This is a genomic window from Actinoallomurus spadix (assembly GCF_024055725.1).
Taxonomy (GTDB): Bacteria; Actinomycetota; Actinomycetes; order Streptosporangiales; family Streptosporangiaceae; genus Actinoallomurus; species Actinoallomurus spadix.
The window spans coordinates 115,344-173,014 of the sequence record NZ_JAMXMX010000002.1 but is presented as its reverse complement, the minus strand read 5'-3'; the positions used below and the strand labels follow the sequence as shown (position 1 = coordinate 173,014).

The following is a 57,671-nucleotide window of genomic DNA, read 5'->3' as shown; positions in this document are numbered from 1 at the left end:
CCCATGACGGAGATCAAGACGTGACCGGCCTGGCCGACACGCGGACGGCCGGGAGGGTGAGCGACGCCGACCTCGCCCGGGAGTACCGCAGTGACCCTGAGCGGTTCACCGCCGTCTATGACCGGTACTTCGGCGACGTTCACCGGTACGTCGCGGGACGACTCGACAGCCAGGCGGCCGACGACATCGCGGCCGAGACGTTCCTCGTGGCGTTCCGCAAGCGGGAGCGGTTCGATCCCGCGCGCGGGGCGCTGCGGCCGTGGCTGTTCGGCATCGCCACGAAGCTCGTCGCCCAGCACCGGCGCGTCGAGTCGCGGCATTACGAGACGCTCGCCCGCGTTCGGGCGGCTCCTGACGACCACGGCCACGAGAACCAGGTCGTGACGGCGGTCGCCGCGGCCGGTCTGCAGCCGCAGCTGGCCCGGGCCCTCGCCGCGCTGACCCGCAAGGAACGGGACGTCCTGCTGCTCGTGGCGCTCGCCGACCTCAGTCACGAGGAGGTCGCCCAGGCCCTGCGCATCCCATACGGAACCGTCGGCTCGCGTCTCAACCGGGCCCGGAAGAAGCTTCGCACCGCACTCGAGAAGGAGATCGACGTCAATGGATGAGCTGCGCATGGTGCGCACGATGCTGGACCGGCCCGCTCCCGACGACGCGGTCGTCGCGAAGGGACGCGAACGGCTCCGTACCGCGACCCGCGGCCGCCGCCGTACGATGCCGGCCCGCCGGACCCTGTGGGTGACGGGCGGCCTCGGCCTCACCGCCGCGACGGCCGCGGCGGCGGTCGCGATCTCCACGACCGGAACCACCGGTACGGGCGGCGGCGGCGGCGGGGCGGGCGGGCCACAGGCGGGCCGCTCGACCACGAGGACACTCGACGCCCGGTCGATCCTGCTGGCCGCCGCGACCGAGGCGGACGGGCAGGCGGACGGCACCGGTGGGTACTGGCACACCACGATCGTCGACCGAGACACCTACCGGGTCGCCGACGGCGGCTACACCGTCGTCCAGCAGGATCAGCGCGAGCAGTGGACACCGAGCCTGCCGGGGCGCCCGCAGTGGAGCAGCAACCGGTCACTCGGCGCCCGGCCGGCGACCGCCGCGGACACGGCGGCCTGGCAGCGCGCGGGCTCCCCCGCCACCTTCAAGGTCAAGGTCCCCGGCAAGGGCCTCAAGCCGATGACCCTGTCCACGAAGCCGGGGCCGACGAGGGTCGACCGTGCCCCGCTCGACGACGGCGGCCACGTCTTCTGGCTCGGCCGCAACGTCACCATGAAGGACCTCCGGGCGCTGCCGGCCGACCCGAAGCGGCTGAAGGCCTCCCTGCAGCGCTGGTACCAGGGGCACGGGACCGAGTCCTCGAGCGAGCCGATGTCCTCGGACCTGTGGCTGTACACCGTCGCCAAGGGCCTCATCACGGAGATGCCGGCGACCCCGAAGGTGCGGGGAGCGGCGTTCCGGATGCTCGCGGACCTGCGGGCGGTCCGGGCGATCGGCCAGGTGAAGGACGCCCGGGGCCGGTCGGGCGCGGCGATCGCCGTGACCGAGCGGACGGCGCGCGCCGGCACCCTCGAACATCGCCTCATCATCGACACCGCCGCCGGACGCGCGCTGGGCGAGGACATCGTTCTCGTGAAGCCGGGCGGTTTCACGACCGGGTTCGCCCCGGGCTCGGTGTGGACCTCCTCGACGGTGGTCACTCAGGGCTGGACCGCCTCGGCGCCCACCAAGGCCACCGGATCGCAGGGCGGCAGCGGCCGCTGACCCCTGAAGGACCGCTGATCGCGGGCCCGCTGAAGCGTCAGCTCCAGCGGGCCTCGCGGTGCAGGGCGGCCTTCCGTACGTACGTCTCGGGGGTGTAGGCGAGCACCGCGCGGTCGTCGTCGTTCAGCTCCCGGACGACCTTTCCCGGGACGCCCGCGACGAGGACCCCAGAGGGGATCTTCTTGCCGGGGCCGACGAGGGCGCCCGCCGCGACGAGCGTGCCGGCGCCGATCCGCGCGCCGTTCAGGACGATGGCGCCGATGCCGATGAGCGAGCCCGTTTCGACGTACGCGCCGTGGACCATGGCCTTGTGCCCCAGGCTGACCCGGTCCTCCAGCACCGCGGGCATGCCCGGGTCCGCGTGCAGGCAGGACAGGTCCTGGATGTTGCACTCCTCGCCGACGATGATCTCCTCGTCGTCGCCGCGCAGCACCGAGCCGTACCAGACGTTGGCCGCCCGGCCGAGCCGCACGCGGCCGACGACGACGGCTCCGGGCGCGACCCACGCCTCCGGGTGGATGTCGGGGCTGTGCTCGCCGAGCGTGCCGTGGAAGAAGTCAGTCACGGTCGCCCAGTCTACGAGCGGCGGCGGCGCCGTCTCCGTTCGGCTGGCGCACGGTTGGCGCACGGTTGGCGCGCCACATTTCCCAAATACCGTAATTTGCGGTATTTAAGCTGGGAAGACTCTCGTGTCGCCGCGCCGGCGGGCCCGGAATTCCTGCCAGTACTCCCATTCCCCTTGCGCGAAAAGGGGGGAACCATCGAGAGTCGACACAGACGTTCCTTCCACCCCCGAGGGCCATGAGCAACGAAGCCGAGATCCTGCCGAACCTCTTCCGCGAGGAGCCCCTCCGCGAGGAGACGTTCGAGATCGTCATGCGCGGCTACAACCGCCGTCAGGTCGACGAATACATCGCCCGTACCCGCAACCAGATCCGCGAGCTCGAGGCTCGGTTGTCCCGGGCCCTCGACGAGGTCGAACGCACCCGCCGCGAGATGTCGGAGGTCCGCGAGGCCCGGCGTCCGACCGGCGACGACCTCAGCGAGCGGCTCCGCCAGATCATCAACCTCGCCGAGGAAGAGGCCCAGGCGAAGCTGAACGAGGCCGAGCGCAAGGGCACCCAGATCCAGCAGGACGCCGAGCGCGAGGCCAAGCGCATCCTCGACGAGGCCCAGGGCAACTCCGAGCGGACGCTCGCCCAGGCGCAGGAGAACGCCGGTCACATGCTCTCGGCGGCCCAGCGGGAGTCCGAGCAGATCATGGCCACGGCCAAGAGCGAAGCGGACACGCTGGTCACCGACGCCCGCACCGAGGCCGAGCGCACCCTCACCACCGCCGAGCGCCGCTCGTCGGTCATCAACGAGGACGCCTCCCAGCGCCTCACCCAGCTCACGAAGCGGCACACGCAGGCCCTCGGCCGCCTCAGCGAGATCACCGAGACGCTCGTGACGCTGCTGGAGCAGGAGGAGAAGGCCGGCCCGCTGGAGGAGATGGTCGCCGACACCGTCGCCCAGAGCGAGCCGGAGCGGCCCGCGGCCCGTCCCGAGCAGCACCCCCAGGCGCCGCAGCAGCAGCAATCGCAGCCACAGCAGCCACAGCAGCCGCACCCGGCGAGCGGCCGCCACCACCAGCCGCCCATGCCGGCCCAGCCCCCGGCGCAACCCCAGCCGCAGCAGCAGCAGCCGGTGCAGCAGCCCCAGGAGCGCAATGTCCAGGTGTTCCCGGCGAACGGCGAGCCCGCGGAGTGACGAGCCGGGCCGGTGACCGTTGGCCGGTCACCGGCCCGATCATCTAGAGTCCTGGGCTGTGAGACGACGACGCGGCGGCACGGGCACCGTACGCCCGATCCGTTACATGGGCGACCCCGGGCTGCGCACCGAGTGCGACCCGGTGCGTTCCTTCGACGACGACCTCCGGCGCCTGATCGACGACATGTTCGCGTCGATGTACGCCAACGACGGCGCCGGACTCGCCGCCAACCAGATCGGCGTCTCCCTGCAGATCTTCGTCTACGACTGTGACGACGACGCGGGCCGCAACCATGTCGGCCACGTCGTCAACCCGGTCCTGGTGACCGCCGACGGCGAGACCGTCTCGGACGACGAAGGCTGCCTGTCGCTGCCCGGCCTGCGCTTCCCGACGCCGAGGTACGGCCACGCGGTCGTCGAGGGCGTCGACATGACGGGCGCGCCGCTGCGCGTCGAGGGCACCGGCTACTTCGCCCGCTGCCTCCAGCACGAGACGGGCCACCTCAAGGGCCGGCTGTACGTCGACACACTCCAGGGCGACGCCCGCAAGGCCGCGCTCCGCGCCGTCCGCGCCGCCGACTGGAGCTGACGACCCGAGGACGGGTCCCATGACCGACGATGAGCTCACCGCGATCCGCGGCCGGATCGACGAACTCGACCGCCGGATCATCGCACTGCTGGCCGAACGCGAAACCTTCGTACGCCGGGCCGGCCGGTTGAAGACCGACGCCGGAGCCGTACGAGCCCCCGACCGCGTCGCCCAGCTCGTCCGGCGCGCCCGGTCCACCGCCACCGAACTCGGCGCGTCCCCCGACGTCGTCGAACGCACCTACCGGGCGATGATCGGCGCCTTCATCGACCTGGAACTGGCCGCCGTCGGTATGACGGGTGCTCCGCCGATCGAACCCGTACGACCCGGCGACGCAGGGGAACTGCTGACACTGCAGCGCGCCGCGTACGCCACCGAGGCGCGGATCTACGGCGACCCCGGGCTCCCGCCGCTGGTCCAGACCCTCGATGAACTCACCGAGGAGCTGGAGCGCGGCCTCGCGTTCAAGGTCACCCACGGCCACCGGATCGTCGGCGCCGTACGCGGCCGCGTCGAGGACGACCTGCTGCGCATCGGCCGGCTGACCGTCGCACCCGACTTCCAGGGCCGGGGGCTCGGCACCGCCCTGCTCGCGGCCATCGAGGAGTCGGTCACCCCTGCGGTCCGGCACGCGACCCTCTTCACCGGCCATCTCAGCGCGGCCAACCTCCGCCTGTACGAGCGCCTCGGCTACGCCGAAGAGCGCCGGGAGCCGCTTCGTCCGGGCGTCGAACTCGTGCACCTGACCAAGCGGCTCGCCTGACCCGCGCGGCCGGCGAGGGCCTCGCCGGCCGGCCCGGTCAGACCGTTCAGACCCGCCAGACCGGTCAGACCGTCTTGATCGAACCGCCGTCGATCACCAGGTCCGCGCCGTTGACGCTGGCCGCGAGCGGCGAGGCGAGATAGGTCACCAGTGCGGCCACCTCGGCCGGCTCGATCAGCCGGCCCGTCGTCATGCCCAGCTGTCCGGGCAGCGCCGCCAGGAACTGCTCCTGGGACACGCCGAACGCCTTCGCCAGCCCGGCACCATAGCCGTCGGGCGCCTCCCACATCGCGGTTCGCACCGCCCCCGGTGAGATCGTGTTCACCCGGACGCCCTGGGGCCCGAACTCCTCCGCGAGCGCCTTCCCGAACGCGGTCAGCGCCGCCTTGGCCGTCGTGTACGGGACCGGCCCGGCGTGCGGCATGCGCGCGCCGCTCGAGGAGATGTTGACGATCCCACCCCGGGCCCGGAGCAGGCTGGGCAGAGCGGCGCGCGTCGTACGGACGGCGGCGAAGAAGTTCAGGTCGAACAAGGACCGCCAGTCGTCGTCCGCGAACCCCAGGAACCCCGGAGCCATCTCGGCCCCGCCGTCTCCCCCACCGGCGTTGTTGACCAGCAGGTCGAGGTCGCCACCGAGCTCGGCGAGGGCCTGGTCGACCAGGTGGGCGGGGCCGTGGGACGTCGCCAGGTCCGCGGAGATGGTGATCGCACCGGTCTCCTTCAACTCGGGCGTGACCGTCCGCGCCGCCGCGACGACACGAACGCCCTCCGCGGCGAGCGCGGTCACGATCGCCAACCCGATCCCGCGGCTGCCGCCGGTCACCAGGGCGGTACGCCCAGCGAGCCGAGTGTCCATCAGAACCTCCTATAGAAGACTTGCAACCGTTACGACGCGATCAAGCTAGTAGATGCAACATCAAAGTTGCAACTAATGATCCACTCGTATCGGTGAGGTAACATGTCGGGGTGGCGACAGCGAACCAGTCCCGGCAGCAGACGAGGCGCCCTCTCCGGGCCGACGCCGAGCGCACGGTGCGCACGATCCTGGAGGCGGCCGAGCGCGTCCTCGCCGTCAATCCGGCGGCGACCATGGAGCAGGTCGCCGAGGCGGCGGGAGTGGCCCGCACGACCGTGCATCGTCGCTTCGCGACCCGTGAGGCGCTTCTGGACGAGCTGACCGGCTGGGCCGCCCGCCAGTTCGCCGAGGCGGTCGACTCGGCGCGCCCCGACGCCACCCCGCCCCTCGTGGCGCTCTACCAGGTCACCGCCAACGTCCTGCGCGTCAAGACGAGTTGGTCGTTCGCGATGAACCGCACCTTCGAGGAGGCGCATCCGGAGGCCGCCCGCATCCATGCCGACATCCGCGTGCGGTGCGTCCAACTCCTCCGTCGCGCCCGCGATGCGGGCGTGCTCCGCCCCGACGCCGACCTCGACTGGACGCGCCGCGTCTACTACGCCCTGATCCACGAGGCCGCCGCGGAGATCGACGGTGGAGACGCCGACGCCCTCGCCACGAAGGTCGTCGACACCCTGCTTCGCGGCTTCGGCTCCCCCGCCGGCGCCACCGCGGTGCACACCTGAGACCGCCAGGCCAAGCACTGCGCCCCTGCGATCGTCAGGCCAAGCGACGAACCTCTGCGACCGCCAGGCCAAGCGACGCGATCGTCAGGCCGCCTCTGCGAACCGGCATCCCGCCCCGCAGGGGCGCGGCGTCCCGCTCCAGCCTCTTCTCCGGTAGACCTCCGCGATCTCCGCCGCGACCAGGCACGGCCGCTCGGTGACGTCGCCCCATCCGTAGCGGAGCGGCGCCGGCCCGGCGCGTACGGCGGCGTTGTCCCGGCGCAGATCGCGGTGCCGCTCGGCGAACGGATGCGCCACCCGCCCGTCGAGTTCGATGACGACGCCGTACGCATCGGCGCGCGCGTCCTCGTAGCCGACCCGTCCGCCGCGCAGCGACCGGACCTGCCTGGCAGTGGGCGGCAGCCCGTGCGCCCGCTCGACGTCACGGACGAACCGGATCTCCAGCAGCGTCGTCGCTCCCGCGTCGACCTCCGCCAGCGCCGCCGTCAGCTCGGCCCGCCACCGCACCCTCGTGCGTTTCTCCAACGCGCGCAGCAGCCGCTCCGGTGCACGCGAGCGCCTGCCACCGCGCGATCACCCCGTGCTGCCGGGCGAGGACTCGTTCGACCACGACATCAGCCTGACCTCCCGGCCGGTATGACGGATGGACGACGACGGCCCCGTGGCCTGGGGGCCACGGGGCCGGGACGGCGTGCGTGAGGAGGGTCAGTGCATCGGCATCGGGGGCTCCGCCGGGGCCCCGGTCGGCTTGCGGCGCGGCAGGAGCAGGGCGGGGATGAAGGCCAGCGCGAGCAGGCCCACCGCCCACCAGTAGGTGCTCTGGAAGGCGTCCGCCATGGGGCCGACGATCTTCTGCATGATCTGCGGCGGCACCTTCGCGGCCGCGGACAGCCCGCCGCCGCCCGCTGCGCCGCCGAGCTTGTCGGTGAGGGCGTTGGCCAGCAGGACGGACATCAGCGCGGTGCCGATGGAGGCGGAGACCTGCTGGATGATGTTCAGCATGGTGCTCGCCTTGGGCACCTCGTCGTGGGAGAGCGTCTGGATCGCGGCCGCCATGGTCGGCATCATCGTCATGCCCATGCCCAGACCCATCACGAACAGCACGGCGCCGAGCGTCCAGTACGAGGTGTCGGCCTGCAGCACCGAGGTGAAACCGGCGACGGACCCGACGACCACGACCAGGCCGATCAGGACGACCCGGCCGGGACCGATCCGGTCGGTGAGCTTGCCGCCGATCGGCATGGTGAACATCGCGCCGATGCCCTGCGGGGCGAGCAGCAGGCCGGAGGAGAAGGCGCTCTCCTGCCGCACCACCTGGTAGTAGAGCGGCAGCAGGAGCATCGCCCCCATGAACGCGCACATGAACAGGACCATCGTGCCCGCGGCCGCCGCGACCGAGCGCCGCTTGAGCAGGCGCAGGTCGATCAGCGGGACCTTGGCGGTGAGCGCGCGGATCGCGAACAGCACGACCAGCACCGCTCCGGCGAGGGTGGTGATGAGGACCTCGGGCTTGCCGAAGTCGCTGTCCTGGGCGCCCTTGGCCAGGCCGTAGATCAGCGAGGCGAGGCCGGGCGACAGCAGCACGAGACCGAGCACGTCGAGACGCTCACCCGGGCGCGGAGTGTCACGCTCGAGGATCCGCGCGGCGAGGAACAGCGCGACGACGCCGATCGGCAGGTTGATGAAGAAGATCCACCGCCAGGAGACGTCGTCGACCAGCCAGCCGCCGAGGATGGGGCCGCAGATCGGGCCGAGCAGCATCGGGATGCCGACGACGCTCATCACCTGGCCGACCCGGGACGGTCCGGCCTTCTGCGTGAGGATCGTCATGCCGGCGGGCATGATCATGCCGCCGCCGAGGCCCTGCAGGACGCGGAAGGCGATCAGCGACTCGGCTGACCAGGCCGTGCCGGCCAGCGCCGACCCGAGCACGAACAATGCGATCGAGATCATGTAGAGCCGTTTGGTGCCGAACCGCGCGGACGCCCAGCCGGTGACCGGGATCACCGTGGCGAGGGCGAGCGTGTAGCCGGTGGCGACCCACTGGATGGTGGAGAGCGGGGCGTGGAAGGCGCCGGACAGGTCGTTGATCGCGACGTTGACGACCGTGACGTCCAGAATCGACATGATCGCGCCGAGGACGACGACCATGGCGACCGCGAGCACTCCCCGATCAAGCCCTGCCGGCGGCTCGGATATCTGTGGTGGGTCGTCCGCAAGCTCAGGGGATGGGACGGTGCTCATCTGGGTCTTCCAATCGTCGATCACGCCCGATCGGGCGGCTGGCTGAGGTTTCAGCGACGGACCATCATGCCGGGTCTCATCGGCGGACCATCATGCCGGGGGGCACCGACAGTTCCGCAATCGAATTAGCGCGCGGACCGGACCTCGCCGCAGGCGTCTCGTCTTGGACTCAGGGATGGGCGGCGGTCAGATGTCGAAGCGGCCGGAGCGGCCCCGCTTCACCTCACCGCGGCGGCGCTTGTTCTCCAGGCGGCGTTCGTGGACACGGCGGCTGGGCTTGGTCGGGCGGCGCGGCTTAGGCGGAGGGGCCGTGGCCTCCGTGAGCAGCGCGGCCAGGCGTGCCTTGGCGGCGTCCCGGTTGCGCAGTTGCGACCGGTACTCCTCGGCGCGGATCGTGATGACCCCGCCGACCAGGCGTCCTGCGAGGCGCTGCAGCGCACGGTCCTTGTACGGCTGGGGGAGCGACACCGACCCGGCGAGGTCGAAGGACAGCTCGGCAGCGGTGTCGCTGGTGTTGACGTGCTGTCCTCCCGGGCCCGACGAGCGGGAGAAGCGCCAGCTGAGCTCGGCGTCGGGGATGACGACCGAGCCGCGGATGCGCACGGGATCGGACATAAGCCCGATTATCGCTGGCAGGCGCGCTCGATGTCGCCTCATTTACGGCGCGTCATGCCGGGATCTCCACGACCCGATCACGCCGGGCGTTCGCGTCCCGAGCACGCCGGCGCGTTCGCGGATCTGATCACGTCAGGCGTTCAGGAGCCGATCGTGCACGGCGTTCGTGACCCGGACGTGGCGGGGGCGGGGCCGGTCGGGCGCGCCCCCGGCACGAAGGTCACTCGCCGGACCAGTTCGGCGGTCGTTTCTCGGCGAAGGCCGCCGCGCCCTCCATCGCGTCCTTGGACCCGAACACGGGCATGATGATCTCGCCCTGCCGGGCGAACTGCTCGTCGCTCGGCCAGTCGCGGGACTCGACGATGACGCGCTTGGTGGCGGCCAGCGCCAGGGGGGCGTTCGCCGCGACCTTGGCGGCCAGGTCCTTGGCGGTCCGCAGGGCCTCGCCGGGCTCGGTGACCCGGTTGACCAGGCCGAGCTCGGCCAGCCGTGCGGCCGGGTAGTGGTCGCCGGTCAGCGCGATCTCCAGCGCGGCGTGGTAGGGGATGCGCTGCGGCAGCCGGAGCAGGCCGCCCGCTCCGGCGACCAGGCCGCGCTTGACCTCGGGGAGCCCGAACTTCGACTCCGAGGAGGCGACGATCATGTCGCAGGACAGCGCGAGCTCGAAGCCGCCCGCCAGGGCGTACCCCTCGATGGCGGCGATGATGGGCTTGGCCGGGGGCCGCTCGGTGATGCCGCCGAAGCCGCGCCCGCCCTTGCTCGGGTCGTCGCCGGTGAGGAACCCTTTGAGGTCCATGCCGGCGCAGAAGGTGCCGCCGGCGCCGGTGAGGACGTAGGCGGAGACGTCCTTGCGCGCGTCGAACTCGTCGATCGCGCTCGCGATGCCCTGGGCGACGGCGCCGTTGATGGCGTTCCTCGCCTCGGGCCGGTTGATCGTGATGACGGCGACGCCGCCGTCCACCTCGGTCAGGACCGCGTCCGACATCAGGACCTCACTTGGGCTGGAAGCGGATGCCGCCGTCGAAACGGATGACTTCGGCGTTGACGTAGTCGTTCTCGACGAGGGAGCGGACGAGGTGGGCGAACTCCGACGGGCGGCCCATACGCTTGGGGAAGACGACCGGCGCGACGAGCTTCTTCTTGAACTCTTCGGCCTGCTCGCCCTGGCCGTAGATCGGCGTGTCGATGATGCCGGGGCAGATGGTGTTGACGCGGACGCCGATGGCGGCCAGGTCGCGGGCGGCGGGCACGGTCATGCCGACGATGCCGCCCTTGGAGGAGGAGTAGGCGATCTGGCCGGTCTGCCCTTCGAGGGCGGCGACGGAGGCGGTGTTGATGACCACGCCGCGGGTGCCGAACTCGTCCACCGGCTCGGTCTTGGCGATCGCGGCGGCGCCGAGGCGGAGGCCGTTGAACGTGCCGATCAGGTTGACCTCGATGACCTTCTTGTACGAGGCGAGGTCGTGCGGGGAGCCGTCCCGGTTGACGGTCCGCGTCGCCCAGCCGATGCCGGCGCTGTTGACGACGACGCGGAGCGGCGCGCCGGTGGCGACGGCCGCGTCGACGGCGGCCTGCACCTGCTCCTCGTCGGAGACGTCGACCTTGACGAAGACGCCGCCGATCTCGTCGGCGATCGCCTTGCCCTTGTCCTCGTTGAGGTCGGCCACGACCACCTTGGCACCGTGCGCGGCAAGGTCCCGCGCGGTCGCCTCACCCAGTCCGCTCGCGCCGCCCGTGACGATGGCGGCAACTCCGTTTACGTCCATGAGCAGGAGGTTACCGGAGAAGGCCGAATCGAATTCTAGTGATGTTACTCACGCGTATCAAAAATTGTCCAAGCGGTCCGACCGCTATTGATTCTGCACCTGGACGGCGGGGGCGTGACCGTTCCAGGTGCAGAACAACGACGAGGTGTGCGCGCCCTGGGTGAAGTCGACCCGCAGCCAGCCCGGCGCGTGCCAGGTCCGCACCTCGTACCCGGCGGCCGGGGTCGCGGAGACCAGCCGGGCGGACGTCGCGGTCATCGAGAGCACGACCTGGCCGCCGGTGAGCGTGTAGCTCCGCGCGTCGGTGTGCGGCGACGACGTGGGCCGGGCACCCGGCGACCGGGACGGCGCGTGCCGTACGGTCCGCTTCGGCGTCGTCCGCGCGGTCGGGCTCTGCGGAGGCGGGGAGGACGGGTCGGCGGCCGGGGAGACGGACGGGCGGTCGACGACGGAACGAGCGGGCGGCGGGCCGAAGACCGCGCCCTGCAGGACCGGGCGCGCGCCGAACCAGACCAGCAGCACCGCCAGCGAGGTTGCGCCGCCCCAGGCGGCCACGTACGTCATCGCCCGTCGCACCGCCCCATGGTGCCGCAATGGCCGTGCTTTGTTGCCATTTCTACGGTTATGCGGCGCTCAGCCTCTAAGGTGCCGGGCATGGCGAATGTGCTCGTGGTGGAGGACGACCAGTTCGTACGGTCGGCACTGATCCGGGAGCTCACCGAGCGGGCGCACGCCGTCCGCAGCGCGGGCACGGCCCTCGACGCCCTCCGCGAGGTGACCCGCGCCGCGCCGGACGTCGTCATCCTGGACCTGGGGCTGCCCGACCTCGACGGCGCGGAGGCGCTGAAGATGCTGCGCGGTGTCTCCGACGTCCCCGTGATCGTGGCGACGGCGCGCGACGACGAGGCCGAGATCGTACGGCTGCTGAACGCCGGGGCCGACGACTACCTGATCAAGCCGTTCTCCGCCGAGCACCTGAGCGCCCGCCTCGGTGCCGTGCTCCGCCGCTCGCAGCAGGCGGCCCAGCCCCGGGCGTACCAGGTGGGCGGCCTGCGGGTCGACCCGGACCGGCGCGAGGCGTTCCTCGACGACCGGCCACTGGACCTGACGCGCCGGGAGTTCGACCTGCTGGCCCACCTGGCGTCCCGCCCCGGCCACGTCGTGTCCCGGCGGGAGCTGCTGGCCGAGGTCTGGCGGCAGCCGTACGGCGACGACCAGACGATCGACGTGCACCTGTCCTGGCTGCGCCGCAAGCTCGGCGAGACCGCCTCCCGCCCGCGCTACCTGCACACCGTGCGCGGCGTCGGCGTCAAGCTGATGGCGCCGTGAGACGGTCGCTCGCGCTCGTCTCGGCGGCCGTCACCTCGATGGTCGCGCTGGCGTTCCTCATCCCGCTGGCCCTCATGGTCAAGGAGATCGCCCGCGACCGGGCGCTGAACGACGCCGAACGCCAGGCGGGGTCGCTCGCCCCGGCCCTGGCCGTCACGACCGACCGCGCCGCGCTGCAGCGGGCCGTCGCCAGCACCCAGGCCGGAGCGGCCGGCCGGATGGCGGTCCACCTGCCCCCAAGTACGGGCGGCACGGTGGGGACCTCCCGGGCGCGGTTCGCCGACCTCGCCACCGCCACCACGCGCGGCCGGTCCTTCTCCGCCCCGGCGGCCGGCGGGTACGTGCTGCTGCAGCCGGTCGCGCTGGACCGGGACCGTACGGCGATCGTCGAGGTGTACCTGCCGCGCCAGGACCTGGCACGGGGCGTCCGGTCGGCCTGGATCACGCTCACGGCCGTGGCCGCCGTGCTCGTCGCCGGGTCCGTGGTCGTCGCGGACCGCCTCGGCGCCCGCGTCGTCGGCTCCGCGCGGACCCTGGCCCGTGCGGCGACCACCCTGGGCGGCGGCGACCTGCGCACCCGGATCGACCCGCAGGGGCCGCCGGAGCTGCGCGACGCCGGCCGCGCGTTCAACACGATGGCCGACCGCGTCGAGCAGCTCCTCGCCGCCGAACGCGAGCTGATCGCCGACCTTTCCCACCGGCTGCGGACCCCTCTCACCGCGATGCGCCTGAACGCGGCGGGCCTCGGTCCCGAACCCGCGGCGGAACAGACCCGGCTCGCCGTCGCGCGCCTGGAGGAGGAGGTCGACTCGATCATCCGCTCGGCGCGCAAGCCGAAGGAGACCGCCCGGTGCGACGCCGCCGAGGTGCTCCGCGACCGGATGGCGTTCTGGTCCGCGCTCGCCGAGGACCAGGAACGCGAGTGCGAGCTGATCGGCGCCGACGTGCCCGTCGCCGTCCCGGTGCCGCGCGGCGAGCTCAGCGCGGTGCTGGACTCGCTGCTCGGCAACGTGTTCCGGCACACCCCGGAGGGCACGGCGTTCGCGGTGACGCTGCACGCGGGCGCGGGCCTGGTCGGCATCCTCGTCGCCGACGCGGGCCCCGGGATCGACGATCCGGAGGCCGCGCTGCGCCGGGGCGCCAGCGGCGGCGGCTCCACCGGCCTCGGCCTGGACATCGCCCGCCGCATGGCGGAGACCGTGGGCGGCGACGTGCGGATCGACCGCTCCCCCGCGCTCGGCGGCGCGCAGGTGCAGATCTGGCTGCCCACCACCCCCAAGCGCCCCCGCACGAGACGGCGGTCTTAGGCGCCGGTCAGGCATTGCTTAAGCGCGCCTTAACGGCGGTCCACGGCGGGCCGCGCGGCCGTACGTTGGCACCACCCTGCAGGCGCAGACCCCGCATCCCCGTCCCCACTGGAGGTACACCCTCATGAACGCAGACCGCGCGCGCCGCCGCCGGCGGATGCCGCTGCTGGTCGGCCTCGCGGCCGTGGCCGGCGCCGGTGGCGTCGCCCTGGCGGCCGGCGGCGCGAGCACCGGCGGCCTGATGGCGGCGAGCGGCTCGGCCGACAGCGCCTCCGTACGGGCCGCCTACCGGACCGTCTCGTCCTGGGACACCGGCTACACGGGCCAGTACACGCTGACCAACGGCGGTACCGGCACCGTGCACGGCTGGGACCTGTCCTTCGACCTGCCGGCCGGCGCGAAGGTGACGAGCCTGTGGAACGGCGTGTCCCACCAGGACGGCACCCATGTCACGGTGAAGAACGAGTCCTGGAACGCCGATCTCGCGCCCGGCCAGGAGCGGCAGATCGGGTTCACCGTGGACGGCAAGGCCGCGGCCCCCGCCTCCTGCCAGGTGAACGGCGCCTCCTGCTCCGGCGGCGGTGACGCGCCGGCGCCGTCCCCGACGACGACCACCCCGACCCCGCCGTCGAGCCCGACCTCGGAGCCGACCTCCCCGCCGTCCTCGTCGAGCGGCGGCTTCGCGCCGTACGTCGACGTGGGCCTCTACCCGCCGTTCGACCTGACCGGCACGGCCTCGAAGACGGGCGTCAAGACGTTCAACCTGGCCTTCATCGTGGCCGGCGGCGGCTGCACGCCCAAGTGGGGCGGCTCACAGGCGCTCGCCGACAACGACGTCGCCAAGCAGATCGGCGCGCTGCGCACGGCCGGCGGTGACGTCCGCGTGTCGTTCGGCGGCGCCAACGGCACCGAACTCGCCCAGGCCTGCTCCGACACGGGGGCCCTCACGTCCGCGTACAAGCAGGTCATCGACGCGTTCAAGCTGAAGAAGGTCGACTTCGACGTCGAAGGCGCCGCGATCGCCGACCAGGCCGCCAACACCCGGCGCGCGCAGGCCATCGCCTCCCTACAGAAGCAGGTGCCGGGCCTGGACGTGTCGTTCACGCTGCCGGTCCTGCCGTCCGGGCTCACCCAGGACGGCGTGAACCTCCTGAAGAACGCGAAGCAGAACGGCGACTCGGTCTCGGCCGTCAACGTCATGGCGATGGACTACGGCGACGGTCAGGCCCCGAACCCGAGCGGCAAGATGGGCGACTACGCCATCCAGGCGGCGACCTCCACCGAGGCCCAGGTGCGTGACGCGCTCGGCCTGAGCAGCGCGTGGAGCAAGATCGCGGTCACCCCGATGATCGGGGTCAACGACACGAACACCGAGGTGTTCACCGTAGCCGACGCCAAGAAGCTCGCGGCCTTCGCGAAGCAGAAGAACCTCGCGTGGCTGTCGATGTGGTCCGCGACCCGCGACAAGGCGTGCCCCGGCGGCCCGCAGCAGTGGGCCAGCGCGACCTGCAGCAGCATCGCCCAGAACGACCTGGACTTCACCAGGGCGTTCACCGGCTGAACTCCTCCTCTCCCCGCTCCCTGGCGGGGCCGTGCAGCGCACGCACGGCCCCGCCAGGCCCCTGAACGGGAGGCGGAATGGATCACATGGCCGCCGTTCCCGCGCCCCGCTCCCGTGCTCATGGCTACCGTGGGAGGGCCGGTCTGAAGATCAGCCGGTTACGTCGACCGAGGTTGCCTCCCGTGAACAATGAGAACGTCTCCCGCCCGCCCCTCACCGCGGAGCCGCCGCTCCGCCTGATCGTCACCGGTGGAGGGACCGGCGGCCACACGTACCCGGCCCTGACCGCGGTGCGGGCGCTGCGGGCCCGGCTCCAGCGCTCGGGCCGGGCGCTGGAGGTGCTGTGGGTCGGCAAGGCCGACAGCCTCGAGTCGCGGGTCGCCGCCGGGGAGGGCATCCCCTTCGCCACGGTCGTCACCGGCAAGATCCGCCGCTCCAGCAACCCGATCAAGATGCTGTCCCCGGCCAACGTCAAGGACATGCTCCGGGTCCCGCTGGGCGTGCTCCAGGCCCGGAAGATCATCAAGAGGTTCCGCCCGGACGTGGTGCTGGCCACGGGCGGCTACGTCGCCGTCCCGGTGGGCATGGCCGCGGCCCGGCTCTGCCACCGCCCCCTGGTCGTCCACGAGCAGACCGTCCGGCTCGGCCTGGCCAACCGGAGCCTCGCCGGCCGGGCCACGCGCGTCGCCGTGTCCTCGGAGTCGACCCTGCCGCTGCTGCCGGAGAAGACCCGCGCGAACGCCGTCGTCACCGGCAACCCGGTACGGCCGGAGGTGCTGCAGGGCCGGCCGGAGAAGGCCGTCCACGCGCTGAACCTCCACGGCTTCGACCCCCACCGGCCCACGGTGTACGTCACCGGCGGCGCGCAGGGGTCGCAGCAGATCAACACGCTCGTCGCCGGCATCCTGCCGTGGCTGCTGTCCCGCGCCAACGTCATCCACCAGTGCGGACCGGACAACCTCGACGGCCTCCGGCAGCACACCGCGACCCTGCACCCGGAGCTCGCGGCCCGCTACCTGCTCACCGGCTACGTCGGGCCGGAGCTGCCCGACGTCCTCGCGCTCGCCGACGTCGTCATCTCCCGGAGCGGCGCGGGCACGATCGCGGAGCTGACCGCCCTCGGCAAGGCCGCCGTCCTCGTCCCGCTCGCCACCTCCGCGGGCGACGAGCAGGCGCACAACGCGCGTCACCTCCAGGAGACCGGCGCCGCCGTCGCCCTGCTCGGCGAGCCGACGCCGCAGACCCTCGGCGCCGCGGTCGATCCGCTGCTCGCCGACCCGGCCCGGCGGCTCGCCATGGCGGAGCGGGCGCGCGCCGCCGGCCGCCCGGACGCCGCCGACCGGCTCGTCGATGTTCTATTGTCCGTGGTAGCCCACGAAGATCATTGAGCACGGTCTCCGGCGGGCCGCCAGACCACCTCCGAGAGCACGCTCTCAACCGGATCAGCGGAGGCCGGCCGGCTCATGGACGGATACACAGCCCACCCTGAGGAGATCGGCAACGCGGCCCGCGGCGTCGACGCATTGACGGCCCGCGTGCATGAGATCCACCGCACGAATGACGACGTGACGCATTCGCTGGCCGATGCGGAGTGGGGGCTGCTCCATCCTGTGCGGGACGAGTTCTTGTCGCTGGCGGCTGAGTTCAGACAGCATCTCGGCCACATGTCCAGTGCGATGGACGGCGCGAGCGAACGCCTTCACCGTACGGGCGCCGGCTACTCCGCGGCCGAGACCATGATCTTCAAGACATTGGCCCTCACGTGGAAGGATCACGGCGCGGCGCAAGAGATCCGTCAGCTGAACTGGGCCTCACGCTTCTATCAGGAGCATCACACCGCTTACGGGCTCCTCACCGCTGAGCCTTTTGGCCAGCTCGGATTGGCGGGTTTGGACCTGGTGCGATTGGTGAGCGACGCGCTCAGCGACGACAAGTTCAATATCAGCACGGATATCGCCAATCTCGCATCGGACGCCTCCTACGGAGTTCTTGGCGCGTACGCCAACTACAGACATCTCCTCGCCGATCCGCTGGGGTTTCTGGTCCGCCACGGTATCGGCTTCCTGCTGAGCGCCTTCTACTGGTCGAAGTCCATCGTGGACAGATTGACCGGCGACCCGATCGCCATCGGACAGGCCGCCTACAACTTCGACAGCATCGCCGAGAGTTGCCGCAGGCTCGCGGGGGACCTCGGGGACTCCCTGAGCCGTACCCTGAGCGGGCAGCACGGCACTGCGGCGGACACGGCGCGCGAACGCTTGACGGGTCTGCGCGACGGGATCGCGCAGACGGGGCACAGCGCGGACAGGATCGCCGCGCTGCTGCAGATCATCAGCGCGCTCATCGCGGACGTCGAGGGCGTCCTGCGGGGAATGATCAGCAACGTCATCGTCTGGGCCGTCTACTGCTGGCTGAGCGCCGGACTGCTGGCGGCCGGAACGGCCGGCCTGTCAGAGGTCGCCGCCGCTAGGGAGATTCTCAGGGCCTCGTCGGAAACGGCCGGCGAAACGGCGAGCGTGCTGGCAAAGCTCACGGGCTTCATCCGGCGCATCGGCGACCTCATGGCCCGCCTGCGCGTTGAGCTCCGCTACATCAAGGAGAAATCCTTCGCAAAGCTTCTCAACTCGTCTATCGGCACCAAATTGTGGGATTCCTCATACGGCGGAGCGGCTCAGCAGGTGAACCGCGTCAGCGAGGACATGGGAAGGGCGAAGGGCGATCCGCTCACCCGCATCACTCCTTCCCACATCTTCGTGAGTACGTCCAGGCAAGTTCTGCGGGCCACGGAGAACGGCGCTCTGAACAAATTCGGTTGGCACCGGTACAAGACCGATGAGAACGGAGATGACTATCCCGACGGCAAGCGACATCTGCGGCCGCTCTCGTACCAGCTGCCGGACGGCGAAGGCGGGATGCGGTCGCCGAAGAACCGCATCGGAATGATCAGCGCCCCGGTGGCGACCATGCTGCCGTTCGTCCGCGGTTACCAGTACTGGTCCAGATCCGGATACGTACCTTCGGACCAGGTCATCGACCAGAACCTCGATCTCTGGGGCACCAGGGCGAACACGAAGCCCGCGGAACCGGCCGAACCGGCCCCGTCACCCGGCCCGCCACCACTTCTTCAGTGACGCCACCGTCCGTTCCGGACGACACCGAGGATCCTGGTGGCGTCAGCCCTCGGGAGGTCGACCACATCGCTGCGGAAAACCGCCTCCTGGACAGCGCCGAGGATCGTGGTGGCGTCAGCAACCACAATCCACGGCGGTGACGGCGGCTGCCGCAGCGGAGCGCGCCAATCCGGACATTCGGCCGGCCATGCCGACGCCCGTCGGTAGCGCCCTGCCGTGCCCGCGCTCCCCGATCTACGGCAGGGTGCCGATGACGACCGTGGCGTCGGTCTCCTCACAGGTCGATACCTGGGCGGACAGCCCGGCGCGGGCGACGGCATCCAAGGCGGCCGGGACCTGGCGGTCGCTGGCCTCGAAGAGCAGGTGACCGCCCGGGGCCAGCCACGCCGACGCCTCCGCGGTCACGCGGCGGGCGACGTCCAGGCCGTCCGTACCGCCGTCGAGCGCGACCCTCGCTTCGTGGTCGCGAGCCTCGGCGGGCAGCAGGGCGACGTCGCCGCTGGGGACGTACGGAACGTTGGCCAGGAGGACGTCGACGCGGCCGCGCAGGGTCGCGGGCAGCGGTTCGTACAGGTCGCCCTCGTACACCCGGCCGCCGACGGCCGCCAGGTTGCGGCGGGCGCAGGCGACGGCCGCCGGGTCGATGTCGGCGGCGTGAACCTCGGCGCGGCGACGTCCCTCGGGCCCACCGTGGCCCTCGCGCTCGCCTACCGGTTCCGCCGCGTCGTCCGCGCTAGCCGAGCCGTCCGCCTCCGCGCCGGCGAGCAGGGTGGCGAGGGCCGCGCCGAGCGCGCCCGTGCCGCAGCACAGGTCGAGGAGCACCGCGCCCGGCCGGGCCAGGACGGCGGCCCGGCGGACGAGGAACTCGGTGCGCCGCCGGGGCACGAACACCCCTGGATCGACCGCGATGCGCAGGCCGCAGAACTCGGCCCAGCCGAGGACGTGCTCCAGCGGCAGGCCGGCGGCGCGGCGGTCCACCATCGCGGCGAGGTCGCCGGGCGTGCGCGCGGTGTCGAGCAGCAGCCGCGCCTCGTCCTCGGCGAACACGCAGCCGGCGGCCCGGAGCCGGGCGACGATCGCGGAAGGGGGAAGGGAAGAGGTCGTCATAGAGGACGGCAACCCTACTCGATGAGACGGCGGACCCTACCGGCGTCGTACCGCACCGCGCAGCTCGTCCGGACTCGGTGAGGGTCCTCTCACCGTGTGGCTTACCCCGGCTGACGTAGGCCGCTTGCGTCAGGCGGGGGAGGGTTTTTCCCGCCATCCGGCCGACGATCGATGGTGTCAATCGACCTCGGCAGGATCTCGTTCCCTCCGAGTCTCCCCTGCCTAACCGGGGGCACCACCATGCACGAGCCGGAATTCCTCCACGGCGCCGGCGCACGATCCGGCGCGCTCCTGCAGCATCTCGACGTCGCGCGTCACCGCGCGACCCGGCCGACCGTCACGGCCGTCATCCCCACCCTCAACGAAGCCGAGAACCTGCGATGGCTGCTGCCCCGTCTCTCCGGGGTGGACGAGGTCGTCGTCGTCGACGGCGAGTCCGCGGACGGCACCGCCGACGTCGCGCGGCGGCTGCGGCCGGACGCCGTCGTCATCAGCCGGCCGCCCACCGGGAAGGGCGCGGCGATGCGGGCCGGGTTCGAGGCCGCCACCAGTGACGTCATCGTCGCCATCGACGCCGACGGCAGCATGGACCCGAGGGAGATCGACGCGTTCGTCGCGTTGATCTGCTGCGGGTTCGACGTCGTGAAGGGGTCCCGCTACTGCGTCGGGGGCGGGTCCGACGACCTCACGTGGCTGCGGCGGGCCGGGAACCTCTTACTGACCAGGCTCGCCAACGTGCTGTACCGCGTGCGCTGGACCGACCTGTGCTACGGATACATCGCGCTACGTCGCTCCGTCGTGGACCGGCTGAACCTCGCCGCCGACGGGTTCGAGATCGAGACGGAGCTGTGCGTCAACGCGGTCACCACGGGGCTGCGCATCGCCGAGCTGCCCAGCCATGAGCTCGACCGCCGGTCGGGCGTCTCGAAGCTGAACGCCGGCCGGGACGGCCTGCGAGTGCTGCGAACGATGGTCCGGGGCCGGCGGGGACCCGTCGGCGGGGCACGGCCGCGGCTGCGGGCCACCCCCGCGCCGGAGCGCGCCGCCCGCGAACGCACGGCGTTGGAACAGGTCCTGGAGGAGGCCTCCGGGTGAGGTTCGACATCGTGCGCCCGGATGAGCTCGGGGAGCCGGAGCTGGCGCGCTGGCGCGCGCTCCAGGGCACCGGCCCGGTCCCCGGCAATCCATTCCTCGCGCCGGAGTTCACGTTGGCCGTGGGCCGGTTCCGGGCCGACGCCCGGGTGACCGTGCTGAGCGACGGCACCGGCATCGTGGGCTTCTTCCCGTACGAACGGCACGGGCTCGGGCTGGGCCGCCCGATCGGCGCCGGGCTGACCGACTGCCAGGGTCTCGTCGGCCCGCCGGACCTGGAGTTCGACGTGCGGGCGCTGCTGCGCGCCTGCCGCCTGTCGGTGTGGGAGTTCGACCATCTCCTGGCCGACCAGGCGGTGTTCGCGCCGTTCCACGCCGAGACGCGCGTCGAGCCGGTGATGGACCTGCGCGCGGGGTTCGCCGCGTACGCGGAGGAGGCCCGGAAGCGGTCACCGAAGACGCTGAAGACCGTCCGGTACAAGGAGCGCAAGCTCGGCCGTGAGGCCGGGGAGGTGACCTACACGTTCGACGAGCGGGACCCTGCGGAGCTGCGGCGGCTGATGGCGTGGAAGTCCGCGCAGTACCGCCGGACCGGCCGCACCGACCGGTTCGCCGTGCCCTGGATCGTGGCGCTCGTCGAGCACCTGCACGCGACGGGCGCCGGGGTGCTCAGCGTGCTGCGCGCCGGGGGTCGTCCGGTCTCCGCGCATCTGGGGCTGCGGGCGGGCCCGGTCATGGCGGGCTGGTTCCCCGCGTACGACATCGAGTTCGGGCGGTACTCCCCCGGCATGATCGGACACCTTCGGATGGCGGAGGCGGCGGCCGGCGCCGGGGTCGGCTGGATCGCCATGGGGCGGGGCGGCCGGGAGTACAAGGACTGGCTGAGGAACGCCGAGTTCGGGATCGCCGAGGGCCGGGTCGCCCGGGTGTCGGCCGCCGCCGGGCTGCACTGGGTCCGCGCGGCGCCGGTACGCCGGGCGCGCAGCGCCGTGCTGGCCCACCCGGCGCTGTACGCGGGCGCGGACCGGGTGCTGCGGACGTACGCCCGGCTGCGGGCGAAGGGCCGCGCGGCCGTGCCCGTCGCACCCGGACCCGTCGCACCCGGGTCCCTCGCATCCGGGCCCCTCGCATCCGGGTCCGTCGCACCCGGGTCCCTCGCGGGCGGGTCCGTCGCGGGCGGGTCCGTCGCGGGCGGGTCCGTCGCACCCGGGCAGAAGACGGCCGGGCACGCCCCGGACGGGAAGGGGAACGCGGCGTGAAGATCTCCGTGGTCATCTGCGCGTACACCGAGCGGCGCTGGGACGACGTCCTGGCCGCGGTCGCGTCCGTACGGGCACAGCGGCTCGCGCCGCACGAGATCATCCTCGTCGTCGACCACAACGAGGCGCTGCTGGAACGCCTGCGGGCCGCGCTGCCGGACGTCCGGGTGATGCCGAACACCGGGCCGCAGGGCCTGTCCGGCGGCAAGAACACCGGCGTAGCGGCGGCGCGCGGCGAGGTGGTCGCGTTCCTCGACGACGACGCGGTCGCCCACGCCGACTGGCTGTCCGTGCTGGCCGCCGGGTACGCCGACCCGGATGTCGCCGGCGTCGGCGGCCGTACACTGCCGCTCTGGCCGTCCGACGCGCCCCGCTGGTTCCCCGAGGAGTTCGCGTGGGTGGTCGGCTGCACGTACCTCGGGATGGCCGCCGGCCCGATCCGGAACCTCATGGGCGGCAACGCCTCGTTCCGGCGGGCGGCGTTCGAGGTAGCCGGGGGTTTCCGCAGCGGTATCGGGCGCGCCCCGGGCAAACGGCCGCTGGGCTGTGAGGAGACGGAGTTCTGCATCCGGCTGCGCCAAGCCGTGCCGGAGACGGTGCTGCTGTTCGACGACCGCGCCGTGATCTGGCACCGCGTGCCCGGTGAACGCGCGCGCTTCGCGTACTTCCGGACCCGCTGCTACGCCGAGGGGCTGTCGAAGGCGATGGTCACCCGGAGCGTGGGAGTCGGGGACGGGCTGGCCAGCGAACGCCGGCACGCGCTCGTCGAACTGCCGCGCGGCGTCGGGCGCGGGCTGCGCGCCGCGTGCACCGGCGACCCGGCGGGGCTGGGGCGCGCGGGGGCGATCCTGGCGGGGCTCGCCTTCACGATGTCCGGGTACGCCGCCGGTTCCCTACGGCTCCCCGGGTATCCCGCCGGCTCCCTCCGGAGGTCTCATGGGTGACGCCCCGACCGCTCCCGTCCCGATCCTGATGTACCACTCCATCGGCGGGCCAGACCGGCTCGCCGTCCGCCCGGAGGCGTTCGCCGAGCAGCTCGCCCTCCTGCGGGACTGCGGCTTCACGCCGATCACCTTCGGTGAGCTGGCGGCGGGCGACCCGGTGAAGGGCCGGCCGGTGGTGATCACGTTCGATGACGGGTACGCCGACTTCCATGAGCGGGCGCTGCCACTGCTGGACAGGTTCGGCTTCCGCGCGACGGTCTTCGTCACCACCGGGTGGATCCGCGACGCCGGGCCGTACGCCGCCGGGCGGCCGCTCGGGCCGACGCTCAGCTGGAGCCAGGTCGCGGAGATCGCGGCCTGCGGGATCGAGGTCGGCGGGCACGGCCACAGCCACGCCCAGCTCGACCAGCTCCGCGACGCGGTGCTGCGCACGGAGCTGCTGCGCAGCAGGCGGCTCCTGGAAGACCGGGTCGGCCGCCCCGTGACGACGATGGCCTACCCCTACGGGTACTCCAGCGCGCGGGTGCGCCGCGAGACGCGGGCGGCGGGGTACGACGCGGCGTGCGCGGTCGCGAACACCCTGGCGGCCGGGGACGGCGACCGGCTCGCCGTGCCCCGGGTGACCGTACGGGCGGGCACGTCGCTCGCCGCGTTCGAGCGGGCGCTGCGCGGCCGCGGCTTCCTCCTCGACCACGCGCTGACCAAGGGGTACGCGGTCGTGCGCCGGTCCCGGTACGCCGTACGACGCCTCCGAGGAACCGTGTGACGCGCTCCAGGGCACTTGCGCGAACGGAGGAAGGGGCGACACTGGAGCCCATGGCGGCCCTGCGGAGCGAGCTGTCCAACCCGCTGTTCCGCAACGCGTACGCCTTAATGATCAACGGCGGGCTCACCGGCGTGCTCGGGCTCGGCTACTGGCTCCTGGCCGCCCGGTTCTACCCGCCCGCCGAGGTCGGCCGGCAGTCCGCGCAGAACCAGGCCATGATGTTCCTCGGCGGGCTGACGGCGCTGAACTTCATCCTCATCCGGTTCGTCCCCGAGATGGGACGCGGCACGAGCCGGCTCGTGCTGCGAACCTACCTCGCGGGCATCACGGCCGCCGCCACCCTCGCCGCCGGGTTCCTGCTCACGCTCGGCTGGTGGGGGCCGTCGTTCGCGCACCTGTCCGGCCTCGGCGCCGGGGTCTTCTTCGTCGTCTCCGTCGTCTCGTGGAGCCTGTTCACCGCCCAGGACGGGGTGCTCACCGGGCTGCGGCACGCCACGGGCGTGCTCGGCAAGAACACCCTGTTCGCCGGCCTGAAGATCGTGCTGCTGGTGACCCTGGCGGGGGCCCTCCCGGAGGACGGGATCGCCATCTCCTGGGTGCTGGCGGCGCTGCTCCTCCTCATCCCGGTCGAGGGGATCGTCCACCAGCGGCTCATCCCCCGTCACGTCGCCGCCACCGCCGGCGACCGGCCCGTCCCGACCGGCGCGGAGATCGGCCGGTACGTCGTCGGCGACTACACCGGCACGCTCTTCTACTACGCCCTGTGCAACCTGGTGCCGGTCGTCGTCGCCGCCCGCCTGGACGCCCGCACGAACGCCTACTTCTACCTGGCGTGGGTGCTCGGCGCGACCGTCGACGTGCTGGCCGTCAACATGGCGACGTCGCTGACGGTCGAGGGCGCGTTCGACGCGCACGGCCTCGCCGCCGCCTGCCGTTCGGCGCTCGTCCGGATGACGCTCATCCTGCTGCCCACCACCGTCGCCCTCCTGCTCGGCGCGCGGCTCGGCCTGTCGGTCTTCGGCCCCGGGTACGCCCGGCACGGCGCGCCGCTGCTGCGGCTGCTCGCCCTCGCCGTCCTGCCCAAGGCGCTGATCGAGGTGTACATCGGCGTCCTGCGGGTGCGGCGGCGCACCCGGCTGGTGGCGCTGCTGCAGGGCACGCGGTTCGCCGGCGTGCTCGGGCTCGTGCTCCTGCTGCCCGGCGGCGCGCACGCGACCGGCCCCGGGTACGCCGTGCTCGCGGTCACCGCCGCGCTCGCCGTCGCCGTCCTCCCGTCCGTGCTCCGGGTGATCCGCCCGGCCACCTCGGTGGCCGCGCCCAAGACGGCACCCGACGCGGTGCCTGAGGCGGTGCCCGATGCGGCACCTGACGCTGCGCACGAGGCGGCGCCCGGCGTGGCGCGGGAGGACGTGGCGGGCGCCGGCTCCGTGCGGCGGGCCGTCGGGCGCCGGCCGCGCCGGCCGCGCGGGAAGGCGCGGGCCGCCTGGCCGCTGTGGGTATTGTTCGCCGCCGGGCTGGGCCTGTACTGGCTGCCGCTCCGGCACGTGCGCCTCGCCCGGATGAACGGGTACGGCCTGATCTCGGTGCTGCCGGTCGCCACCCTCGCGGGCGCCGGCCTGCTGGTCGCCGCGTTCTTCGGCACGCTGTGGCTGAGCCGGCAGCGCCGGGTGCTCCTGCTGCTGCAGCTCGTCGCCATCGTCGTCGCGCTGCACGGCCTGGCTCCGGCCCTGGAGCCGTACGCCCGGCCGGAGACGGCCTGGCAGCACTACGGGTTCGTGGAGTACATCCGGCGGACCGGGGCGGCGGACTACGCGCTGGACGCGAGGTTCAGCTGGCCGGGGTTCTTCGCGCTCGTCGCCTTCGTGACCCGGGTGGGTGGCCTGCGCGACCTGGAGCCCCTCCTGCACTGGGCGCCGGTCGCCGCGCAGCTGCTCTACCTGGGGCCGCTGTACCTCATCCTGCGGACCATGCGCGCGAACTGGCGCGCGTGCTGGCTGGCCGCGTGGCTGTTCGTGGTGGTGGACTGGGTCGGCCAGGACTACTTCAGCCCGCAGGGCTTCACCTATCTCCTCTACCTGCTGTTCGTCGGCGTGCTGCTGAACTGGTTCCGCCCGCCGGTGCGGCCCGCCGCGTGGCGTGCCGTGCCGGGCCGGGTGCGGGCGTTCGTCCGCGGGCCGCTGGCCGCCGGGGAGCGGCCGCCCGTCGACGTTCCGGCCGGCACCCGCGCGATCCTGGTCGTGCTGCTCGTGGTGGTCTTCGCGGTGACGACGGCGAGCCACCAGCTCACCCCGTTCCTGATCCTGTTCACCTGCACGGGGCTCGTGGTGGTCCGGCGCTGTACGGCGCGTGGCCTGCCGGTCCTGCTCGCGGTGATGGTCGCCGGCTGGATCGGCTTCATGGCGACGGGGTACTGGGCGGGTCACATCGGGGACCTGTTCTCCGGCGCGGGCGCGTTGCTGTCGAACCTGACCGGCGGGGTCGCGGGCCGGGTGAGCAACGGCAGCGAGAGCCTGGAGACGGTGCAGTCGGTGCGGATCCTCATCGCCGCGGTGACCGTGCTGCTGGCGGTGTACGGGGCGGTGCGGCGGCGGCTGCGGCGCCTGGACGACCGGGTCGCGCTCGTCCTGCTGGCCGCGCCGTTCCTCGCGGCGGGCCTGCAGAACTACGGGGGCGAGATCGCGCTGCGGGTGTACTTCTTCGTCCTTCCGGGCGCCTGTCTCCTCGCGGCGTACGCCTTCTTCCCGACCACGTTCCCCGCGCCGCGCCGTACTCTCGCGGTCGGTGGCGCGGCGCTGTGCGGGCTGCTGCTGGCGGGGGGCTTCCTGTTCGTCCGCTTCGGCAATGAGACGTTCGAGCAGGTGCGTCCCGGCGAGGTGAAGGCGTTCGAGGCGATGCTGCGCCAGACCCCGACCGGCGTGATCAACGTGGTGTGGCAGGCCGACCCGCAGGACGACGCGGGGTACTTCCCGATGATGCCGTGGGGTGCCCGGTCGATGGAGCGGTTCGACTACACCGCCGTCCGTGCCCCGGCGAATCCGGCCGACCTGTCCGGGATCGTCGCGGCGCTCCGGGAGCGGCCCGGCGGGTACTTCATCACCGGTCGCGCGAACGAGGCGTACAACCGTTTCAACTACGGCCTGCCCGCCTCGTACGCCGGACGGCTGCGGGCGGCGCTGGCCGCCGCGCCGCAGCTCCGCCCGGTCTTCACGGGCGGCGACGCCGTCGTCTACGCGCTGCGGGCCCCGGCGGCGGGGACGCCGCCTCCTCCGGCCCGCACGGCGCGCTTCACGTTCGGCTCGACCGCCTGGACGCCGGTGGGGCTGGCCGCGCTGCCGCTGCTGATCGTCCTTCTGCTCGCGCGGGAGGTCGTGCGGCTGTACGCGCCGTCCGGGGCGGGGTCGCGGTTGCGGCCGTTCACCTGGGGGGCCGCCGTGCTGCTCGTCGTTCTGGCGATCACCGTCGCCGAGCGCTTCGTGGCGTTGGGGTCCTGATGGCGGGGCGGCGGGTGCTCGTGGGTGCGGTCGGCGTCGTCCTCCTCGCGGGCCTGGTCACCCTGGCGCTCCTGCCCTCCGTGCCCGGCTTCACCCGGCCGGTGGCCGCGGCGCTGGCCCTCGGCACGCCGGCGTTCTGCCTGGCGGGGTTGCTCGCCCGCCTCGACCGGGCGGCCCGGCTCGTCGTCGCGGGCATCGGCGCGGTCGTCGTGAACGGTGCGGTCGCCGAGGTCATGCTGGTGTGCTCGGTCTGGTCGCCGCGGGGCGGGCTCATCGCCGTCGCCGCCGTTTGCGCGCTCATCGGCGCGCCGGCCCTCGGCCGGCACAGAAACGACAATTCGCCGGAATTGCGGTCGTTGGCGGAAACAGGGCTGGACGACGACGACGAGTCCTGGGCCTTCGACCGCTGAGCAGGACGGCCAGGGCGCACGCGCCGCGCGTCGAACCTAGTGCCGCGGGAGCCTCGCGCACGCGGTGACACACCGTCCGGGGCGGACTCCAGAACAAGATCGGAAACAGCTCAGAGGGTCGTCCCGCCCATTCCGCGAACAATGATGGGACAGATCGGAGAACGAGCCGAAAAGTCCGGTTTTAGAATTTCGCTCTTTATTGTCATCTTACCCTGTAGTTATCTTGCCGAGAAAGGGCGTGGGAATGTTACAAACAACGGCGTCCACCCGAAACAGGAGGGCAGCGCCGTTTCGTGAAGGCCATCGCGCCATTCCGAGATAAGGAGACCGACGTGCTGAAGAAGAAGTTCGCCATGGGTGGCCTGGTGATCGCCACCGCCGCGGGTGCGATCCTCACCGCTGCACCGGCCAATGCCCAGCCTGGTCCGGGCTGGGGCGGTGGCTACGGCGGCGGCTGGTTCTCGGGCCAGAACTTCCGCCACTTCTCGAACCACCGCAACCTGAACTTCAACGGTAACTCCGTGTGGAACTACATCCGGCTGCGCATCCGGAACCGCAACAACAACGTCGCCATCGCTCGCAACGACCAGGCGCAGGCCCAGCGTGAGAACCAGTGGCAGCTGGAGCGGCAGCGGCAGCGCGAGCGGCAGGACCTCGTCGACCAGGACCGCGACCGGCGCGACCGCCGGGGCGACGCCGAGGTCGGCGCTCCTGGCCAGTGAGTCCAGCGGAGTCTGACCCAGGGCGGTAGCAGCCGGCGAAGCCCGGCGACGGCTCGAAGAACCATGCGGTGACGGCCGCCGTGCCGTCCGGTCAGGAAAGGGTGCCGGAGAGGACCTCCCCGGCACCCTTATCCCCGACGACGAAAGGAGATCGGCGTGCTCACAATGAAATACGCCTCTCTCGGCTTGGTGGTATCGGCCGCCGCCGGCGTCTTGCTCACAAGCTCGCCGGTGAACGCCCAACCCGACCTCGCCGGTTACTGGCACAATCATCATCGCTTTCACTTCGTGCACAGACACCGGCATGTGAATTTCAACAGCAACCGTCCGCGCATCTTCATCCGGATCTTCATTTACAACCGGAACAACAACATCGCCATCGCGCGGAACGAGCAGGCGCAACGCGAACGCCAGCGGCAGTGGGAGCGCCAGCGGCAATGGCAGCAGGACCGGGCGGGAGACCCTGGTGGCGGCCTGACCCGCCGCTCCGACCTCGCGCCCGGGACCGCTCCGGTCGGAACGGCCTATCGACGGGTCCGTCCGCAGGCCGCCGGTGGATCCGGCGTCACACGTGATCCGGGTGTCTCCGGTGATTCGGGTGCCTCACGTGATTCCGGCACCGCACCGGCCCAGCAGCAGAGCGCGAGTGCCGAGCGCGGGGCCGGAAGCAGTGAGTGGCAGACACCCTGACCGCCTACACATCGTTCGATCGAGCACTGACAGGAGATTGAGATGTCGAAGAAGTCCTTCACCCTGGGGGGCCTCGTGATCGCCTGCGCCGCAGGCGCGATCCTCACCAGCTCCCCCGCGTCGGCCACCACGCCGCAGTTCGGCGGCGGCGGCGGCTTCGGCGGCTGGGGCAACGGCTGGGGTGGCGGTAACTGGGGCGGTGCCGGCTTCGCCGCCCTCGGCGGCCGCTGGAACGCCTTCACCGCGAACAACCACAGCACGTTCAACTACATCCGGCTCCGCATCCGGAACCGGAACAACAACGTCGCCATCGCGCGGAACGACCAGGCGCAGAGCGAGCGGCAGAACCAGTTCGAGCGGCAGCGGCAGAACGAGCGGCAGCGGCAGGACCTCACCGAGCCGCAGGAGCGGAACCGCTGATTCGCCGGCCATTTTCCTGAGACGACGTGAGATTAGCCGGTAAAGAGTCGCCGACGGAACATTCAGCCCCGGGGCGGGGAGTACGAAATCCCGCCCCGGGGCTGGTGTCGTCTTCGCCGCTTTTGTCGGCAAGTTACTCCAAGATTGCCGCTGCACGAGGGTGGCCGGGAAAGTACGGCTATGGCGCCCAAAACGGGCACTCATGGCCATCGGGCCATTTCCGGCAACAAGGAGATGAACGTGCTGAAGACGACAAGCGCTGCCGGCGGTCTGGTCATCGCCGCCGCTACAGCCGGCATCCTGCTCACCGGTTCGCCCGCGTCGGCCCAGGCTCCCACCTGGCACGGCCACCACCGCTGGGGCCACCGCTACGTCGCGAGTCACCGCGTGATCTCACGCAACCACAACCGCAACCGGAACATCAACGTGACCCGCGTCATCGTCCCGGTCCGCGTGATCAACCGCAACAACAACGTCGCGGTGGCCAGGAACAGGAACGCCGGATTCGGCCCCAACCGCTTCTGGGGCGGCGGCGGCTGCTGCAACCGGTTCGGTCGTGACGGCTTCCTCGGTAACGGCTTCCTCGGTGACGGCTTCCTCGGCCGCGGCCGGTTCCTCGACCGGGACGGCTTCGACGACGGCGTCACGGCCATCGTGGGCAGGCGCGGCACGTTCGCGCGCGCCGGCGACGCCACGGCGTTCGTCGACTGACCGGAAGGCCCGGCATCCCGCCGTAACGCCGATCCGAAATCCGGAAGAAGGAGTTCGATGTGCTGATCAAGAAGAGCGCCGTCATCGGCCTGCTCGGCGCCGCCACCGCGGCCGTGGTGTTCGCGGGAACTCCCGCGGGCGCGCAGACCGGCCTCGGCCGGGGCGCCCCTGCCCGCGTGGCGACCGCACCGGACCGCACGCTCCCTGAGGCACCGGCGCCCACCGGCGTCACCGAAGGCACGAGCGAGCCGGTCACCCTGGTGCAGGGCGACCATCACCGCCGCCGGCATTACCGTCACTACCGCCGTTACCACCATTACCGCCATTACCGGCCGGGGAGATATCGGCACTACCGCCATTACCGGCACTACCGGCCGTACCACTACCGCCACTACCGCCACTACCGGCACTACCGCCACTACCGGCCGTACCACTACCGGCATTTCCGGCACTTCCGGCGCTGAGCCGAGTGCCTGAACGACGATCGCCGGGCCGCTAACGATCCAGCCAGCGGATCTCGTACGGAGCGAAGGTGAGCCTCCGTCCGTCGATCCGGGTGCGGACCCGGCGATCGCTCACGTTGACGGCGACCACCCGGTGCGGCTGGGCGAGCACCCGCACCCGGCGGTCGGCCGACGACAGGCCGATCAGCGGCGTGCCGGCGGGGAACCATCGGGCGAAGTCCTGCACGAGGGTGAGCATGCCCCCCGGCGCGCCGCCGTTCGCCACGAGCGTGCTGATCCACAGACAGCCCTGACAGCGCGCGTCCTGGGCCTCGTTGTTCCAATAGAGGACCGTGGAGACGCCGGTCCTGGCCAGTTCGATGAGCGCCGCCGCGTTGACGGCGACGCGCTTGTCCTCGGTCCACGGAAGGCTCTGCGGCTCGACGTAGTACTCGTCCCACCAGATCGGCAGGTCCGTCTTCGACCGCAGCCAGGCATCGATCGCGCCCAGCTTGCCCAGGGCGGTCACCTCGTCCGGGTAGACGTCCCGGTCGTCGCTGGCCGTCGGACCGTCCACGGCGATGAAGTCGGCGCCGTGCTTGTGCGCCAGCCAGTAGTCGATGGCGTCGATCACCCGCTGGTCTACGCTCCCCCACGGCCCCCGGAGCGCCGACCGATGGCCGCCTCCCACGAAGCTGTACATGGGGATGTACGGCCCGCCGACCTGGATTCGCGGATTCACCGCCTTCACCGCGTCGTAGACCGTGTTGTAAAGGTCGGTGAAGTCCTCATACCGCCACCGGTCGGCCGTCTGGTCGAAGAAGCCCTTGAGCTCGTTCCACACCGCGAAGTGGCGAACGTCCGGATAGCGGCGGGCGACCGTGGCGGCCAGCGCGGCGAAGTCCCGGTAGTGGTCCCGCGCCGGGGCCACCTCCAGCCGGCTCCAGTCCGTCCGGCCCGCCCGGCCGCCCTTCATCCAGTCCGGCGCGCAGCACAGGGTGATGACGGGGACGCCGTGGGTCCGGCGGATGTACGCCATCCGCCGGTCGAGCGAACGGAAGTCGAAGGTCCCGGGAGCGGGCTCCGGATTGCCGGCGCCCCAGCCCATGATGTGCTGGTTCTGCAGCACGGCCCGGCGGGCGATGGCGGTCGCGGCGGTGCCGCCGGCCGGGCCCACGTCGGCGCTGTAGTCCGTGTGGGTGAAACCCCACACCGGCCAGTCGCCGACGCCGCGCGCCCCCACGACGCCGATCGTCCGCGGCGCCTCCCGGCCCTCCGAGGCGCGCTGGATCGCGAATCCGAGCGTCGCGACCAGCGCCACCAGCAGGGTGGCACAGATGATCAGCATCGGCAGGCGCTTGCGGATGGCCACGACCGGATCGCCTCAGATCTCGTACGGCAGACGCTTGATGCCATTGTCGAAGCCGGACAGCAGTAACTCCGGCGCACCGGTCGCCCGGATCCCCGGCGCCCGGGTGAACAGCTCCCGGTACATCGCGGCCAGTTCCCGCCGGGCCAGGTTGGCCCCGAGGCACAGGTGCGGCCCCGGGCCGCCGAACCCGACATGCGGGTTCGGGCTCCGGGTGATGTCGAAGACGTCCGGATCGGCGAACACCGTCTCGTCCCGGTTGGCGGATCCGTAGAAGAGCACGACCTTGTCGCCCTTGCGGAAGGACTGCCCGTTCAGCTCGTAGTCGCAGGTCAGGGTCCGCCGGAACTGCATGATCGGGGAGGAGTACCGCACGATCTCCTCGACCGCCCCGCCGATCCGGCCGTCGAAGTCGGCCAGCAGCAGCGCCCGCTGGTCCGGATGGTCGGTGAACAGCCGCAGGCCGTGCGCGAGCGCGTTCCGCGTCGTCTCGTTCCCGGCGACGAGCAGCAGGTCGAAGAACGCGCCCAGCTCGCGCACCGAGAGCCGCTCGCCGTCGATGTCCGCGTTGACCAGCGCCGACACCAGGTCGTCGGCCGGCCGGCGGCGGCGCTCGCGGCCGAGGCGCGCGACCAGGCGGTGCAGCACGACGATGGCCCGGAGGTTGCCCACCAGGAGGCGGAGCGCGCGGAGGCGTACGACGTCGCCGCGGACCCCGGAGTACTCCGTCATCGCGTCCACGCAGGCGGCGACCTTCGCGTGGTCCCGCTCCGGGATGCCCATCATCGCGCAGATCACCGCGATGGGCAGCCGGGCGGCGACGTCGGCGACGAAGTCGCCCGACCGGCGTTCCAGGAGGTCGTCGACGATCGTCCGGGCCGTCGCGGTGATGTGCTCGTCGATGCGGGCCAGGCGGCGCGGGGTGAACGCGCGGGAGACGATCCGCCGCAGCCGGGCGTGGCGGGGATCGTCCATGTTGACCATCGGCCGTCCGAACAGCAGGACGATCCACGGAGGCGGCTCGGGCGAGGTGGCCGCGGGTTCGCTGCTGAAGACCTTGGCGTTCCGGCCAGCGTGCACGACGTCGGCGTGGCGCACGAGCGCGTAGAAACCCCGCCCGTCCCGGACGAACGGCACCCGCCGCTCCTTGAAGAACACGGGCCGGTCGCGGGAGCGCAGCCGCGCGAAGGCGGCCAGCCGCTCCTCGGCGGGGCGCGCCCAGAACTCCAGCCCGGCGAGGTCGACGTCGTGCTCGTCGGCCCGGGTTCGCGCGCCCATGAGACCCCCATCGCGGTTCGCGTGCCACCTTCTTGGACGCTAACCCGTACGACCGCGGTTGGCGCGTTATCGGCCGGATCGCGCCATGCCCGTTAGGATGCGCGCGATTCCAGGTTCCGGTTGCTCGTGAAGGTGGTCGTGCGTGAACCAGATCCACCTGGCCGACCAGGTCGCCAGGGTGCGCCGGAGGGCCCGGCCATGGCGCTCGATCATCGCGGCGGTCCTGGCCGTCCTCGCGATGGCGGGGTCGATCCTCGCCCGCCAGCAGGCCCGGCTGCCCGGTCAGCGGCTGCCCTGGCAACTGGCCGCGGTCGGGAGCGCGGTGGCGTTCTGCCTGCTGGCGTTCGCCGCGACGCTGGGCCTGTCCGGCCGGGCGCGGGACCTCCTGCTGCCCCGCTTCGGCAACAGCCACGCCACGATGGTGCGGCTCGTCCTCGTGCTGATCGGCGGGCTCACGACCCTCGTGCTCACGCTGCAGCTGCTCGGCCTGCCCGTCGGACAGCTCGTACTCGGCGGCGCGCTGACCGGGGTGCTCGTCGGCATCGCGGCCCAGCAGACCCTCGCCAACCTCTTCGCGGGCATCATCCTGCTGATGTCCCGGCCGTTCACCGTCGGCGACGAGGTACGGCTGTCGTCCGGGCCGCTGGGCGGGGAGTTCCAGGGCACGGTGCTGGAGATCGGCCTGACGTACGTCCTGCTCCGGTCCGAGGACGGCGACTACCACCTCCCGAACGCGCAGGTCCTGTCGGCCGCCGTCGGCCCGCCGATCGCCCCCGACGCCGAGACGGCCGTCCCCGGTGCCGAGGCGACCACCCCGGGCACCCCGGACGGCGCGGTCGCGCCGGACGGCACGGGAGGACCGGGCGCACCGGGCACTACGGCCACCGTGACGGGCATCGCCGCGCAGACCGCCGCCGGGTCCGCCGAGGACCACGGCCGCGGTCCGGAGGGCGGGCCGGCCCCGCAGCGCTGAGCCGCCGGCTCCGGCCCCCCGTCAATGGTGCTTGCCGTGCCCGGGCTTCTTCTTGCGCTTCGGCGGTTGCGGGCGCGGTTTGGTCCGCTTCGGCGGGGTCCGTACCTTCTGCCGGTGGACGGGCGTCCGGTGCACGGTCGGCGACGGCCGGGAGACCGGGCGGGAGGAGGCGGGTGCCGAGGACGACGGCGTGGCGGCGGGACGGTGCGGGGAGGACGGGCGGGCGAACCAGCCCACGCCCCCCGCCAGCAGGGCGATCGCCAGCCCGCCGGCCGCCAGCGGAAGCGCCCGGCGACGCCCGGCCGGCTCGTCGGCGACCGGCGGCACGGCGAGCACCTGGGTCGCGCCGTTCGGCGGGTGGCCCGGCGGTACGCCGACCGGCGTGCGGCCCGGCGTCGCGGCGCCGACCGGGTACGCCGGCGGCATCGTGACCCCGTCGACCCGGGTGCCGGCGGCGACCGTCACACTCGGATCGGCGCGCAGCCAGGCGGCCCGATCGGCGACGAGCGCCGCGCCCGCGGGCCGCGCCGCCGGGTCCTTGGCGGTCAGCGCGCGGATCAGGTCACGGAGACCGGACGGCACGGACGCCGGAAGCTCGGGCAGCGGGGTGTCGCGGTGCGCGACGAGCACGGCGGTCGCGGGTCCCTCGTACGGGGGCCGCCCGGTGAGCATCTCGAACGCGATGACGCCCAGGGCGTACAGGTCGGCGGCGGCGGTCGCCTGTTTGCCCGTCGCCTGCTCCGGCGCGAGGTAGAGCGGGGTGCCCATCAGCATGCCGGTCCGCGTGAGCGGGATGGCGTCCACCGCGCGGGCGATCCCGAAGTCGGTGATCTTTATGGTGCCGTCGCGGCCCACGAGGAGGTTCCCGGGCTTGACGTCGCGGTGCACGAGACCCGCGCCGTGCGCCACCGCCAGAGCGGCCGCCGCCGACGCGACGACCTCGAGCACGCGGTCCGGCGGCATCGGCGCGTCCCGGGCGATCGTCGCCGCGAGGGACTCCCCCTCGACGTACTCCATGACGAGGTACGGCGGCTCGTCGCCGCGGCCCTCACTGTAGTCGAAGACCTGCGCGATGCCCGGATGCGACAGCGCGGCGGCGTTGCGCGCCTCGAGACGGAACCGCTGGCGGAACTCCGCGCTGTCGGCGTACTCGCCGCGCAGGAGCTTGAGCGCGACCGGGCGGCCGAGGGCGGTGTCCTCCGCCCGCCAGACCTCACCCTGGCCGCCGACGGCGATGCGCTCGGCCAGGCGATACCGGTCGCCGAGCACCGTGGTGGGGCCGAATGTGACAGTCATCGTTCGCGCCACGATACCGACACCGGCCGTCGCCGATCACCCGCCCGGAGGCCGCCGGCCGGCGCCGGGCGCGGTGCTCAGGCCGAGCGCGGCGGCCATCGCCCGGGCCTTGACCATCGTCTCCTCGAACTCCGCGGCCGGGTCGGACGCCGCCACGATCGCCCCGCCGACCCCGAACCCGACCGTCTCCGGCGTGATCACGATGGTCCGGATGACCATCCCGAGATCGGCGGCCCCGCTGAGGGAGAACCAGCCGAGCGCACCGGAGTAGACCCCGCGCGGGCCACCCTCCAGCCGGTCGATGATCTCCATGGTGCGCAGCTTCGGCGCGCCGGTCATCGAGCCGCCGGGGAACGCCGCCCGTACGCAATCGACGGCGGAGGCTCCGGCCCGCAGCACGCCGCGGACGGTCGACACGAGCTGGTGCACCGGAGCGTACGTCTCGACGGCGAACAGGCGCGGCACGTGCACCGAGCCCACCTCGCAGACGGCGCCGATGTCGTTGCGGACCAGGTCGACGATCATCAGGTTCTCGGCCCGGTCCTTGGCGCTGTCGCGCAGGTCGCGGCGGAGGGCGGCGTCCTCCGCCGGCGTCGTGCCGCGCGGCCGGGTGCCCTTGATCGGCTTGGACTCCACGACACGGTCGGCGCCGACGGACAGGAAGCGTTCGGGCGAGGCGCTGAGCACCGCGACGCCCGGGAGGTCCAGGAGCGCGCCGTACGGGACGGGGCTGACCCGGCGCAGGAACGCGTACGTGCGCAGCGGGTCGGCGGCCACGCGCGCGACGGCCAGGTTGGTCAGGCAGATCTCGTACGACTCGCCGTCGCGGATCTCCCGTGCGCACTCGGCGATCAGCTTGAGGTAGGCGTCCTCGTCGTGCCGCAGCTCGTACGGGACGGCGGGCGCGCGGTCCGGCGCGGGAGGGGGCCCGCCCTCGGCGGGCAGACGGAGCAGCCGCGCCCTGGTCTCGTCGAGCCACGCGGCGGCGTCCGGGTCGTCGTCGTCCGCGGCGAGGCACAGCAGGAAGCAGGCGCGCTCGCGGTGGTCGAACACCACGGCACGGTCGGCGAAGACGAGCGCCGCGTCGGGCGTCGGGGCGTCGTGCGCGGCCGTGCCGCCGGTCTCGGCCTTCAGCTCGTAGCCGAGGTAACCGACGTAGCCCAGGGCGAAGCCGAACGGCAGCCGCCCGTCCGGTGGCAGGGCGCGCTCGCGGAGACGTGCGTCGAGCCACGCGAAGAACGGCCCGGGGGCGAGCTCGGCGGGCCGCCCCGGCCGCTCCACCCGTACGGTCCGCTCGCGCACCCGGTAGGTGACGTACTCCGATCGCGGACCGGTCCCGTCACCCATGATCGAGAACCGGGATCCGACGGCGGCCCCGGCCGCGCCGTCCAGCCAGAAGCTCCGCGGCCGGCCGGCGAACAGCTCCCGGTAGGCCGCCTCCGGATCCGGCGCCCGGTCGATCCGCCGCACCTGCAGCCGGTACGGCGGCCGGGACGAGGGCCGGGTCCTGGGAACCGGCCGGGAGAGCGGCCGCGCCCGCTGTCCAGCGGTGTCGCGGGTGCCGGCGGTGTCGCGGGTGCCGGCGGCGTCACGGGTGCCGGCCGGGCCGCCGATGCCGGCGAGATCGCGGAAGTTGGCGAGGAGCTCCCGGCCGTACTCGGTGCCGATCGACTCCGGATGGAACTGCACGCCCCACAACGGGCGCTCCCGGTGCCGTACCCCCATGAGAACGCCGTCGGGCGTCCACGCGAGCGGCTCGAACTCCTCCGACAGCGCGGTCACGGCCAGCGAGTGGTAGCGGACGGCGGTGAACGGCGAGGGGATCCCCGCGAACAGGTCCCGCCCGCCGTGGTGGATCGGGGACGCGATGCCGTGCACGGGTTCGGGCGCGTACCCGACGGTGCCGCCGAACAGCTCGCACAGCCCCTGGTGGCCGAGGCAGACCCCGAGGACGGGCCGGTCCCAGTCGCGGATCGCGCGGGCGCTGACCCCGAAGTCCCGGTCCCGGCCGGGACGCCCCGGCCCGGGGGAGATCACCACGGCGTCGAAGTCGCCGGGGTCGAGGGAGGACCATTCGACGTCGTTACGGACGACCAGGGGCGGGCGTCCGTTCACCTCGGCCATCAGGTGGAAGAGGTTGTAAGTGAAGGAGTCGAAGTTATCGATCAGCAGGGTACGCATCTGCGCGGGGATCCCTCGCCGGTGTCCGCGGAGCTCACCTCGAAGACTATGCGCTCGCGTCGGGCCGCTCAGGTCTCGCGGAGGATCCGCTGGAGGATCTTGAGAGAGGCGCTCGGCGGCTCCGCCTCGATGACGACGCGGTTGAGAACGTGCCAGTAGTAGTCGACGTCGGCGGTCTTCGTGGCGTAGACGGCGTTCGTGAGCTGCTCGAGGTAGACGACGTCGGGAATGTCGTCCTCGGGGAAGCGCAGGAGCGTGATCGGGCCGCCCGCCGCGGCGTGGCCGCCGGCGCTGAACGGCATGACCTCGACGGTGACGTTCGGCAGCTCGGCGATCTCGAGGAGGTGGCGCAGCTGGGCGCGCATGGTGGCCGCGCCGCCGATCGGGCGGCGCAGCGCCGCCTCGTCGATGACGGCCCAGAGCTTGGGCGGGTTCGGCCGCTGCAGCAGGAGCCGCTGCCGCTTCATCCGGAGCCCGACGCGCCGGTCGATGACGGCCTCGGGCTGATCGCGATGGGCGAGGCGGATGACGGCGCGGGCGTAGTCCGGCGTCTGCAGCAGGCCGGGGACGAACTGCACCTCGTAGGTGCGGATGACGCTGGCGGCCTGCTCCAGCCCGAGGTAGTCCTCGAACCAGCGCGGGACCACGTCGGCGTACTCCCGCCACCACGGGGGCGCGGTGGCCAGCTCGGCGAGTTCGAGCAGGGTGGCGCGCTCGGCGCCGCCGTCCACGCCGTACAGCGTCAGCAGCTCCTCGAGGTCACGCTGTTTGAAACCGCGCCGCCCCAGCTCCAGACGGCTGATCTTGGAGTGCGACGCCTGGATGGCCGCGCCCGCGCTCTGGCAGGTGAGGCCGCTGGCCTCGCGCAACCTGCGGAGCTGTGCGCCGACGAGCATGCGCAGCACCGTCGGGCCGGCCTGCCGGTAGGCCAGCAGAGCGCTGTCGGCCACGCCACCAGCGAGGGGGCCAGTGACCATGCCGTCTCTCTCCGCTCCACAGTCGTCGACACTGATCGATTTCGAAGCCTCTCACGATAGCCTCGGCGGTGCGAACCGGATTGGATGGTTTGCCCCACGGCATCCCCCAGCGGCATCGACGAAGGGTCCTCCCTGTGACCGACGACGCGCACGCATTCGATCGGCAGCACTTCGGAACCGACCACCGAACCCCCGCTTCGCCCGCCGATAACACCGAAACCACCGAGGCCGCCGAGACCGCCGAGACCGACGCGACGGCACCGCCGGAGATCGACACGACCGTGCCGCACTCGGCGCGCATCTGGAACTACTGGCTCGGCGGAAAGGACAACTACCCCGTCGACCGCAAGGCCGGTGACGAGTTCACCGAGATCTTCCCGGGGATCGTCGACGCCGCCCGCGCCGTCCGGCACTTCCTCGCCCGTGCGGTGCACCATCTGGTGGAGGAGGCCGGGATCCGGCAGTTCCTCGACATCGGCACGGGCCTGCCGACCGTGGACAACACCCATGAGATCGCCCAGCGCGCCGCCCCCGAGGCGCGGATCGTCTACGTCGACAACGACCCGCTCGTGCTGGCGCACGCCCGCGCCCTCCTCACCAGCACCCCCGAAGGGGCCACCGACTACATCGACGCGGACGTACGCGACCCCGGCCGCATCCTCGAGGCGGCCGCCGCCACCCTCGACTTCGGCCGCCCGGTCGGGCTGATGCTGATGGGCGTCATGGGCCACATCGACGACCGGGACGACCCGCACGCGATCGTGCGCCGGCTGCTGGACGCCCTGCCGTCCGGCAGCCACCTGGTGCTGAGCGACGGCACCGACACCGATCCCGGCCGCCGGGAGGCGCACCAGCGGTACAACCGCGGCGGCGCCGTGCCGTACCACCTGCGCTCTCCGGAGGAGATCACCCGTTTCTTCGACGGCCTGGAGCTCCTGGAGCCGGGCGTGGTGCCGGTCTCCCAGTGGCGCCCGGAGCACAGCCCCTTCGGCCTCCCGCCCAGGGTCGAGACCCTGGGCGGCATGGCCCGCAAACCCTGACCCTCCGGCCAGGCGGCCGAGAGTCTTGACGGACGGCGCCGGGCTCGTCAGGGTTTGCGGCCGATGCCGCCGTACAGGGGGACCTCCCCGGCGGGGGTGAGCGGCGAGACCTCGGGCCGCCAGTGCGGGCACGACACGACGCCGGGTTCGACGGGTTCGAGGCCGTCGAGGAAACCGGCGATCTGCTCCGGGCTGCGCAGGTGGTACGGGACCGCGCCGGTCGCGTTGTACCGGCGGAGGGCCTCCCGGTAGGCCGGGTCGGTGTCCGTACCGTCCCGGACCGCCAGGTAACTCCCTGACGGCAGCGGGGCGAGCAGCCGCCGTACGATCGACCGCGCCTCGTCGTAGTCCGCCACGTGGGCCAGGATTCCCATGAGGATCACCGCGACGGGCCGGTCGAAGTCCAGGGTCCGGGCCGCCTCCGCGAGGATCTTCTCCGGTTCGCGCACGTCGGCGTGGACGTACTCGGTCGCCCCGTCGGGCAGTCCGGTGAGCAGCGCCTCGGCGTGTGCGAGGACGAGCGGGTCGTTGTCGACGTAGACGACGCGGGTCTCGGGCGCGACCCGCTGCGCGACCTCGTGGGTGTTGTCGACGGTCGGCAGGCCGGTGCCGATGTCGAGGAACTGCCGGACGCCGGCCTCCTCGGCGAGGTACCGGACGGCGCGGCCGAGGAAGTGGCGGCCGATCCGCGCGAGGTCGACGATCTGGGGGAACAGCTCCTTGACGCGATCCCCGGCCTCCCGGTCCACCGGGTAGTTGTCCTTGCCGCCCAGCCAGTACCCGAAGATCCTGGCCGAGTGCGGGACCGAGGTGTCGATCTCGGAACGCTCGGTCGACGGGGACAGTTCATCAGACATCGGCTCACCTCCGGTCAATACGGTTAATCTCACGTCGCGAACGTAACCCACGTCCCGCGTCTCACTCACCGACCGGCGCGGCACGACCACAGGTGGCCGTCCAACCTGCGGCTTTTTTCCGGTTTCTGACCTATGGGTGGTTCGTCCACTTACCGCACGGCGTCCGTTCGCGACGCCTCACCCCTCCTCCCGCCCCACCGGAGACGTCCACGGCGGCACCGCACCCGGCCGACCTGCGGCTGAGCGCGGCGCCGGATCGAAGGCGGTGGGGCGCGGAGGCCCGTCACCGGAACCGAGCAGGGATTCCGGAAGGTCAGAACATCATGACAGAATCGACCGCATAAAGCGCTGCGCGCGCATTTTCGTCCCGGCTTTCACGGCATCATCCGCCGTCGGCCAGACGAAGGTGAATCAGTTTTACCGGCATCCTCAACGGCACGGAATCGCCATCGCTCCGGCGCGGCGTCGCCCTCGTCACCCCGATCTCACACAGAGATCATTTGTTCGCCACGGACGATACCCGGCGCGTACACCCGACCCTGGGACTCCCTGCGCGACGGCGCAGCGACCAGCACCGATCGCCAGACCGCGCGGCCGCCCGGTGCCGGAATCGGGCCCGGTGCACGGCTTCCATGAAGGCGATTTTCAGGCCGCCCCTTATTCAACCCCCCTTCCAATAAAAAACACGAAACGCACTTCATGCTTCCGCTTTCAGGTTTCGATGCCGTTACAGGTGGATCGCCGGTGTTGTGGTTGTACTTGAGGGTTTGATATTTATTCGGAGTCTAAAGAGATTGACGTGACTTCCGGGGCAATGGCGCCCAGTCACGTGGGGGAGCTGCCGCTCTCAAGCTGATCTTGGGGTTGGCGCCGGTCACGGCGCCGGGGGAAGGATCACCTTGTCGTCTATCACTGCATGGTTCAGCCATGCCTGGACCTGGATCGCGGCGGCGACGGCCGGAGGCGGCTGGAAGACGTTCGTCCCGCTGGGCCTCGCCGGCCTGCTGGTCTGGTCGCTCTGGCTCTACCGCGTGGTCCTGTCGCGGCTGTACAAGCCCGTCGTCAACGGCTTTCGCACCACCGTCTCGGTGGTCGTCCCGTCCTACCGGGAGGACCCGGACATCCTGCTGCGCTGCCTGAGCAGCTGGCTCGACCAGGACCCGGACGAGGTCATCATCGTGATCGACGTCGCGGACCGCGAGGCCCAGCGCCGGCTCGCCCAGGTCACCGACCCCCGGCTCAACGTGCTGGTCTACGAGCACGCCGGCAAGCGCTCGGCGCTCGGCGTGGGCATCCGGGCGGCGAAGTACGACGTCGTCGTGTTCGCGGACTCCGACACCTGGTGGGAGCCGGGTCTGCTGGCGGCCGTGCAGATGCCGTTCGAGGACCCCGAGGTCGGCGGCGTCGGCACCCAGCAGAACGTCTACCAGCGCACCACCAGCGTCTGGCGGCGCATCGCGGACTGGCTCGTCAACCTCCGCTACTACGACTACGTGCCGGCCATGGGCAGCAAGGGCGGCGTCGCCTGCCTGTCCGGCCGCACCGCGGCCTACCGCCGGTCCGTCGTCCTGCCCGTGGTGGAGCACCTGGAGAACGAGTTCTTCCTGGGCCGCCGCTGCATCGCCGGTGACGACGGCCGCCTGACCTGGCTGACGCTCTCCCAGGGCTACAAGACCGTCCACCAGTCCTCGGCCCGCGCGGTGTCGATGTTCCCGGCGAGCTTCCGCGCCTTCGTCAAGCAGCGCGTCCGCTGGAGCCGCAACTCCTACCGCTGCTACCTCACCGCCCTGTGGAAGGGCTGGCTGTGGAAGACGCCCTTCGTCACCAAGGTCACCGTGCTGCAGATCCTGCTGACGCCGGTCACGATGGGCGTCACGCTGGGGTACTTCGTCTTCAGCCGGATGCACCTCGGGCCGCTGGGCATCGGCCTGTCGGTGGGCTGGATGCTCGCCGGCCGTGGCATCCGCGGGTGGTCGCACCTCAAGCGGCATCCGCAGGAGATCCTGCTGCTGCCGCTGACCGCGGTCGTGGTCATGATGATCGCGCTGCCGATCAAGCTGTACGCCTTCGTCACCATGAACAAGCAGGGCTGGCTGACGCGCACCTCCGACCAGATCGGCGGGGCCGGGCAGTCCGCCGCCACGCTGCAGAAGCAGGCGGTCTGAGGTGACGGCCACGACGCCCGGTGGAAGACCGGGCCGCCACCGCGTTCCCCTGAGCGCCGGGGCGCGCGGGCTCCTGGTCGCGGCGCTCGCGCTCGGCGTGCCGCTGCTGCCCGCGGACGTCCACGCGGCCACGCCCTCCCCCGCCCCGCATCGCACCACGGCCCACCCGCGGACCCCCCGGGCGATCCACGTCTTCCCGACGCCGCAGACCTCCCGGACGAAGGCGCGGACGGCGCGGCCCGCCGCGTCCCGTACGCCCGCCGGCGCGGCGGGAGCGCCGGCCGCCATCCCGCCCGCGGCCGCCACCCCGCCGCAGGCCGGCGCCGCCGCGAGCCGGGACGACGGCGGGCGGGAGGCCGCCCTGGTCGACCAGGAGGACGAGCGGATCATCCAGATCCGGGCCGTCCTGTCGTCGCTGATGCAGGCGGGCGGCAAGGAGGCGCTGACGTGGAAGCAGCCGCAGATCTTCGGCTCGGCGCACGGCAAGACGCTCGTCCTGCCGCAGCGCACCGATGACTCGGCGTACACGCTGACGGACCTGGCGCGGTACGGCGGCCGGTACTTCCGGCGGCTGCGCGACGGCTCGTACCTGCTCAGCGCGCACGTCTTCGTGGCCGACGGCGCGAAGCTGACGCTGCAGAGCAACGGACGGCCGCTGACGATCCGGATGGGCAGCGTCCCGGGCTCGTTCAGCTCGATCGTCGGGTTCGGCGGGACCATCACCGTCACCGGCACCGCCCAGGCGCCGGTCCGCATCATGAGCTGGGACGCGCGTACGCGCCGGCCCGACACGCAGGTGAACGACGGGCGGGCGTACCTCCGCGCGATCGGCGGCGCGTTCCGCATGACGTACGCGCAAGTGTCCGACCTGGGGTTCTGGAGCGGCCGTACGGGCGGCATCGCGCTCACGGGCACCGAGCGGCCCGCCAACGCGGCCCGGCACCTGAACAAGGACCAGCGGCACGAGGCCAAGCGGCGGCGGCTGGCCGGCAAGAAGAACGAGACCGGCGCCGTCGGGCCCGGCGACGTCGAGGTCGCCCCGGCCGGCCCGGGCGGCACCGCGTCGCACGTGCCGGCCGCCGGCCTCGTCACCGGGGCGGTGAAGCACAGCCGGATCACGGGCGACGCGTACGGGATCTTCGTCTCCGGGTCGACGCAGACGCAGATCATCGACGACCGGGTCGAGAACAGCCTCGCCCACGGCGTCCTGCTGCACCGGTACACCAAGGACGCCAGCGTCCAGAACACCACGGTCAGCGGCAGCGGCGGGGACGGGTTCGTGCTGTCCCGCGCCACGGAGGGCGTCCGGATCACCGGCAGCACGTCCGAGCGCAACCACGGCAACGGGTTCACCCTCAACGGGCGGCCGCTCGCGGTCGGCCCGTCGGCGAGCGGGGAGTCCCCGCAGGCGTACGGCAACAGCTCGGTCAACGGCAGCACGGCCCGGGACAACGGCCACTACGGCATCGAGGTCCTGGGCGGCAACCGGCTGGCGGTGCAGACCAGCAAGGTCATCGGCAGCGACATGGGCATCGTCGTCCGGTCCGCGGCCACGGACGTGCAAATCTCTGGCAACCAGCTGAGCGGGCAGCGGCGTCAGGGCATCGCGCTGCGCGAGAAGGTCACCGGCGCGCAGGTCGCCGGGAACCTCGTGAACGGCGTGCAGGTCGGCATCTACCTGCGCGACTCGAGCGGCAAGCTGTCGGGCAACATCGTCCGGGGCGCGACCGAGCACGGCATCGTGCTGCGCGGCGGCACCGGCGGCACGCACGTGGTCAGCAACACCCTGCGCGGGTCCGGGCCGAGCGCGATCAGCAAGGCCGGTTCGCACGGCGCGCTGACCAGGGAGAACAATGACACCTCCGGCTGGGACGACACGTCCGGCCTGCTGACGAAGGCGATGCGGTACGCCAAGCCGATGAACGTCATCTGGGCCGCCGTGTTCCTCATCGTGGTCTTCATGATGGTCCGGTCGCGCGCCCTTCCCCGGCGGAACCGGCGCGGGATCGACCCGTACGCGGCGCAGCGGCGGCTCGCGGAGCGCCCGGCGCGCGCGCTGCGGGGCCTCACCGCGGGCGGAGACGGACGATGACCGGCACAGGGACGACGCGAAAGCGGGAGGTACGCGATGGCAGCGCCTGACTCCGGCGAGGCGGCGCCGCGCCGGCGCGGCCGGCGGCTGGTCACCACCGTCCTGGTGCTGGGACTGGCCGCCGGCGGCACGTACGCCTACGTGCAGTACACGAAGAAGGCCCCCGGCCTGCCGGCCGTCGACGACGTGTCGCCGAACGACGCGCGGCAGGAGGCGGCGCTGGTCGACCAGGAGAGCCAGCGCATCATGCAGACCAACGCCGTGCTGACCTCGACGCTGCGGCGGGGCGGCACGCGGGCGGCCGCGATGCGCCAGCCGAACATCTTCGGCTCCTCGATCGGCAAGACGCTGGTGCTGCCGCAGCGCAGCCGGCCGTACTACGTCGCCGACCTGCAGAAGTACGCCCAGCGGGACTTCCAGCGGCAGAATGACGGCTCGTACGTGCTGGGCGTGAACGTGTTCGTCGCGTCGGGCGCCAAGCTGGTGCTGCAGAGCTCGTCGGGGCCGCTGACGATCCGGATGAAGAGCGTGCCGGGGTCGTTCACCTCGATCGTCGGATTCGGCGCGAGCATCCGGATCAACGGTTCGGCGCAGAACCCGGTGCGGATCATGAGCTGGAACGAACAGGCCGGGGCCACGGATACGCGCCTCGGTGATGGGCGGGCCTACATCCGCGCGATCGGCGGCGAGTTCCAGATGAAGTACGCCCAGGTCTCGGACCTGGGCTTCTGGAGCGGACCCACCGGTGGGATCGCCATGACCGGCAGCGACCGGCCCGACGCCGCCGCCGAGCGCGTCGACCCCCGCGCCTCGGCGCCCAAGCGGGTGAGGCTGGCCGACGGCACCACCGACACGACGCGGGGCAGCGGGGACGAGGTCGAGGTCACGACGTCGAACGGGAGGACGAGCGTCGGCTTCCTGGTCCCGACCGCCAACCTCGTCACCGGGTCGGTCGACCACAGCACCATCCGCGGCGACGCGTACGGGATCTTCGTGTCCGCCTCCGACGCGACGCAGATCACGAACAACCGGATCGAGAACAGCCAGGTGAACGGCGTGCTGATGCACCGGTTCGCCCGGAACGCCAGCATCGAGAACACCACGGTCACCGGCAGCCGGGGCGACGGGTTCGTCCTGTCCCGGGGTACCGAGAACGTCCGCATCACCGGCTGCACCGCCGCGGACAACGGCGGCAACGGGTTCACCCTCAACGGCCAGCCGCTGGCCAACGGCCCGTCCGCGAGCGGCGAGTCCCCGCGCGCGTACGGGGACAGCTCCGTGACCAGCAGCACCGCGCGGGACAATCGGCGCTACGGCGTCGAACTGCTCGGCGGCACCCACCTGGCCGTGCAGACCAGCAAGGTCGTCGGCGGTGACATGGGCATCGTCGCGAGCGGTGACGCGACCGGCGTGCAGATCTCCGGCAACCAGCTGAGCGGGCAGGACCGCCAGGGCATCGTGCTGCGCGGCGGGGTCACCTCGGCGAACGTCGCCGGCAACATCGTCGACGACACCGAGACCGCCATCTACCTGCGCGACTCGACGGGCTCGGTGATCGGCAACACGGTGCAGTCGGCGTCGCGGCACGGCGTCTCGCTGGTCGGCCAGGTCGGCGGCGCCCGGATCACGGGCAACACGTTCGGCGGTGCCGGTACCAGCGCGCTGGACGTGTCCCGGGCGAAGGGCACGGCGGCGATCTCGAACAACGGCACGGCGGGCTGGCACGACACCGCGGGCTTCTGGACGGAGGTCCGGCGGGTCGCCAAGCCGATGAACATCATCTGGACCCTCGTCTTCCTGCTCGTCGTCGTCTCGGCGCTGCGCTCGCGCGGCAGCGGGCTGCGGATCGGCCGCCGCCACGTCCACCCGTACGAGGGTCAGCGCACGCTCGAGCAGCGGCCGGTGCTGGCGCTGCAGCGGGCGCGTAAGGTGCCCACGACCGAGACGAGCCCCGACCTGCTGGCGATCGCGCTTCCGTCGGGTGGCGCGGACGACCAGGTACGGGAGGCGCTGTGAGGATCGACGTGAAGTTCGTCGCCGGCCTGGTCGTCGGCGCGCTCCTCGTGGCCGGCGTGACCTGGCTGCTGGCCGGAGGCGGCGGGTCCTCGCCCGCGAAACGGCACGACACCGCCTCCCGGCTCCGGCCCGTGCCGGAGTCCTCGGCCCCCGGCGCCGCCACCGGCACCGGCGGCGATGACGGCGACGACGGTGATGACGGCGGCGCGCCGGCCGGCCCGGAGCCGGACCTGCCCGTCCCGGCCGGGGCGGGGAAGGTCACCTGCCCGGCCGCCACGCGCACCGTCGGCGACGCCGACGCGCTGCAGAGCGCGCTCGACCAGGCCAAGCCGGGTGACGTCATCAAGCTGTCGCCGGGCACGTTCCAGGGGAGGTTCGCGACCCGGGCGTCCGGCACGGCGGACCGGCCGATCAGCCTGTGCGGGGACTCCGCGGCGATCCTCGACGGCGGCGGCGTCAAGAAGGGCTACGCCTTCCACCTCGACCACGCGGCGTACTGGCACCTGATCGGTTTCAGCGTCCAGAACAGCCAGAAGGGCGTCATGGCGGACGGCAGCAACGGCTCGATCATCCAGGGCCTGACCGTCCACGACATCGGCGACGAGGCCATCCACCTGCGCGACTTCAGCACCGGCAACACGGTCCAGTACAACAAGATCTGGGACACCGGCCGGCGGCGCGCGAAGTTCGGCGAAGGCGTCTACCTCGGCACGGCCCAGTCGAACTGGGGCCAGGTCTCCGGCGGGAAGATGGACAAGAGCGACCACAACCTCGTACGCGGCAACGTCATCCAGGCCACCGCCGAGGCGGTCGACATCAAGGAGGGTACGACCGGCGGCCGTGTCGTCGGCAACGTCTTCGACGGGACGAACCTCGGCGGCGACAAGCACAACGACTCCTGGGTCGACGTCAAGGGCAACGACTACGTGATCCAGGACAACACCGGCACGAAGACCCCCGCGGACGGTTTCCAGACCCACCAGATCGTCAAGGGCTGGGGCAGTGGCAACCTGTTCCGCGGCAACAAGATCGACCTGGCCGGCGGTGGCGGTGTCGGCATCAACGACACGGCCGGCGGCAACACGATCCTCTGCGACAACAAGGTGAGCGGCGGTCGGCTCACCAAGAACGGCAAGTGCGTCAACAAGTGAATGAGGGAGACAAGGCGATGAACCCGAAGCCGACCGAGCTGCCCCGGCTCACCGTCATCGGCACCGGTTACCTGGGCGCCACCCACGCGGTCTGCATGGCGGCCCTGGGGTACGAGGTCCTCGGCGTGGACGTCGACGAAAAGAAGATCGCCAAGCTGGCCGCTGGCGAGGTGCCGTTCTTCGAGCCCGGCCTGCCCGAGCTCCTCACGAAGGCGCTCGACTCCGGGCGGCTGCGGTTCACCACGTCGTTCGAGGAGGCGGGCGCGTTCGGCGACGTCCACTTCATCTGCGTCGGCACCCCGCAGCAGCCGGGCTCGGACGCCGCCGACCTGACCTACGTCCACGCGGCGGTGCGCGCGCTCGCCCCGCACCTGGAGCGCCGCGCCCTCGTGGTCGGCAAGTCGACCGTGCCGGTCGGCACCGCCTACGTCCTCACCGACGTGCTCCAGGAACTCGCGCCCGCCGGCACGCAGATCGAGCTGGCGTGGAACCCCGAGTTCCTGCGCGAGGGCTTCGCCGTCGACGACACGATGCGCCCCGACCGTCTCGTCTTCGGTGTGGCCTCCGACTGGGCGAACGAGCGGCTCCGCGCGGCGTTCGCCCCGATCCTGGAGCTGGGCACGCCCGTCGTACGGACCGACCTGGCCACCGCCGAGCTCGTCAAGGTCGCGGCGAACTCCTTCCTCGCCACGAAGATCTCCTACATCAACGCGATGGCGGAGGTCTGCGAGGCGGTCGGCGCCGACATCAAGGACCTGGCCGACTCGCTCGCCCTCGACGACCGCATCGGCGGCAAGTTCCTGCGGCCCGGCCTCGGCTTCGGCGGCGGCTGCCTGCCCAAGGACATCCGCGCGTTCGCGCACCGGGCCGAGGAGATCGGCGTCGGCCAGGCCGTGTCGTTCCTCCGCGAGGTCGACGCCATCAACCGGCGCCGCCGCGCCCGTACGGTCGACCTGGTACGCGAGCTGCTCGGCGGGCAGCTCGCCGGGGCGAGGATCGCGGCGTGGGGTGCGGCGTTCAAGCCGAACTCCGACGACATCCGTGACGCGCCGGCCCTCGACGTGGCCCGCACGATGCACGGGCTGGGCGGCCACGTCCGGGTGTTCGACCCGGCCGCGCTGGACAACGCCCGCCGCGCCTACCCGGAGCTCCGCTACGGCGACAGCGCCCTCGACGTCGCGCGCGACGCCGACGTCGTGGTCCTGCTGACCGAGTGGGCGGAGTTCCGTGAGGTCGACCCGGCCGCGCTCGGCGAGGTCGTCCGGCACCGGCGGATCGTCGACGGCCGGCACGCCCTGGACGCCGAGGCCTGGCGTGCCGCCGGCTGGGAGTACCGCGCTCTCGGCCGCAACTAGACGCCGCGCGGCGTGGCCGGGTCGCCCATCCGAGGGGGCACCCGGCCACGCCGGGCGGTCATGGGGTGGTCATGACCACCGCGTCCTGGAGCCGTCCCGCCACGTGGAAGCCCTCCCCCGCGTGGCGGGACGGCTTTTTTCACGCCCGTTCCCGCAGCCGGTGACGCGTGTCGCGAATCGGCTCGTAGTGCGCAGGCATCAGGGCGCCTGAGTGCCTGGTCCGAGCACACCAGGGCAGGACGGTGGCGCAGGACGATGCCCGGCCGGGGCGCCGCAGGGAAGTGTTGGAACCGCGCGGATCTCGCGCATTCCCCTTCCCTAGCGGCGTCTGGAGTGATCAACGAGTGATGAACGGGACGTCCACGTCCGAAGCCGTGGCCTCCCCGGTCCGCATGGGGAGGCCGGCGATCGCCGTCCTCGGCATCCTGGCACTCGCCCTCGGCACCCTGCAGTCAGTGGTGGATCCCGCGCTCCCGCTGCTGCAACGTGAGCTGGGGGTCAGCCCCGCCGAAGGGGCACTGGTCGGCAACGCACTCCTCGTCACCGGCGCGGTCGTCGCACCCGTCGCGGGCAAACTCGGCGACCGGTACGGCGGGAAGCGGGTGCTGCTCCGGCTGATGGCCGTGGTCTCGGCCGGTGGTCTGCTGGCGAGCCTTGCCCCGAATCTGCCGGTGCTACTGCTCGGTCAGGTATTGCAGGGCGTCATGGTGGGTGCGCTGCCCCTCTCCTTCATCCTGGTGCGCAAGCACCTCCCCACAGGGGGGTCGCAGGCGGCGATCGGCGTGGTCACCGCGCTGTTCACGGGCGGCGGCATCGTGGGAACGTCGATCGCCGGGCCGATCGCGGAGAACCTGTCCTGGCACTGGATGTTCGCGCTGCCGACGATCGCGATCATCGTGGCGACGCCGGCCGTGACCCGGCTGATGCCGCATGATCCGCCGATCCGATCGGACAGCGGGATCGACTGGCCCGGCGTGGCCCTGCTGAGCGGCACGTTGCTCGCGCTCATGGTCGGGCTCGTGACGGTGACGAGCGCCGGCCTGCCGCCGTTCGCGGTCGGTGCCATCGCGGTGCTCGTCGCCGTCCTCGCGATGGGATGGGTCGCCGTGGAGCGCGCCGTCGTCACCGCGGTCACGATGATCGCCCTGGCGTCGCTGCACACCGCGGCGTGGCAGCTCCTCGTCGCGAAGGCGCTGACCGCGGTCGCCGCGGGCGTCGGTACCACGGCGTTGCTCGCCGGCACCGCCACCGCCGTCGAGGCCAAGGACACCGGCATCGCCACCAGCCTGCTCGTGGTGACACGCGTCATCAGCATCGCCCTGGGCGCCCAGCTCGGCGGCGCGATCCTCTCCGCCGGTGCCGCCCCGGGGACGGGCCGGCCGGCCGAGTCGGCCTTCGTCACCGGTTTCGTCATCGCCGGCCTCGTCGCCGCGCTGTCGCTGGTCGTCGTCCGTTTCACGAGAGAAGGAACTCAGGCATGACATCTACCGGTCCATCGACGCCGAAGCGCAGAGTCCTGATCTCCGGGGCCGGCATCGCCGGACCCACGCTGGCGTACTGGCTGCACCGGTCCGGATTCGCGGTCACGGTGGTGGAGAAGGCGGGGTCACTGCGCGCCGGTGGCTATCCGATCGACATCCGTGGCACCGCGATCGAGGTGGTCCGCCGGATGGGGATACTGCCGCAGCTGCGGGACGCGCACATCGACATGCGCCGCTGCACCTTCCTCGATGCCGATGGCGGTGAAGTGGCCGTGGTCGACGCGCGCGCCGTCGCCGGCAGTGTCGAAGGTCAGGACCTCGAGGTACGCCGGGGTGATCTGATCGCGACCCTCTACGCGGCGGTCCGCGACGACGTGGAATTCCTGTTCGGCGACTTCATCGACACCCTCGACCGGTCCGGAAACGGGGTCGACGTCACCTTCCACAGTGGGCGACGGCGCACGTTCGACCTGGTGGTCGGCGCCGACGGCATGCACTCACAGACCCGGGAGTCGCTGTTCGGCTCCGAGGAACGGTTCCACCGCTACCTCGGCCACTGCTTCGCGATCTTCACCATGCCGAACACCTTCGGGCTCTCGCGCGAGCTCGTGCTGTGGAACACCCCGGGGAAGGCCGCGGCCCTCTACGCCGTCGGCGACGACGACGAGCTGCACGCCTTCCTGAACTTCCACCGGCCGGAACCGCCGGTCGACGCCCTCCGGGATCCCGGCGCTGAGCGGGACCTGGTCGCCAGGACCTTCGCGGACGCGGGATGGGAGGTCCCCCGCATGGTCGAGGCCATGCGCGACGCGGACGACCTGTTCTTCGACACAGCCGGTCAGATCCGCATGCGCCGCTGGTCCAGCGGCCGCGTCGCACTCGTCGGTGACGCCGCGTACGCCCCCTCGTTCCTCACCGGGCAGGGCACGAGCCTCGCGCTGGCCGGCGCCTACATGCTCGCCCACGCCCTGGCCACGCACCGGGACCACACGGCGGCCTTCGCCGCCTACGAACGCGACGCCCGCGCGTTCGTGGCCATGAACCAGGCACTGGTCGACAATGGCGCGGCCACGCTCTTCCCCACCACGGCGCAGGCCCTGGAGCAGCGCAACACCATGCTGCGCGACCTCGTCACCATGCCCTCCGCGACCCCACGACCGGCCTACTCGGCCCTGACGCTGCCGGAATTCGCCCCGACACCGTGACCCGTCACGGTCCCGACGACCCGTGCGTACGCCTTCGAGTACGCCCGGGTCGTCAGGACCGCTGGACGTCGAGGAGGGTGCGCCGGCCGTCCGGCGCGATCTGAAGCACCGGGATGAGGCGGTGCGCCGGGTCGCCGTCCGGGCCGAGGTCGATGTCGCCGGACGCGCCGAGCACGCGGTTCGCGGCGTGCATGGCGTAGAGCATGTTCCGAACGTTGTCCGGGGCGGGCTCGTCCTTCGCGGCGGGTCCGGTCGTACGGCGGATCGCCTGCGCCGCCGTGAGCATCGCGTCGTGCGCCATGATCGCCCATCCGCTGCGCAGGTCCGCGACGTCGAAGGTGCGGCGGAACTGCTCCAGGAAGCCGAGGTACGTGGCGCGGGACGGGTTGCGGTCGCCGGCCAGCACGTCCGGGTCGGCCAGCGCCGCATAGATGATCGATCCGGGCCCGGGGTAGGTCGTCATCGCCGAGGCGTCGGAGCCGGTGACCAGGGTGATCGGCCGGCGGCAGCGCTGGGCAAGGTAGCCGATCAGCGCCTTGATGAACTTCTGCCGGCCCGCGTAGAACACCATGTCCGGCTGGTTCGAGCCGCAGATGTTGCTGGCGATCACGGAGAACTGGTTCGGCAGCCCCGGCTCGTCCGGCCGGTCCGCGGTGAAGGTCTCCTCCAGGGCGTGCCGCCGCTGGAGGTAGGAGGCGAGCACGGGGTTCTTCGTGAAGTCGTCCCGCAGCGACTTGGCGTACAGGTCGGTGGCCCGCTGGTCGGTCACCAGGGTCGCCGTGCGCAGGTCGTGCCGCTTGGCCAGCACCCGGCCGACCGCGGCGAGCTCGTCGCCGACCTCCGGGTTCACGCGGGTGAGGCCGGGGATCCGGCCGCCGCCGAGGCCGACCGCGGCGCGTACGGCGCCGGTGCTGTCGAAGCCGTCGGCCGTGACGACGTCCCCGACGACGGGGATCCCGGCCTTGGACAGTTCGAGGGCCGCCTGGACGGTGGCCTTGGTGCTGAGCGCGAGCCCGGCCACGGCGACGAGGTGATCGGGCGCCCCGGTCATGTCCTTGAGCCGGTCGACCACGCGCCTCCACTGGCCCTGGTCGCCGCCCTCGTTGGCCAGGACGAGCCGGATCTGCGGGTGGTCGCCGCCGCCTTCGCCGCGGTTGGCGCGGAGCTGGCCGATGTAGGCGCCTTCGAGTTCGGGGATGGTCCGGCCGGTCGTCAGGTCCCGGTCCGGGGTGAACGAGAACGGTCCGAGGTAGGCCACCGTGACGTACTTCTTGCCGCTGTGGCGCACGCGCTCGTTCTCGGCCCAGATGGCCCTGAGGAGCGGCTTCCAGGCCTTCTCCTGCCCGTGGGTGGCGAACCACGGGTGCTCGCGGTCGCGCCCGTCGGACACCCCGATGCACTCCCCGTGGACCTTCGGCACGCCCGCGGCGCACCGGCCGAGCCGGTCGACGACCCGCCACCCGAGGACGACGGCCAGGAGCACGGCCACCACGGCCACGGCGAACGGCCACCGGCGGCGGCGCCTTGGCATCGGGAAGCCGGGCTCGTCGTCCTCGTGGTGCCTGCTCCAGGTGACTCTCAGTCCCATCGCCGCGCCTCGCTCGAGTGATCCTGGGCCCGCAGCCACAGCGCCTGGCGCCGGCAGAACGGCGCGGCCGCGTTGTAGCCGATGGCGATGGCATGGTGCAGGTCCCGGCGCCGTACGCCGATGAGCGGGTCCGTCACCAGCCACAGGGCCGTGAGCAGCGGTGCCACGACCTGGACGGCCTGCGCCTCGTCCCCGGTCTCGTTCGCGGCCCAGGCGGCCAGTCTCTGCGCCTCGTCGAGGGGCGCGCCACCGCCGGTCGTGCGGCGCGGGGCGGTGACGACCGTGTCGAGCAGGGCCAGCCACGCCTCGCCGTCGAGTTCGGCCAGCAGCGCGGCGAGCCGCCGGGTCACCTTTCGGACGTCGCCCAGGGCCAGCCCGTAGTACAGGTCACCGACCTCGTCCTCCTTCTGCACCAGGACCCGGAGCCGCTGGTGCACGGTGGGCCAGTCGCCGTCCCCGTCGACGGTGGCCAGGCGGCGGAGCAGGAGCCGCCGCATGACCGGCTCCAGCACGGCGGGTTCGCTCGGGTCGCCGCCGCCCCACAGGTCCGGCGCCTGGACGAGATCCGCGTGCGCGCCGAGCAATCCGCCCGGGACCGCCAGGCGGGCGGCGTCGTCCTGGTGCCGGGCGGCCGCGGCGACGAGGAGGTTCTTCCACTCCTCTTCGCTGCGGCGGCCCAGCAGGTCGTTCAGGATCCGCTCGCCGAGCGTGTCCCCGCCCGACGGATCCGGCCCGTCGAGCAGGCCGCGCACGTCGTACGGTCCCTCCGAACGGTCGGCGATGGCCCAGATGAGGCGGCTGGTGCTGCCGGGGTGGCCGCCGGTGAACCGGTAGATCATCTCGGCGATGCGGCGGTCCTTGACGGCGTGCAGGCCCAGCGCGGTCACCATCGTGGTGACCTGGCTCCGGTCGAGATTCGGCAGGACGATCGGGTACCACCAGCGCGCGGTCGCGCCGCGCCGGCGGCGGTCGGCGCGGCCGGCGTCGTCGAGGCGGGCGTAGGGCCGGAGGTCCTGGGCGACGCGGGTGGTGAGTTCGCCCCGGCTGGTGGCCACGAACGTCAGCGGGATGGCGGCCCGGCCGTCCGCCTCGCGGGCGCGCCGGCTCTGTGTGAGGTCGAGGAGGAACTGCCGGCCCTCCTCGGTGTCGACGTTGTCCAGCAGCACCGCGGCGGTGTAGGGCTGTCGCGCCGCCCGGCGGTGCTCGAAGTCGTCCCGCAGGTCCGCCAGGAACGCCGACATCAGCAGCCCGTCGACCGCCTCCCGGTCGCCGCGCGCGTGGAGGGAGTTCAGCTTGACCAGTTCGTCGATGGGGTCATGGCCCAGGCCGAGGTCCTGGTCGCCGTACCAGTCCTGACCCGCGCCGAGCAGGAGTCGCCGGCCGCGCCGTCCGCTCGCCAGCAGGCCGTTGAGGAGCAGCCCGGCGAAGTCCGGGACCGGGATCTGCTGCGGTATCCCGAGGATGGGCTGCAGGGGTGGTGCGATCATCTGGATGAGCCCGCGCAGGGCCGCGATGTTGCGTGCCTGTTCGAGGCGCGCCTTGACCTGGCGGTACGCCTGTCCGCGGTCCTTGTCGTCGAGTTTCTCCTCCATGATCACGCGCCCGACGATGAAACGGGGAAAACCGAGCCGCCCGTAATCTCCGCCTTGCCGGTTGAGTTCGAAGGCCAGCGCCGCCAGCACTTCGTATCCGGCGGCCTCTCCCATGTCCTCGAAATCGACGCGGGCGTACGGCACTTTGCCGTCGAGCGACCGCGCGAGGAGGTCGAGCAGCGCGGTCTTTCCGCTGCCGCGCGGGCCCTCGAACAGCAGGATCGGCGCCTCGCGCGTGGTCCGCCGCCGTCCCCGCTCGGGCCGTTCCATGAACTCGCGTACGACGTGAACGGCCCGGTCGCGCCCGTACAGCCGGGCCGCCCTACCCGGCACCGACTCCCCCGGACGGCACGGCCGCGCACCGCAGCATCGTCAACCCCGTGTCCTCCTCTTTCCGCACATCCCCGTAGAGTGGTGACACCCTAACCGTCGCCGTTGTTGCACATCAATAAGACGGCGGTGAATACCGATTGTTCGCCCGGCGCGAAGAATGCACTCGGTGGCATTTCGGTTGAACTTTAATCACTCGACGGATCGTCCGAATGGGCACCGATAGTGAATAATGCGGTCCATCGGCGGCGTACGGGAGAGGCATGGACAAGCTGGCGGAGTTCACGGAGAACCGGCCGCGCCTGTTCGGCCTGGCGTACCGGCTGCTCGGCGAGGCCACCGAGGCCGAGGACGTGCTGCAGGACGCCTACCTGCGCTGGGAGGCGAGCGGACCGGTCGAGGTCCCGGCGGCCTGGCTCACCAAGGTGGTGACGAACCTGTGCCTGAGCCGGCTCGGCTCGGCCCGCGCCCGCCGAGAGAAATACGTCGGTCCGTGGCTGCCCGAACCCGTGCTCACCGAGGACGGCCGGCTGGGCCCCCTGGAGACGGCCGAGCAGCGCGAGTCGGTCTCGCTCGGCGTCCTGCTGCTGCTGGAGCGCCTGACCCCGCCCGAGCGTGCCGCGTTCGTGCTCCGGGAGGCGTTCGGCTACCGGCACGCGGAGATCGCCGAGGTGCTGGACGTCGGCGAGGCCCACGCCCGGCAGCTGTACCGGCGGGCCCGCGCGCACGTGAGCGAGCCCCGGCGGCGGTTCACCGCGAGCACCGCCCACCGCGAGGAGATCGTGCTGCGCTTCCTCGCCGCGGCGGCGGAGGGCGACCTCGCCGGCCTGGAGAGGCTGCTCGCCGAGGACGTCGTCGTCTGGTCCGACGGCGGCGGGAAGGTCACGGCCGCCCGGCGCCCGGTCCTCGGGCCGTCCCGCGTGGCGCGTTTCGTCGCCGCCCTGGCCGCCGACCCGCGCGCGGCCGGCCTGGACGTCACGATCCGCACGGTCAACGGCGAGCCGGCCGTCGTCTTCCACGAGGCGGGCTCGCTCTACATGGTCCTGTCGTTCGACCTCGACGGAGACCGGGTGGCCGCCCTGCACGCCGTGCTCAACCCGGACAAGCTCGCCTACGCGGCGGCGCAGGCCCTGTGACCACGATCACCCCGGTGGTTGTCACGAACCGGCGGGGCCGCCGAGTCACCCCTCCGACGGCACATCGTCGGCAAAAGGGACGAGTGAGATGGCGGCACGCATTCTGGTCCTCGGCGCGGGTTACTCGGGGCTGGTCGCGGCTCGGCTGACCGCCCGGCACCGCGACGCGCGGGTGACGCTGGTCAACGCCTCCGACCGGTTCGTGGAGCGCGTACGCCTGCACCAGGTCGCGACGGGGCAGGACGTACGGACCCGGCCCATCGCGGAGCTGCTCGGCGGAGCGCCCGTGGAGTTCGTCGTGGGCCGGGTCACCGCGATCGACGCCGAGCGGCGCGAGGCCGAGCTGGCCGACGGGCGGCGGCTCGGCTACGACACCCTCGTGTACGCGCTCGGCAGCCGGTCCGACGTCGAGAGCGTGCCCGGCGCGGCCGAGCACGCCTTCCCGCTGGCCACCGCGGACGACGCCGTACGGCTGCGGGAGCGGCTCGCCGACAATGACGCCGTCACGGTGGTCGGCGGCGGGCTGACGGGCATCGAGTCGGCGACCGAGCTCGCGGAGACCCGGCCGGACCTGGCCGTACGGCTGCTGACCGACGGCCGCCTCGGCGCGGCGCTGTCCGACCGCGGCCGCCGCCACCTGCGGCGCGTCTTCGACCGGCTCGGCGTGGAGGTCCTGGAGGACGCGCGGGTCGCCGAGGTCCGCGCGGACGGCGTGCTCCTCACCGGCGGCGAGCACGTGCCCGCCGGCACGGTCGTGTGGACCGCCGGGTTCCGGGTGCCGGACCTGGCCCGGCAGGCGGGGTTCGCGGTGGACGAGCGCGGCCGGATGCTCGTGGACGCGGCGCTGCGCTCGGTGTCGCATCCGGAGGTGTACGCGATCGGCGACGCGGCGGTGATGCGCCGGCAGGGCGGGCAGGAGCTGCGCATGGCGTGCGCGACCGGCCTGCCCGCCGCCCGCCACGTGGCCCGCGCGATCCGGCAGGGCCTGGGCCGGCGCGCGCCCGGCCCGTTCCGGTTCCGGTACGTCAACCAGTGCGTCAGCCTGGGCCGCCGCGACGCCCTCGTCCAGTACGTACGGGCGGACGACAGCCCCGTGGAGTTCGTCCTCACCGGCCGGCTCGCCGCCCTCTACAAG

At 72.2% G+C, this 57,671-nt stretch carries 50 protein-coding genes (1 of these 50 only partly in view); 33 read left to right on the top strand and 17 right to left on the bottom strand.

Annotated elements, in window-relative coordinates:
- Positions 1-20 precede the first annotated feature (20 nt).
- Both NE235_RS02860 and NE235_RS02855 read left to right on the top strand, forming a co-directional pair.
- A complete protein-coding gene (locus NE235_RS02860) occupies positions 21-608 on the top strand; it encodes an RNA polymerase sigma factor (protein ID WP_252799086.1) in 588 nt (195 codons plus the stop codon).
- Positions 601-1,764, top strand: a complete 1,164-nt coding sequence (locus NE235_RS02855) for a CU044_5270 family protein (RefSeq protein ID WP_252799085.1) — start codon at positions 601-603, stop codon at positions 1,762-1,764. Before NE235_RS02860 ends, NE235_RS02855 begins: the two co-directional genes overlap by 8 nt.
- 37 nt (positions 1,765-1,801) lie before the next feature.
- Here NE235_RS02855 and NE235_RS02850 read toward each other — a convergent pair whose 3' ends face one another.
- On the bottom strand, positions 1,802-2,329 hold the full coding sequence (locus NE235_RS02850; RefSeq protein ID WP_252799084.1) for a gamma carbonic anhydrase family protein: 528 nt from the start codon (positions 2,327-2,329) through the stop codon (positions 1,802-1,804).
- Between the two features lie 236 nt (positions 2,330-2,565).
- On the opposite strand from NE235_RS02850, the gene NE235_RS02845 reads away from it, so the two are divergent.
- From NE235_RS02845 to NE235_RS02835, 3 genes are read left to right on the top strand one after another with little or no spacing between them, the layout of a single operon-like run.
- Positions 2,566-3,513 carry a DivIVA domain-containing protein gene (locus tag NE235_RS02845; protein WP_252799083.1) on the top strand — a complete coding sequence of 316 codons (948 nt, stop codon included), beginning with the start codon at positions 2,566-2,568 and terminating at the stop codon, positions 3,511-3,513.
- A 58-nt stretch (positions 3,514-3,571) separates the two neighbouring features.
- A complete protein-coding gene (gene def / locus NE235_RS02840) occupies positions 3,572-4,102 on the top strand; it encodes a peptide deformylase (protein ID WP_252799082.1) in 531 nt (176 codons plus the stop codon).
- Between the two features lie 19 nt (positions 4,103-4,121).
- A complete protein-coding gene (locus NE235_RS02835; protein ID WP_252799081.1) occupies positions 4,122-4,865 on the top strand; it encodes a GNAT family N-acetyltransferase in 744 nt (247 codons plus the stop codon).
- 64 nt (positions 4,866-4,929) lie between these two features.
- Here the strand turns inward: NE235_RS02835 and NE235_RS02830 are convergent, their stop codons facing one another.
- Entirely contained in the window at positions 4,930-5,721 is a 792-nt protein-coding gene (locus tag NE235_RS02830; protein WP_252799080.1) for an SDR family NAD(P)-dependent oxidoreductase, read from the bottom strand.
- Between the two features lie 110 nt (positions 5,722-5,831).
- Between NE235_RS02830 and NE235_RS02825 the strand changes: the two genes are divergently transcribed.
- On the top strand, positions 5,832-6,446 hold the full coding sequence (locus tag NE235_RS02825; protein ID WP_252799079.1) for a TetR/AcrR family transcriptional regulator: 615 nt from the start codon (positions 5,832-5,834) through the stop codon (positions 6,444-6,446).
- Between the two features lie 84 nt (positions 6,447-6,530).
- On the opposite strand, the gene NE235_RS02820 is transcribed toward NE235_RS02825, so the two are convergent.
- The 6 genes from NE235_RS02820 to NE235_RS02795 all read right to left on the bottom strand — a co-directional run bounded on the left by NE235_RS02820 (position 6,531) and on the right by NE235_RS02795 (position 11,647).
- Positions 6,531-6,971 (bottom strand): hypothetical protein, encoded by a 441-nt coding sequence (locus NE235_RS02820; RefSeq protein WP_252799078.1) that lies wholly within the window; start codon positions 6,969-6,971, stop codon positions 6,531-6,533.
- A 180-nt stretch (positions 6,972-7,151) separates the two neighbouring features.
- Entirely contained in the window at positions 7,152-8,612 is a 1,461-nt protein-coding gene (locus NE235_RS02815) for a DHA2 family efflux MFS transporter permease subunit (protein ID WP_252799077.1), read from the bottom strand.
- A gap of 264 nt (positions 8,613-8,876) precedes the next feature.
- Positions 8,877-9,305: an alternative ribosome rescue aminoacyl-tRNA hydrolase ArfB gene (arfB, locus tag NE235_RS02810; protein ID WP_252799076.1), complete on the bottom strand. Its 429-nt coding sequence runs from the start codon at positions 9,303-9,305 to the stop codon at positions 8,877-8,879.
- Between the two features lie 220 nt (positions 9,306-9,525).
- Positions 9,526-10,290, bottom strand: coding sequence for a crotonase/enoyl-CoA hydratase family protein (locus NE235_RS02805; RefSeq protein WP_252799075.1), 765 nt, complete (start codon positions 10,288-10,290; stop codon positions 9,526-9,528).
- 7 nt (positions 10,291-10,297) lie between these two features.
- A complete protein-coding gene (locus tag NE235_RS02800) occupies positions 10,298-11,071 on the bottom strand; it encodes an SDR family NAD(P)-dependent oxidoreductase (RefSeq protein ID WP_252799074.1) in 774 nt (257 codons plus the stop codon).
- An 84-nt stretch (positions 11,072-11,155) separates the two neighbouring features.
- A complete protein-coding gene (locus tag NE235_RS02795; protein WP_252799073.1) occupies positions 11,156-11,647 on the bottom strand; it encodes a hypothetical protein in 492 nt (163 codons plus the stop codon).
- A gap of 78 nt (positions 11,648-11,725) precedes the next feature.
- On the opposite strand from NE235_RS02795, the gene NE235_RS02790 reads away from it, so the two are divergent.
- The 5 genes from NE235_RS02790 to NE235_RS02770 all read left to right on the top strand — a co-directional run bounded on the left by NE235_RS02790 (position 11,726) and on the right by NE235_RS02770 (position 18,399).
- Positions 11,726-12,400 (top strand): response regulator transcription factor, encoded by a 675-nt coding sequence (locus tag NE235_RS02790; RefSeq protein ID WP_252799072.1) that lies wholly within the window; start codon positions 11,726-11,728, stop codon positions 12,398-12,400.
- On the top strand, positions 12,397-13,707 hold the full coding sequence (locus NE235_RS02785) for a sensor histidine kinase (RefSeq protein ID WP_252799071.1): 1,311 nt from the start codon (positions 12,397-12,399) through the stop codon (positions 13,705-13,707). The genes NE235_RS02790 and NE235_RS02785 overlap by 4 nt, the downstream gene beginning before the upstream one ends.
- Before the next feature lie 124 nt (positions 13,708-13,831).
- Positions 13,832-15,268 carry a glycoside hydrolase family 18 protein gene (locus tag NE235_RS02780; protein ID WP_252799070.1) on the top strand — a complete coding sequence of 479 codons (1,437 nt, stop codon included), beginning with the start codon at positions 13,832-13,834 and terminating at the stop codon, positions 15,266-15,268.
- Between the two features lie 182 nt (positions 15,269-15,450).
- A complete protein-coding gene (locus NE235_RS02775; RefSeq protein WP_252799069.1) occupies positions 15,451-16,656 on the top strand; it encodes a UDP-N-acetylglucosamine--N-acetylmuramyl-(pentapeptide) pyrophosphoryl-undecaprenol N-acetylglucosamine transferase in 1,206 nt (401 codons plus the stop codon).
- Between the two features lie 75 nt (positions 16,657-16,731).
- Positions 16,732-18,399 (top strand): hypothetical protein, encoded by a 1,668-nt coding sequence (locus tag NE235_RS02770; RefSeq protein WP_252799068.1) that lies wholly within the window; start codon positions 16,732-16,734, stop codon positions 18,397-18,399.
- Positions 18,400-18,633: 234 nt separating this feature from the next.
- On the opposite strand, the gene NE235_RS02765 is transcribed toward NE235_RS02770, so the two are convergent.
- Positions 18,634-19,506 carry a HemK family protein methyltransferase gene (locus NE235_RS02765; RefSeq protein WP_252799067.1) on the bottom strand — a complete coding sequence of 291 codons (873 nt, stop codon included), beginning with the start codon at positions 19,504-19,506 and terminating at the stop codon, positions 18,634-18,636.
- A gap of 240 nt (positions 19,507-19,746) precedes the next feature.
- Between NE235_RS02765 and NE235_RS02760 the strand changes: the two genes are divergently transcribed.
- The 11 genes from NE235_RS02760 to NE235_RS02710 all read left to right on the top strand — a co-directional run bounded on the left by NE235_RS02760 (position 19,747) and on the right by NE235_RS02710 (position 30,475).
- Positions 19,747-20,601, top strand: coding sequence for a glycosyltransferase family 2 protein (locus NE235_RS02760; RefSeq protein WP_252799066.1), 855 nt, complete (start codon positions 19,747-19,749; stop codon positions 20,599-20,601).
- Positions 20,598-21,857 carry a GNAT family N-acetyltransferase gene (locus tag NE235_RS38055; RefSeq protein ID WP_252799065.1) on the top strand — a complete coding sequence of 420 codons (1,260 nt, stop codon included), beginning with the start codon at positions 20,598-20,600 and terminating at the stop codon, positions 21,855-21,857. Before NE235_RS02760 ends, NE235_RS38055 begins: the two co-directional genes overlap by 4 nt.
- Positions 21,854-22,801 carry a glycosyltransferase family 2 protein gene (locus NE235_RS02750; RefSeq protein WP_252799064.1) on the top strand — a complete coding sequence of 316 codons (948 nt, stop codon included), beginning with the start codon at positions 21,854-21,856 and terminating at the stop codon, positions 22,799-22,801. Before NE235_RS38055 ends, NE235_RS02750 begins: the two co-directional genes overlap by 4 nt.
- Positions 22,794-23,567 (top strand): polysaccharide deacetylase family protein, encoded by a 774-nt coding sequence (locus NE235_RS02745; protein WP_252799063.1) that lies wholly within the window; start codon positions 22,794-22,796, stop codon positions 23,565-23,567. The genes NE235_RS02750 and NE235_RS02745 overlap by 8 nt, the downstream gene beginning before the upstream one ends.
- Positions 23,568-23,617: 50 nt before the next feature.
- The gene (locus NE235_RS02740) at positions 23,618-27,058 is read left to right on the top strand and encodes a hypothetical protein (protein WP_252799062.1); all 3,441 of its coding nucleotides are present in this window, start codon (positions 23,618-23,620) and stop codon (positions 27,056-27,058) included.
- Positions 27,058-27,468 carry a hypothetical protein gene (locus NE235_RS02735; RefSeq protein ID WP_252799061.1) on the top strand — a complete coding sequence of 137 codons (411 nt, stop codon included), beginning with the start codon at positions 27,058-27,060 and terminating at the stop codon, positions 27,466-27,468. Before NE235_RS02740 ends, NE235_RS02735 begins: the two co-directional genes overlap by 1 nt.
- A 332-nt stretch (positions 27,469-27,800) precedes the next feature.
- A complete protein-coding gene (locus NE235_RS02730; protein ID WP_252799060.1) occupies positions 27,801-28,190 on the top strand; it encodes a hypothetical protein in 390 nt (129 codons plus the stop codon).
- A 156-nt stretch (positions 28,191-28,346) separates the two neighbouring features.
- On the top strand, positions 28,347-28,880 hold the full coding sequence (locus NE235_RS02725) for a hypothetical protein (protein ID WP_252799059.1): 534 nt from the start codon (positions 28,347-28,349) through the stop codon (positions 28,878-28,880).
- 42 nt (positions 28,881-28,922) lie between these two features.
- Positions 28,923-29,300 carry a hypothetical protein gene (locus NE235_RS02720; RefSeq protein WP_252799058.1) on the top strand — a complete coding sequence of 126 codons (378 nt, stop codon included), beginning with the start codon at positions 28,923-28,925 and terminating at the stop codon, positions 29,298-29,300.
- 240 nt (positions 29,301-29,540) lie between these two features.
- Positions 29,541-30,011 (top strand): hypothetical protein, encoded by a 471-nt coding sequence (locus tag NE235_RS02715; protein ID WP_252799057.1) that lies wholly within the window; start codon positions 29,541-29,543, stop codon positions 30,009-30,011.
- A gap of 59 nt (positions 30,012-30,070) precedes the next feature.
- Positions 30,071-30,475 (top strand): hypothetical protein, encoded by a 405-nt coding sequence (locus tag NE235_RS02710; protein ID WP_252799056.1) that lies wholly within the window; start codon positions 30,071-30,073, stop codon positions 30,473-30,475.
- A gap of 31 nt (positions 30,476-30,506) precedes the next feature.
- Here the strand turns inward: NE235_RS02710 and NE235_RS02705 are convergent, their stop codons facing one another.
- Entirely contained in the window at positions 30,507-31,826 is a 1,320-nt protein-coding gene (locus NE235_RS02705; protein ID WP_252799055.1) for a xylan 1,4-beta-xylosidase, read from the bottom strand.
- Positions 31,827-31,838: 12 nt separating this feature from the next.
- Complete coding sequence (locus tag NE235_RS02700) at positions 31,839-33,101, bottom strand: cytochrome P450 (protein ID WP_252799054.1); 1,263 nt, start codon at positions 33,099-33,101, stop codon at positions 31,839-31,841.
- Positions 33,102-33,243: 142 nt separating this feature from the next.
- Here NE235_RS02700 and NE235_RS02695 point away from each other — a divergent pair, with 142 nt between their 5' ends.
- On the top strand, positions 33,244-34,074 hold the full coding sequence (locus tag NE235_RS02695; protein WP_252799053.1) for a mechanosensitive ion channel family protein: 831 nt from the start codon (positions 33,244-33,246) through the stop codon (positions 34,072-34,074).
- A 21-nt stretch (positions 34,075-34,095) separates the two neighbouring features.
- On the opposite strand, the gene NE235_RS02690 is transcribed toward NE235_RS02695, so the two are convergent.
- The 3 genes from NE235_RS02690 to NE235_RS02680 form a co-directional block, all read right to left on the bottom strand.
- Positions 34,096-35,370: a serine/threonine-protein kinase gene (locus NE235_RS02690; protein ID WP_252799052.1), complete on the bottom strand. Its 1,275-nt coding sequence runs from the start codon at positions 35,368-35,370 to the stop codon at positions 34,096-34,098.
- Between the two features lie 36 nt (positions 35,371-35,406).
- Positions 35,407-37,551 (bottom strand): aminodeoxychorismate synthase component I, encoded by a 2,145-nt coding sequence (gene pabB / locus NE235_RS02685; protein ID WP_252799051.1) that lies wholly within the window; start codon positions 37,549-37,551, stop codon positions 35,407-35,409.
- Between the two features lie 68 nt (positions 37,552-37,619).
- Positions 37,620-38,528 (bottom strand): helix-turn-helix domain-containing protein, encoded by a 909-nt coding sequence (locus NE235_RS02680; RefSeq protein WP_343886738.1) that lies wholly within the window; start codon positions 38,526-38,528, stop codon positions 37,620-37,622.
- A gap of 134 nt (positions 38,529-38,662) precedes the next feature.
- On the opposite strand from NE235_RS02680, the gene NE235_RS02675 reads away from it, so the two are divergent.
- Positions 38,663-39,568: an SAM-dependent methyltransferase gene (locus tag NE235_RS02675; protein ID WP_308206008.1), complete on the top strand. Its 906-nt coding sequence runs from the start codon at positions 38,663-38,665 to the stop codon at positions 39,566-39,568.
- 47 nt (positions 39,569-39,615) lie between these two features.
- Here NE235_RS02675 and NE235_RS02670 read toward each other — a convergent pair whose 3' ends face one another.
- Positions 39,616-40,425, bottom strand: coding sequence for an SAM-dependent methyltransferase (locus tag NE235_RS02670; RefSeq protein WP_252799050.1), 810 nt, complete (start codon positions 40,423-40,425; stop codon positions 39,616-39,618).
- Between the two features lie 899 nt (positions 40,426-41,324).
- Between NE235_RS02670 and NE235_RS02665 the strand changes: the two genes are divergently transcribed.
- The 7 genes from NE235_RS02665 to NE235_RS02635 all read left to right on the top strand — a co-directional run bounded on the left by NE235_RS02665 (position 41,325) and on the right by NE235_RS02635 (position 51,890).
- Positions 41,325-42,590: a glycosyltransferase family 2 protein gene (locus tag NE235_RS02665; protein WP_252799049.1), complete on the top strand. Its 1,266-nt coding sequence runs from the start codon at positions 41,325-41,327 to the stop codon at positions 42,588-42,590.
- 1 nt (position 42,591) lies between these two features.
- Positions 42,592-44,682, top strand: a complete 2,091-nt coding sequence (locus tag NE235_RS38050; protein ID WP_252799048.1) for a right-handed parallel beta-helix repeat-containing protein — start codon at positions 42,592-42,594, stop codon at positions 44,680-44,682.
- A 36-nt stretch (positions 44,683-44,718) separates the two neighbouring features.
- Entirely contained in the window at positions 44,719-46,698 is a 1,980-nt protein-coding gene (locus NE235_RS02655; protein ID WP_252799047.1) for a right-handed parallel beta-helix repeat-containing protein, read from the top strand.
- On the top strand, positions 46,695-47,849 hold the full coding sequence (locus NE235_RS38045) for a right-handed parallel beta-helix repeat-containing protein (protein WP_252799046.1): 1,155 nt from the start codon (positions 46,695-46,697) through the stop codon (positions 47,847-47,849). Before NE235_RS02655 ends, NE235_RS38045 begins: the two co-directional genes overlap by 4 nt.
- A 17-nt stretch (positions 47,850-47,866) precedes the next feature.
- Positions 47,867-49,204 carry a UDP-glucose dehydrogenase family protein gene (locus NE235_RS02645; RefSeq protein WP_252799045.1) on the top strand — a complete coding sequence of 446 codons (1,338 nt, stop codon included), beginning with the start codon at positions 47,867-47,869 and terminating at the stop codon, positions 49,202-49,204.
- 347 nt (positions 49,205-49,551) lie between these two features.
- The gene (locus NE235_RS02640) at positions 49,552-50,685 is read left to right on the top strand and encodes an MFS transporter (RefSeq protein ID WP_252799044.1); all 1,134 of its coding nucleotides are present in this window, start codon (positions 49,552-49,554) and stop codon (positions 50,683-50,685) included.
- Positions 50,682-51,890, top strand: coding sequence for an FAD-dependent monooxygenase (locus NE235_RS02635; RefSeq protein ID WP_252799043.1), 1,209 nt, complete (start codon positions 50,682-50,684; stop codon positions 51,888-51,890). The genes NE235_RS02640 and NE235_RS02635 overlap by 4 nt, the downstream gene beginning before the upstream one ends.
- A gap of 52 nt (positions 51,891-51,942) precedes the next feature.
- Here NE235_RS02635 and NE235_RS02630 read toward each other — a convergent pair whose 3' ends face one another.
- Entirely contained in the window at positions 51,943-53,478 is a 1,536-nt protein-coding gene (locus tag NE235_RS02630; protein ID WP_252799042.1) for an ABC transporter substrate-binding protein, read from the bottom strand.
- Positions 53,469-55,403 carry an AAA family ATPase gene (locus NE235_RS02625; RefSeq protein ID WP_252799041.1) on the bottom strand — a complete coding sequence of 645 codons (1,935 nt, stop codon included), beginning with the start codon at positions 55,401-55,403 and terminating at the stop codon, positions 53,469-53,471. The genes NE235_RS02630 and NE235_RS02625 overlap by 10 nt, the downstream gene beginning before the upstream one ends.
- A gap of 260 nt (positions 55,404-55,663) precedes the next feature.
- Here NE235_RS02625 and NE235_RS02620 point away from each other — a divergent pair, with 260 nt between their 5' ends.
- Together NE235_RS02620 and NE235_RS02615 are read left to right on the top strand one after the other, a co-directional pair.
- On the top strand, positions 55,664-56,536 hold the full coding sequence (locus NE235_RS02620) for an RNA polymerase sigma-70 factor (RefSeq protein WP_252799040.1): 873 nt from the start codon (positions 55,664-55,666) through the stop codon (positions 56,534-56,536).
- An 88-nt stretch (positions 56,537-56,624) separates the two neighbouring features.
- A protein-coding gene (locus tag NE235_RS02615; protein ID WP_252799039.1) for an NAD(P)/FAD-dependent oxidoreductase crosses the window boundary here: on the top strand, positions 56,625-57,671 show its 5' portion. 105 nt of this gene lie beyond the right edge of the window; 1,047 of the gene's 1,152 nt are visible here — the first part of the coding sequence; it begins with the start codon at positions 56,625-56,627; its stop codon lies off the right edge, out of view.

Excerpts from the sequence above, each read along its gene's own strand:
- NE235_RS02740 (WP_252799062.1), top strand. The coding sequence starts at position 23,618 with ATGGCGGCCCTGCGGAGCGAGCTGTCCAACCCGCTGTTCCGCAACGCG.
- NE235_RS02830 (WP_252799080.1), bottom strand. The coding sequence starts at position 5,721 with ATGGACACTCGGCTCGCTGGGCGTACCGCCCTGGTGACCGGCGGCAGC.
- NE235_RS02620 (WP_252799040.1), top strand. The coding sequence starts at position 55,664 with ATGGACAAGCTGGCGGAGTTCACGGAGAACCGGCCGCGCCTGTTCGGC.
- NE235_RS02845 (WP_252799083.1), top strand. The coding sequence starts at position 2,566 with ATGAGCAACGAAGCCGAGATCCTGCCGAACCTCTTCCGCGAGGAGCCC.
- pabB (WP_252799051.1), bottom strand. The coding sequence starts at position 37,551 with ATGCGTACCCTGCTGATCGATAACTTCGACTCCTTCACTTACAACCTC.
- NE235_RS02670 (WP_252799050.1), bottom strand. The coding sequence starts at position 40,425 with ATGTCTGATGAACTGTCCCCGTCGACCGAGCGTTCCGAGATCGACACC.
- NE235_RS02780 (WP_252799070.1), top strand. The coding sequence starts at position 13,832 with ATGAACGCAGACCGCGCGCGCCGCCGCCGGCGGATGCCGCTGCTGGTC.
- NE235_RS02720 (WP_252799058.1), top strand. The coding sequence starts at position 28,923 with ATGTCGAAGAAGTCCTTCACCCTGGGGGGCCTCGTGATCGCCTGCGCC.
- NE235_RS02690 (WP_252799052.1), bottom strand. The coding sequence starts at position 35,370 with ATGACTGTCACATTCGGCCCCACCACGGTGCTCGGCGACCGGTATCGC.
- NE235_RS02790 (WP_252799072.1), top strand. The coding sequence starts at position 11,726 with ATGGCGAATGTGCTCGTGGTGGAGGACGACCAGTTCGTACGGTCGGCA.
- NE235_RS02805 (WP_252799075.1), bottom strand. The coding sequence starts at position 10,290 with ATGTCGGACGCGGTCCTGACCGAGGTGGACGGCGGCGTCGCCGTCATC.
- NE235_RS02700 (WP_252799054.1), bottom strand. The coding sequence starts at position 33,101 with ATGGGCGCGCGAACCCGGGCCGACGAGCACGACGTCGACCTCGCCGGG.
- NE235_RS02680 (WP_343886738.1), bottom strand. The coding sequence starts at position 38,528 with ATGGTCACTGGCCCCCTCGCTGGTGGCGTGGCCGACAGCGCTCTGCTG.
- NE235_RS02745 (WP_252799063.1), top strand. The coding sequence starts at position 22,794 with ATGGGTGACGCCCCGACCGCTCCCGTCCCGATCCTGATGTACCACTCC.
- NE235_RS02645 (WP_252799045.1), top strand. The coding sequence starts at position 47,867 with ATGAACCCGAAGCCGACCGAGCTGCCCCGGCTCACCGTCATCGGCACC.
- NE235_RS02855 (WP_252799085.1), top strand. The coding sequence starts at position 601 with ATGGATGAGCTGCGCATGGTGCGCACGATGCTGGACCGGCCCGCTCCC.
- NE235_RS02640 (WP_252799044.1), top strand. The coding sequence starts at position 49,552 with ATGAACGGGACGTCCACGTCCGAAGCCGTGGCCTCCCCGGTCCGCATG.
- arfB (WP_252799076.1), bottom strand. The coding sequence starts at position 9,305 with ATGTCCGATCCCGTGCGCATCCGCGGCTCGGTCGTCATCCCCGACGCC.
- NE235_RS02765 (WP_252799067.1), bottom strand. The coding sequence starts at position 19,506 with ATGACGACCTCTTCCCTTCCCCCTTCCGCGATCGTCGCCCGGCTCCGG.
- NE235_RS02735 (WP_252799061.1), top strand. The coding sequence starts at position 27,058 with ATGGCGGGGCGGCGGGTGCTCGTGGGTGCGGTCGGCGTCGTCCTCCTC.
- NE235_RS02635 (WP_252799043.1), top strand. The coding sequence starts at position 50,682 with ATGACATCTACCGGTCCATCGACGCCGAAGCGCAGAGTCCTGATCTCC.
- NE235_RS02630 (WP_252799042.1), bottom strand. The coding sequence starts at position 53,478 with ATGGGACTGAGAGTCACCTGGAGCAGGCACCACGAGGACGACGAGCCC.
- NE235_RS02760 (WP_252799066.1), top strand. The coding sequence starts at position 19,747 with ATGCACGAGCCGGAATTCCTCCACGGCGCCGGCGCACGATCCGGCGCG.
- NE235_RS02770 (WP_252799068.1), top strand. The coding sequence starts at position 16,732 with ATGGACGGATACACAGCCCACCCTGAGGAGATCGGCAACGCGGCCCGC.
- NE235_RS02800 (WP_252799074.1), bottom strand. The coding sequence starts at position 11,071 with ATGGACGTAAACGGAGTTGCCGCCATCGTCACGGGCGGCGCGAGCGGA.
- NE235_RS02835 (WP_252799081.1), top strand. The coding sequence starts at position 4,122 with ATGACCGACGATGAGCTCACCGCGATCCGCGGCCGGATCGACGAACTC.
- NE235_RS02655 (WP_252799047.1), top strand. The coding sequence starts at position 44,719 with ATGGCAGCGCCTGACTCCGGCGAGGCGGCGCCGCGCCGGCGCGGCCGG.